Below are 57,671 nucleotides of genomic sequence, written 5' to 3' on the forward strand. Positions count from 1 at the left end.
TTCGACCCGAAGCCGCCGGTCGCGCATCTGCATTATCTATGGCCGATAACAGAATCTTCCGGTCTTTGCGAGGGTCGTTTTAGATCGAGGCCACCTCCTCATAGCAGTTACGGCCATTTGCGTCGATGCATGTGTGCTCTCAGCATCAAACTCACGGGTGAGCCATACGAAATTTTCGCCAACCGGTTAGCCCTCTCACTTGAAATGAGGCTCGCGCCTACCGCATCGTCGAAAAAGATGGAAACAGTTAGAACATGTGCGGCGTACGGTGCAAACCGCGAGAGCGATGGCGTAACCTCCGTTTTTCAACGTTGCCGAATGCGCCTATGCGCGTCGGCTGGAAGTAGAAAAGCTCTTTCGTGATTTCGGTAACGTTCTTCTGCGCGGCATGATCGACTGCATCTTTCAAAGAGGCTTGCTCGATGGCACGACAGACATCAACAACGGGACGTATCGTTGGAGACGCTATTTGCTCATTGCTAACGCTGGCATATGCACAAGTGAATAAAGGCTTTCGTTCGGACGTCTATCCATAGCCCTGTTTCGTGGCCTCCGGCCGACCGAGCCGCGTTCGATTCGCCAATCACGAACGGCCGGTAAGAGCAAAGCTGCAGCCCCTCCGCTTGGCGCGGCGACTGCCCCTTCATGGCCGCTTGCCGCCTGATGCGTTGGGCCCAGATCGAGCCACATGGGACGTTTGACTTTCTACAGAGCGGTCGTTCGTGACTGTCCGACACTGGATGCAGGCAGGATAGTCAACATCGATCGCGGTCCGCGGCTTCCCCGTTCAGACTGCTTGAAGATCGTCATGCAGGTAAAACCGGCTGTATTCCGCGCGATCCGTGGTCGTAGAGCGACGCAAATGTGTCACCGTTTCGGCAGTAATTGTGTCAATCGGCCTAAATTACAGCGTTGACAGCAATCTGATCGTATCTTTGGTGCGCGCCAGCAAGCGAACTGGCGGCGCCGCCGCCTGCGGCGAGCGCATTGACAGCCGAAATTTCCTCGGGCGTCACCATGGTCCTAGACACAAAGCGACGCGTCAAAGCTCGCTTCGGCCGCACTACAGTAACCCCCGCTCGATGTAGACCCGCGTGATTGCCCGACGATTCTCTCCCGACATCGGTTCTAGCCTGTCAGGCGACCATTTCCTACTGCCGTACCTTGCCCCGCAGTCTGCACAGCGATAAGGTGTCTCGAGAAGGCGCACGTTTAGCAGATACGGCGCTTCGTACCCGCACTTCCGGCAAGCTGCCTCAAGGGGCAACGAATGCGCGGGGCAAACCATAACCCTGTCTATCTGGTAGAGAGCACTGTGGTACCCGCAAGCGATGCATCGGCGGCAATAGCGGAATGACTCACTGCGAGGCCGGTGCTGAAGTGCCGGCAGGAGCGCGGCACGGAGGGTTTTCGCCGGCAGATCAAGTGTGCTGCGTAAGCGCTCAAGCTCGATCGCTTCCAGTTGCGGCACCACCCCTTCGTACGGATCGACACGCGGCCCCGTCAGTCGTGCGAGAGCGTAGCCAGGAAGCGCATTGGCCGTTTTGAACTTCCACAGGATCGAAACTATGGACTCGCACGGCTCCAGCCATTTCTTGTTGAATACGCACCCGAGCGCGGGGGTCAGCGAGCGTTCCTCAAGCGTGAGAATCGGAAAGCGCAGCCGCGGTAGCAGCGCCTCGCTACGCGGCGGCGATGAGGACGCGACCGGTTGCATGGCATGACTGAACATAACCGCAGTGCTGCACTGCGTAGGCCCACAATGCGGGTTCCGGGTAGTATCCAAGGCCGTCCCTAAGTTCGCTTTCCTTCAGGACGATCTCAACGACGCGTGCGAACGACTCCATTGGAATCTCCAGACGCCCCGGCAGACTCGCCTTGTGGTGCGCCGCTTCGAACGCCCGCCAGTGTGTGTCTGCATCACTGACAAGACGATACCCGGCGTCGAACGCCTGTGGAATATAGAACCGTGTAAAGCTCCACTCGCTTGCTTCGGGGTACGCTGTCTGGTCGTATCCGCACAGGCACGTCGCGACATCCCCGGCGTTGCGTATGCCGTGGAATGACAGCTCCTCGACCATCAGGCGCGGACGATCTGCGTTTTTGCTGCGATCTGCAGCCCGGTCTTCTGCGCGAGGAGCTCCTGCTGGCCGACGAGGAACGTGAACAGTTTGATCTGATGCCGATCGAGCGCGTCGTGAACATCTCGCAACCACTCGTACTCGTTTTCGTTGCAGCGCTGGGCCTCGTCGCAGAACAGGAGCACTGTTCCGCTACCCGCGCGCGCCGCTGCCTCCCTTATCCTCAGCGACAAGCGCATGCGTTTTGATGGATTTGTACCTGCGTTGGGATCCGGGTCGCCGACGGCCTCAAGCAGGTTTGCAAAGAACGGCCCTTCTGCGTGCCGCGGTTTATGCTCGCACTGCGCGTGGTAGCTCGTCATCTTTGGATGGTTCTAAGCTAACAGCAGGCGAACATATTCGATCGCGCGCGTTTTGCCGATCCGGGAGGGTCCGTAAATCAGCGCGCCCATGATCCGGTAGCGCAGGCAGCGGATGACCAACTCATAGAAGGCCTCAATCGCTGGCGTGGCGATACGGTACGCAACCGTTTGGGGGCGTGTCTGGGTCGACTCGAAGATGTAGAGCGCTTCATCAAGCGTCTGTGCCTCCGTCATCATTGCCAGAACGACGCCCTATCCCTGCGGCAGCGCATGCACGCCCACTGCCCCATGCTAGTGCAGCGCAATCACGCTCAAACCCCGGAAGGACGGCCCAATCCAACCCCTTTTACTTTATTTTTTTGCACTTGCACAACCGCTCCATCGAGCCGGATACTAGTTCGGCCCGCGTCGTCTCTTCTGTCGACCCAGAGTCGGCGCTTTAGCGCCTTACTCTGGTCTCATGCAACGTAGTTGCAAAAGGGTGCATCAGTCTTCGCCCGCTCCGTGCGGGCTTATTTTGAACGATGGATGCGAACGTCAGGAGGCGCCATGGAAGTCTGCGATGGATGCTCCGACATCGACGGCCTGCCAGTCGATGTGCAACGGCAGGAAAACCTCACGCTCATCGGTGTCGCGGAGTGCAACGGCACGCTCGTGCTCGAGCACTATCGCTGCGATAAATGCCGGGCCGTGATCGCCAGACAATTCACGGGCGACTCCGATGAACGAATCTGGAGCGTGATCGAAACCGCTCATTGAGCCTTCGACACCGCCATTCGCCACCTCAGTGCAACTCACCGTGAACGCCTACAATCAGCAAGGCATGCCGCGGCACACACACGCCGCCGCGCTTCCCTGTTGATTCCGGAGGAACCATGAGTCGAACTGAGACTGCATTGATTGTCGGCGCGGGCAAGGGCTTGAGCGCCTCCCTCGCACGCCTGTTTTCGGCGGAGGGCATGCAGGTCGCCCTCGCTGCCCGCGACACCAGCAAGCTGACGGACCTGGTCGATGAGACGGGCGCCCTGCCCGTGAGTTGCGACGCCAGTCAAGCGGACCAGGTCACGGCACTCTTTGAGCGCGTGGAAAAGGCATTCGGCGTCCCCGATCTCGTTGTCTACAACGCGAGCGGCCGCTATCGCGCGCCAGTTGAAACCATCGAACCACAGAAGCTCGAAGACGCCTTTAAAGTGACCGCCCTCGGCGGCTTTCTCGTCGCCCAGGCCGCAGCAGTGAGGATGTTGGCGCGCGGCCACGGCACGGTACTGCTGACCGGTGCCACTGCCAGCGTGAAAGGACTGCCCGGCTCGACGCCCTTCGCCATGGGTAAATTCGCGCTACGAGGCATGGCCCAAAGCATGGCGCGCGAGCTCGCGCCGAAGAATATTCACGTTGCGCATTTCGTGATCGACGGCGGCATCGCCAGTAGCGCGAGAGGTCCGGAAGACGGCGACGCGGACGACAAATGGCTGGACCCCGATGCCATTGCAAGGGAATACCTTCACATTCATCGTCAGCATCGCAGCGCGTGGACGTGGGAAGTCGAACTGCGACCGTGGGTCGAGCGGTTCTAGGCGTCGTTGCTCGTCTGATCTAGCGAACCAGGAATCCGTAGGTGAGCGGGTCGCGCTCGTCGACTATCCAGGTCGCGAAGCCGCAGACAAACGCGTTGCCTTCGACTTCCGGAATGACGGCCTTGAAATCACCCACTGTCGTTTCGCTCAGGACGCGCCCTTTGAACACGGTGCCGATTATGGACTCGTTCACCAGGGTGTCGTCCTTGCCCAGTTTCCCTCGCAAATAGAGCTGCGCGACCCGGCCTCCGGTTCCGGAGCCGGTCGGTGAACGGTCCACCTCGCGATCGGCGAACACACAGCAATTGGCTTGCGTGGAACCCTCATGCCGCGGCGCGTTCGCAATGATGGTGCCGTAGATGTGGTTGATCTCGGGGATATAGGGATGCTCGACAGGAAACGCCTTGTTGGCCGCCTGCTTCACTTCAGCACCGAAGCGGATGAGCTCTTCCACCGACGACTCCCGCACCGCGAGACCATGCGGTTCGCCGTCGGTGTAAAAGTAGAACGCGCCGCCGAACGCGATATCGCCCGTCACCGAACCGAACGACGGCGTCTCGACGGTCACGTCCTGCTTCCAGATAAACGACGGCACGTTGACAAAGCGAACGTTGCCGGCGTGCTCGCCATCCCACTTCACGAATGCTTCGATGAACCCGCACGGCGCGTCGATGCCGACGCGCGTTTCGGGTATCTCACGCTGAACCCAACCCAGTTCGACCGCCGCCGTGGACAGCGCGATGACACCGTGGCCGCAATGATCGCTGTACCCTTCGTTGTGAAGGAAGATGATGCCGAAGTCGGCATTGGGGCTGACCGGTTCCGTCAGATACCCGCCGTACATATCGGCATGCCCACGCGGTTCGAACATCAAAGCCCGGCGGATATCGTCGGCGTGTTGCTTCAGCCATGCGCGCCGCTTGACGATCGTGTCGCCTGGCAGACGCGGCAAACCGCTGGTGACAATGCGGAATGCCTCGCCGCCAGTGTGAACTTCAACAGTCTGGATAGTGCGTGAAATTTTCATGTTTGCTTCATGAAGTCAGTGGGTCGCTTGCCGTTACTGTCCGTAAGGGGCCGGCAAGCCGTTCTTGATGATGTACACGGTAGTCGGCGCGCCCTTCAGGTCGCCGTACTCGTCGAACGAATAGGTGCCCGCGACGCCCTTATAGTTTTCCTTCGCGAGTTGCGCGGTCAGCTTGGCCTTGTCCGTTGTCGTTCCCGCCTTTACCATCGCGTCGGCTAGCAACTTGACGCCGTCGTAATAGCTCACGGCGTAGACCTGTGTGTCGATGTTGTAGGCTGCCTTGTACTTTTGCAGGAACTCGCGGCCGGCCGCTGTCTTCTCCAGCGCAATGCCGCCCTGCGCGCAATAGACGATCGATGCCGCGTCGCCCGCGACCTTGCCCATGTCAGCCGAGCAGATGCCATCGCCGCCGAGCAGCTTCGCCCTGAGTCCGCGTTGGCGCATCTGTTTGGCCATCGGCGCACCCTGCGCCGCGTATCCGCCGAAGAAAATCACATCGGGATTCTTGGCCTTGATGGTCGTCAGAATGCCGAGGAAGTCGGTCGCCGACGAGCTGGTGAACTCCTGTTCGATAATCTGAATGCCGTTCGCCTTGGCGACCTTCACGAACTGCTCGGCGACACCTTGACCATACGCCGTGCGATCGTCGATGACGGCGGCCGTCCTGGCCTTCAACGTCTTCGCGGCGAACTGCCCCATCGTGCCGCCCAGTTGCTCGTCGCTCGCGCCGATCCGGAAGATGTTCTTGAAGCCCTGCTTCGTCAGCGCCGGGTTCGATGCGACCGGCAGCATCGGCACATTGCCGGTGTTGTAGACGCGCGAGGCGGGGATCGCCACGCCCGAGTTATACGGTCCGACCACGGCGACCACGCCGCTGTCCACCAGTTTCTGCGCAACCTGCACACCGATTTTCGGGTCCGCCTGGTCGTCTTCCGAGTCCAGTTTAAAGGTGACCTTCTGACCCGAGACGGTGACGCCCGTCTTGTTCAGCTCGTCGATGGCGAGCCGCGCCCCGTTCTCGTTGTCCTTGCCGTTCGGCGCCTGCGGACCGGTGAGCGGCGCCGAATGACCGATGGTGACGACAACCTGGGCACTCGCGGACAAGGTGAAACCAGCGGCCATCATTGCGGCCGCAGTCATTGCAAGACATCGCATACCGGACTCCGATTGGACTAGGAGCAATCACCATATGCTCAATTGGGTTCCAGTTCAATCGAGCGGTACGCCAGGCTATGGCATCGGCAAATGGTCCGCCGCGTCACATGCGGGCTCGACAATCATCAAAGCCGCAGCAGTTCGTTTTTCATCCACTCATGGACCGCGTGACTCAATTCCTGCTGGGTCATGTCCTGCGGAGACAACGGCGGCCCGACTACCACGCGAATGTGCCCGCGACCGTCGGGCCAGCCTTTTGTCGGCCAGACCTTGCCCGCGTTCAAGACCACGGGCACAGCCGGCACGCCGGTCGCACACGCCAATCGAACGCCGCCGGACGTCATCCGCAACGGTGCATCGTGTGCCACCCGGGTGCCCTCCGGGAAAATCACGACGACGTCGCCCTTGGCCAGCCTCTCCGCGCTTTCCTTCGTCACAGCCTGGTGAGCCTGTCGTGCGGAGCCGCGGTTCAGGCTGACCATATCGAGGCCACGCAACACCCAGCCGAAGAACGGGATGCGCAGAAGATCTTCCTTGAACACAAAACTGATGCGGCGCGGAAAAAGCGCGAGAAACGCGAGCGTTTCCCAAGTGGATTCGTGACGGCAAAGGATGATCGCCGGACCGTCCGGAAGGTTGTCGAGCCCGTCCACCGAACATGAAACGCCGGGTAGCCAACGCATGACGAAAACCAGCGCACGACACCACTGCTTGGCGAGCCAGTATCGTCCGGCGCGTCCGACGAAGGGAAAGAGAAGCAGGATGAGGATTGAATACAGCGTGCCACTACCGAGAAGGTAGACGATAAAAAGCCATTTGGTGAAAGTTGAGCGCATCGGGACCTGAATCGGATGGTAAGCGGCGGATGGATTTCATGGTAACGCGTTGAGACTACGCCGTGAGTGATACGTTCAGTCGCGCGCGGGGAACGCGCGCCGGATGCTCCCGTTGCTCACTGATGGATTGAATTCGACTTGCCTTCGCAGCGCATTATCCCGCATCCGTTTCTGGAAGACACCCGGCGCGCTCAGAACGGCCCACGACTCGCGAGCCTGGCATATTCGTCATTGAGCGTCCCAATGCGTCGCCGGTATGCATCGAGCAGACACGACTGCTTACCGCCGCATGCTTTTCTGGACTTCAGCCACGCCTGCTGCTCGTCCTGCATATCGCCCCGCGTGCCCATGGCAACCAGGCCCGTCAGCATCTGGTAGCGCACGGACATTTCGACGTCCATCTCGCTCAGCTGCCGTGATGCGCAGACGGCCTTTTCGTCCGGCGATCGCGCCCGGCCGCAGTCGAAGCTGGCAGCCAATGCAGAAGCGGAACTGAGCGTGACCATTGCCAACAGCACCCATCGCAAGTGTCGTTTGATGCCTTGATCGCGTTGCCGATTCATCACTCTTTCGCGTTCGAGTTGAATTACCGTGAGCATGGTCCGAACGGCTAGACCAGGACCCGACCATTATTCCGTACACGCCGGGCAAGCCACCGCTTCAGCGGCGACCTTCTGCTCGCTGCGGCCAAAGCTCGCCAGCGCGGCGAGCCCCAGCAACGCGAGGCCGCTACCGAGCAGAAAGTCGGCGGAAATACCCACATGGTCGACTACCACGCCGCCCACCAGCGACCCCAGCGCAATCGCCACCTGAATGATGCTCACGAACAGTGCCGAACCCGCTTCGGGCGAATCCGGCGTGGCGCGCTGAATCCAGATGCTGAAGCACAGCGGCAACGCGCCGAAGGAAATGCCCCACGCAAGCACCAGCGCCACGACGCCGATCGTCGAATGCTGCAGCACCGGCAGCAACACCAGTGCGAACATCAATAGCGAAACCATCGCGCCGACCGACACTTTCAGGTTGCGCGTCACCGTCGATGAAACCGCGAAGTTCGAGAAGAACCCGATAATGCCGAAGCCAAGCAGCAGCCACGTGATGGTCGACATGTCCAGATTCGCGTTGTGCAGCAGGAAAGGCGTGATGTACGTGTACGAGGAAAAATGCGCGCCGAAAGCGAGCGCCACCATCAGCATGCTTCGGCGCGGATGCGGCCGGCGCAGCAGCGCCACCAGATCGCGCAGACGCAGCGCGGCGGTCGACGGCAAGGACGGCACGAAGAAGAATTGCGCGACCAGCGCCACCGCCACCAGCACGCCGGTCGCCATGAACGACACGCGCCACGATGCGAAGCTCGCGATGAACGTGCCGAGCGGCACGCCGATCACCGTTGCGCACGTCACGCCGGTGAGGATCGTCGCCATGGCGCGCGCCGAATCCTTCGGCTTCACGAGACGTCCCGAGGCCGCCGTGGCCAGGGTCCAGAAACCGCCCAGCGCAGCGCCGAGCAGCGCGCGCCCGAGCAGCATGCAGAGAAAATTCGGCGCAAACGCGGAAATCAGATTCGACGCCAGCAGCAAAGCCGTCAGTAAAAGAAAGACCCGCCGGCGATCCATGCGCCCCGCCACCAGCATCAGACCCGGCGCTGAAATGGCCGCGATGACGCCGGGGACGGTGACCATCAGGCCGGCCGTGCCGGGCGACACGCCCAGGTCCGCGGCGACGCGCGGCAACAGTCCGACCGGCAAAAACTCCGTCGTCACGAAAGCGAAAGCGCCGATGGCGACAGCCATGACAGCCAACCAGGAACGCAGGGACGACGACGCGCCATCGTCCAGCGAGGCCGTGCTCGCGGGCAGATTGTCTTCGATCAACATAATATTGTTTGCGAGTCTCTTAACAACGGGTGGGATTGGAGCGGCCGCACCGCGCTAATCCATTCGCAGACCGCCCGGCACGATTAAAAAAGCAGGCCATATTGGCCTGCTTGCCGGAAAGTGACGCGATTGCAGTCTGGACAATCAGCGGGTGAAAACCCGAATGGACCACACCATAACATCGTATTAAATCGCTCGCTGACGACTCCGGAAAATTGCAGTCGAGCGTGGGGTTATTGGTGCGGCTTTTGCGCCGGGCTCGCTGCGCGGGAAATGACGCGGCAGGCGCAGCGAAGCGCAAGCGTCACCTGGGCACAGCGTTTGCTGAAGCGCACGTCAGCGTTTTTAACATCCGCTCATCCGCTCACAAGAAAAGAGGACATCGCCCATGGTTACTACCCGCCCTTGCACCGCCACTTGCGTGATCGACGGCATGCCGCTCACCGTCACCTTCTATCCGGACAACGGCGTGTTGCGCATCGCGGATTCGTTGGGGACGTGCATCAAGGAAACGCGCTGGCATGCGTCGTGGCGCGCACTGCTGGACGAATTGCGCGGCTTCACCGAGCGCGCCGCCGTCGAAGGACAGTGTTTCGACACGATGATGGGTCATTTCGGCGAGCGCGCCGATCATCCGCTACACACTATGGCGCTCGCATAATAGCGGCTGACGGGAATGCGGTGCTCGCAATCGCGCACCGCATTCCCGAAGATAGACCGGTCATTGACCAAAATAGATTCTGCATTGCGGCCCGGAAGTCGTGCAGGGCTGGCTTTGCCGGCCTCCTGTTTCCGATTGTCCCGTAGCCACGCCTCCGTAGGACACGTTCCGCACCGGCTGGGCGCCAGGCATACCCTGTCCCGATTCGCTGAACGACATGTCGGTCGTCGCTTGCGCCGATTCGTTCGCATTCTGTTGCATCAGCGCGCGGCCCGACATGCCGGCGCCCTGCTGGCTGTCGATGTCCAGTGCAGCCGCTGTTTTCGGCGCCAGCAGGAGCACGGCGCTGGCCAGCGCCATCCATAATCGTAGTTTCATGTCCAGACTCCTTGAATCCGGCGCAGCAGTTCTCGTCCTCCAAAGAATTGATCCGCGAAAAAAAGCCAGGTTGCCCAATGGGCAGACGGACGAGTCGATGCCGATGCCAACTGCTGCGGCGAGTCATCGAACTAAACGAGTAATGAGTTGCCAGACCTGCAACCGATGTCGGACGCGTTCTCGCGGCTGGCCGGAATCAGTCGCCGCAGGCTGGAAGCACGGATTTTGGCTCCGCTGTTTTCTTTATAGCTCGGCCACTCAGGAATTCAATCGCGGAACACCCGGCCCGGTCTGCCGCAGCCGGAGTAGTTCGATAGAAGAGATTTGTACAAAATCATCCAAACCGGTACGTGCGTTGGCCGCCCAGTGCGTTATGATGCTGACATAACGTCAATAATCGGCCCCGCGCGAAGTACCGGCGAGAGACGGAGCGTGGAGATGAAACCGGCCTGCCGCAATCAGTGCATCGTCAATACCGTTTTTTCCCTTGTGAGCATGAGGCTTAGCGTGAGTCATACGCAGCCTTCCTTGCCGCGCGGCGAAGCGCTTGAATATTCACTGATCGACACCCCTGAATTTGATAGGCGGCCGGGTCGGCTAATTGCTGCGCCGCGATAAATGGGGCGATGTTTTTTAAATGCTGCCTTTGGAATTTCCTTCAATCGATAACCACACCGCGGGCCGTCCCCATTTATATGGGTCGATGCCTTCGCGGATTCCCCTTGCAATCTGTAATTGACAGAACGCCGGACGTTTTAGAAGGACGAATATCTTATGGACGAAAGGAAGCGAGATAGCATGATTGCGTATCTCCGCCATCGCATGGAAGAGTTTGGCATCAAACCAGAAGACCTTGCTGCAGTGCTGGCATCCGAGCCGGCCGCGCAAAAGGCTGAACGCTACCGTAGCGCAACTGGAGATAGCTGGGACGGCCAGGGCGAAATGCCCCAGTGGCTGAAACAGGCAATCAGCGCAGGTCAGTCCATTGACCACTTTGAATTGTCGGCCGCGCCGGCGCCTGCTCCGCAGCCGAAAAAACGCGTGGACTGGCAGAACGACCCATTCGCGGGAAGTCCGCTCGCGCGCTCGAACAACCGATAGACCGCCGCAACATTCTCCCGCTAGCGTAAGGAAATCACCCCGCACTTCCTCCTTGGGAAATCGCCGGTTCGGCAGATTCGCAAGCACGCATGTACCCGTGCCACGCACGCATGTGATGCGCTGTCGCGTGCGCTTGCCCCGCTTTGTCACTTGCATCCAGACGCCTGTGCCCGCCGTATATCCGGACAGAGCAGCGCAATTGCGCGTTGCATCTCGAGGACCGCTCACGGCAATCACGAGCGGCATACGTCCAGCTCACAGCGATCCTGATGCCGATGAGCTCGCAAGGAGAAAGGTCATGCGCAAATCAATGCTGAAAATCATGCTGGGGTGTGTCGCCGCGCTTTCCGTGGCAAGCGGTGCGGCGCTCGCTCAGGGCGGTGGCAACGGCCAGGGCGGCAGCGGCGGCGGCAACGCGCACAGCGCGGCGACCGCGGGCATGACCCATTGGGGCGATCCCGTCTCGAATCCGCTCGACCCGATGCCGGGAACCACCATGAAAAACATGGATTCGGCCAATGGCAACCCGCAGCCAATGTCGACCAGCGACCCAATGAATGCCGGGAAAACCGCGCAGTGACTTTTGCTGGCGTTTCGCATCAGGGCCTGACTAAAACTGAGCCGGCGCCTGCGCAAAGTGTTCAAGCGTCACACGTCGTGACGCGTTGCGGCGAGGCGCTCACAGCGGGCATCGCCGCCGCAGTCGCCGCGGTGTTGGCCGGCGTCGCATATTGCGGCAGTTCGATAAAAGCGCTCATTTGCCGCACGATTTGCCAGAACACTTTCTCGAATAGACGCGCGCGCTCCGACTCGGCGATGTCGTCGGCGAGCGGATCGGCGAAGCTCCAGGTGCACGACGCAGGCTCACCAGGAAACGCGGGCGCGTGGTGTGCGTCGACGGATTCGTCCAGCGCGACGACGAGGTCCATGCGCGGCGCCCATTCGCCGGTGAATTCCAGCCAGCTTTTCGGGCTGAGAATGCCGAGGTCCGAGATGCCGGGCCGCAATTGCGCGACCGCGAATGGATGAACCCGCGGGGCCGGTTCCGGCCCCGCGCTGAATGCGTCGAACCGGTGTCCCGCCAGTTCCCGCAACAGAGCTTCGGCAATGATGCTGCGTGCTGAATTCTCGCGACAGAGAAACAGCACCTTATATTTTCTGGTCACGCTTACCCCGTACCCGTGTTTTTTTGTTTGATTCTGTGTGCAATTCTGCCGGCTCAGTCTTGCGCCCTCGTGACACTACGATGTTCAAATTTGTTGCGCCACGAGAATTTGTACCAGGGTCACTCGCTCACGGGCAACGAGCAACGGGCATCGCGTGTCGCGTGTCGCGTGTGCGCTGAAGTGTACCAGCGCAAGCGTGGAGCTTTCATTAAGCCTTCAGCAGAGAGCAAACCGGGATCGAGTGCTTCAGACAGAAGCGTCGCTCTCGCGTCGGTCGGAGACGATCCGGTTGGCCGCGTCGCTTCCGTCGGACGCCGCTGCGGGTGAAGCATCGAACATCATGGCCGCGGGCGGCGTGCTGATCGCCTTGACGCCATTGGCAATGCCGGGTGCCGCGACGTAGGGAACAAACGCCGCCACCGCAACTACAACGATGAAAGTGAACATGGCCGTCGTGCCTCTCGGGATTGACTGCGTGAAAGTCAAACGAAGCAGAACCGCGTGGCAATGAGCCGGCGTCGCTCTTCACGGCGGCGTTCGAGCGGCCACTGTCGCGGACGCGTCATTGATTCTAGAAGTGCAAATTCGAACGCTAAAGGCCGCTCTCTATATCAATTCGGTCTACCTCTATCGTCTACCGGCCAGGCGGCATTCCTCACACGGCTGCGGATTCGGTGGTCTCGCATTGCGGCTCGCCGCGTCGCTCGTCGCGCGATCCCGTGCGGCTCAAAAACGCGAACGACGCGAATGCGGACAGCAGCGTGATCGCGATCAGCACGTGCAACAGACGAGTGAACGCGTGGGTGTAGATCAGCGCCAGTTCGTGCCTGCCGACGTGCGGCAAGCTCGCGACGGCTTGCGCCAGGTCGCCGGTCGTTAGACGTTGCGCTGCTTCGGCGAGATGCGCGACCGTCGCCGGGTCGGCGTGCGGAACGAGTCGCGCGAGGCTCGACTGCGCCAGTCCGGCGAGCAAAGCCGTGACGATGGCGAGCGCGATGCCCTCGCCTGCCACGCGCGTCGTGCTGAAAATGCCCGACGCCATGCCCGCCCGCTCCTTCGGCACCACGCTTACCGACAGGCCGTCCATCAAACCCCACGGCATGCCCGCGCCGATGCCGGTCACGAGCATCGGCAGGATTACTGATTCCCGCGAGGCGCCCATGTCGACGCCGCTCAACCAGTAAAGCCCCGCCGCGGCGATCAGAAAACCGATACCCGACAACACGCCCGCGGAGACCCAGCGCGTGAGTGAAGCGGCCAGCATCGGCACGACGAGCATCGGTGCCGACAGCGCGATCATCAGAAGACCCGCGTCCATCTCGCTGAGACCTTCGACGCCGATAAAGCGCAGCGGCAGCATCACGATGAGCACGATGTAGCAATAGCAGGTGCCGACCGGCAGAACCTGCACGCCCACGAAGCGCGGATAGCGGAACAGGCTCAGCTCGAGCATCGGCCGCGCGACCCGCATTTCCACCAGCACGAACGCCGCCAGCAACAGCGCCGAAGCCGCCAGCATGCCGGCCACCAGCGGGCTCGACCAGCCGCTTTGCGGCGCCTGGATCACGGCGAGCGTGAAGAGCGCCAGCGTACCGGTGAAGGTGATCGTGCCCGGCCAGTCGAGGCCGCTTGCGGCCGGATCGCGCGTCTCGCGCATGCGCGGCACGCCGAAGATGAACGCCAGCGCGCCGATCGTGGCAATCGCCAGGAAGATCGCGCGCCAGCCGAAGTGCGTGATCAACGCGCCGGCCATCAACGGACCGAACGCGAGTCCGATGCCGAAGCTCGTGCCCAGCATGCTGAACGCCCGGGTGCGAGCGTGGCCGTCGAATTCCTGCGCGAGCGCTGCCGATCCGCTCGCCAGCGATGCCGCCGCGCAGACGCCTTGCATCGCTCGCAATACGTCGAGCCAGGCGACGGACGGCGCGAAACTCATCGCCAGCGAGATCACGATGAAGCCGCCCAAGCCGCTCACGAAAAGCCGCTTGCGGCCGAACTGGTCGGCGAGCGCGCCGGCGGCCATCAGCAGGCTACCGAAACTAAGCATGAAGGCATTGGTGATCCAGGTCAGCGCGCTCGCACTGCCGCCCAGGTCGCGCCCGATTGCGGGCGTGGCGACTGCGCCGCCGGAAAAAGCCAGCGGCAGCACCAGCGCGGCGAGACAGACGGCGGCGAGAATCAGCGGTTTGCCGCTGTCCGTTTTGTATGAGGTGGCACTGTTCATCGATTGGCCCTTCGCCAAGAATCCGGAAGTGGCGCAGACGGTCGGGCACCGGCCAGACGCGGGCCGAGCACGCTTCATCAAGCGCTCAAGGGCGCTATTCTGTTGGTGGATTGGCGACGGATAAAGAGCGTGCGTGTCGTCACTGAGTCGCCTGAAACGCGACAATCGCCGCCGCCTAGCCTGGCTCGCTACCAAGGCATTCGGCGTTGTGCGCCCGCCGATTGTGCTGCTGAGAGCGACGCACTATTTCCCCCAGACGGATTTATCGCGGCCAATCCCGCCTTCATACTGAGCTTGAGAGTTTTTGCACGTCCGTCATGCCGGGCGGACAAGCGACGCGCCACGCCACACCACGACGGAAATCACGGGATGCTGAACAGAAACGCCATTAGCTCGGGCGCTTACCTCGAAAGTTTTGAATCGCTGCCCAGGGAAATGCTGTGGACGCAGGCGCAAATCGACGCGTCGCTCGCGCACACCATGCAGCAGCGTCCGGACACCGGTGATGTCTGGGTCTTCGCCTACGGCTCGCTGATGTGGAATCCGATCTCGGACTTCGACAGCCGCCGCATCGCGACCTTGCACGACTGGCATCGCAGCTTCTGCATCCGCATGATTGCCGGACGCGGCACGCCGCAGCAGCCGGGCCGCATGCTTTCGCTCGAACAAGGCGGCAGCACGCAAGGCGTCGCGTTGCGCCTGTGCGGCGAGACGCTCGAAGAAGAGCTGCGCATTCTCTGGATTCGCGAGATGGTGACCGGCGCCTATCGTCCGACGTGGGCGCCGCTCACGCTCGAGGACGGCACCGAACTGTCCGCGATCGCCTTCGTGGCGGATCACGGGAACTCGCAATACGAAGGCGACGCCCGAGCGCCAGTGATCGCACCGTTGATGGCCGTGGCGACCGGTCTGTTCGGTACGAACGCGGAGTACGTGTTCAAGCTGCAGAGCGCGCTCGCGGACTGCGGCCTGAACGACTCTTATATCGACGAACTCGCCTCAGAACTGACGCGAATCGCCGGGCAGCCGGCGTGATGTGTCAAAACCGCAAGCCGTTGAGAAACTGAAACCACAAACCTTCCAGTACGCCGGCCGGGTGGGTCTCGGCGGCGGGTTCTTCCCGCTTGCCCGAATGGGCGCGGCTGGCCGGCGCACCCTGCCTGGCGGGGTCCTGTTTCACTGAAGTTGCCTCGGACTGGGCTGAAACATCGGACGCCTCTGCGGCCTCGGCCTCAGCCTTCGCCGCTTCACGGCGCGAGGCCTGCAACGCCGACACGCTGTCCGCGATCTGCGCGGCTCGCCGTGCCTCGCATTGACGCCCAAGCAGCACGCCGAACAGCACATCGCGATTGTGGCCGTCGTCGGCGAAACGCATGGCGAGCGAGACCATTTCCGCATACGCGGCTTCGTCAACAGCACGCGCCGCCGCTTCGCGCTCGGCTTGCGCCTTCTGCTGGCGTGCGTGCTGCGCTTCCCAGCTGCGCATCTGCTCGGCATAAACCGCGTCGTACACCTTGCGCTGCGCGGCGTCGGAGAGGATCGCGTACGCGTCCTTGATTTCCTGGAAGGTGGCGCGTGCAACGTCCTCGGCGCCGCTATTGCGGTCGGGATGCCACTTCATCGCGGCCTTGCGGTAGGCGCGCTTGATTTCTTCGTCCGTGGCGTGCGTGGGCACGCCAAGGGTGTCATAAAGGGTTGCCATTGCTTGTTCGACCTCGCCGTGATTGGCTTCGCGGACGATCGTAACATGCAAAAACCGGCTTTATCGTGAAGCGGCCCGGTCGCGGGCCTCTCCGTCAGCACGTAAAAAAAGGCCCCGCCACTGGCGTGGCGAGGCCGAGTCCCATGTCAAGGAGGTGTCATGGAGGTGTCATGGAGGAGACGATTCGATCATAGCCGCATGTCATCGCGCCCCCAAACAATGCTTCGCCATATGCTTATCCGGCGCGGCTTCAAGTGCATTGCAGCGCACGCGGCATGGGCTCCGCGACGCCTCCGGCGGGCGCACCGCCGTGCCGGCAACACGCCGCGCGGTTATATCGTTAGAACAAAAAGTCGCTTCGTGCGGCGCCCGGCGCTGATTAAGATGACACTTCAAAGTCCGGTTCGCCCCGGTCCGCCACGCGCAGCCCCGCGCCGGCGCATCGTGAGCCGCTACCGAAGGAGCATTTCGTTGACCAGTTTCGATCATCATCGCCGGCCGCTCGTCATCGGCATTGGCGGCACGACACGCGCCGCCTCGTCGACTGAACGCGCGCTCGGCTTCGCGTTGCGCGGCGCGCAGGCAGCCGGCGCGAACACCCGCCTGTTCGGCGGCACCTTCCTGCACAGCCTGCCCCACTACGCCCCGGAACAGGCTCACCGCACGGATGAACAACTCGAACTGATCGAGGCCGTGCGCCATGCGGACGCATTGATCATCGCCACGCCCGGCTATCACGGCGGCGTGTCCGGTCTCGTCAAGAACGCGCTCGACACGCTCGAGGAATTGCGCGCCGACGAGCGTCCGTATCTGGATGGCCGCGCGGTCGGCTGTATCGTCACGGCTTATGGCTGGCAGGCCGCGGGCTCCGTGCTGACGTCGTTGCGCTCGATCGTCCACGCGTTGCGCGGCTGGCCGACGCCGTTCGGCGCCGGCATCAACACGCTGGAAACGCGCTTCGACACCGTCGACACCTGCTCCGACGCCAAGGTCGTCGATCAGCTCGCCACGGTCGGCCAGCAGGCCGCGCAATTCGCGCTGGCGTTCAACGCGCACCGCACGCCGGACGCCGCGCCGCTCGGCAACGCGCTCAAGGAAGCACAACCCGCGCGCCTCCTGCACGCGGTTTAAATCCCCTTTCCGCCACAAGACTCACGACGCCGTGGACCCGCCTGGGCGGCCCACGGCGCGGTCGTTCGCGCGAACCGTGCGGCACATAACAGACCCGTGATCCGCAACGCCGGATAGTGTGTTTGAACACAGCGAATATGATCCGATCGGGGCTCCTGTATACCTCCCTCCTGATTTGCTTACGACGAAAGATTGGTTCACCCGCTGCGCAGCGCGGCCTAGGCTTGATCCTGCCCGCTGATTTACCGGCCGCGTGACGCTACGGGTTGCGTCCGACGTGCCGGCCTTTTCGCAACGCATGCGGGGCATAACGACTGCCAAAAATCATGAATGCACATATTCGCTACAAGGGTTACGAAGTTGCACCGGCCGCACAACAACTCCCCAACGGCCTGTTCGCCGCCAACCTGACCATCGAGAAAACTTCCGCGAATCACGACCAGCATTATTCGTTCGACGCGCTCGATTACTTCTTCGACGAAGAGCACGCGCTGGCCTACGCATTCCGCTGGGGACGCATGTGGATCGATAACCACCAGTAAAGTCACCGATCGCGTCATTTGCATCATTTGCGTTGGGAGCGGCGCCGGCCAGCTTGCGCCGCTCGGCATCGGAATTTGAACGGTTGTGCCAGAATAGGCGACACATCGAGTTCGCCCTCTGTACGCCTGCCATGTCCGATACACTGACAGATGCTGCCGAAGACCGCACCCTACGCCACTGGACATTCCGCGGCCCCGCCCGCGTGAAGATCGGTTCCGAGGCGCACAAGCAGATGTTTTGCCGGATGCTGCTTGAAACCCACAACCCTTATAAACCCGCCGTGATCGAATGGCCGGCGCTGCCGCCGGATGCACTCGAACGGCTGTGTTCGCTGCCGATCTGGGACATCGCCGTGCAGACCGAAGGCCGCGCGTCGATCGCCGTCCATACCTATGCCGCGCAGTTGAGCGATCCGCTGCTGCGCGAAGCCATCACCATGGACGGCGACGAAGAAGCGCGTCACAAGCACGTGCTCTCCAGGCTGGTCGCCGCGTACGGCATCGAGATCGCGCCCGAGCCGGACTATCTGCCGCCGCGCGACGCCGAATGGGAATGGATGCGCACGGGCTATAGCGAGTGCATCGACAGTTTCTTTGCGTTCGGGCTATTCCGCTCGGCGCAGCAATCGGGCTTTTTTCCCGAGGCGCTGGTCGAGACTTTCGAGCCCGTGATTCAGGAAGAAGCGCGCCACATTCTGTTTTTCATCAACTGGGTCGCGTGGTATCGGCGCACCATGCCGCTCTGGCGCAGACCGTGGCATTCGCTGCGCGTGGCCGCGATCTGGGTGGTGCTGGTGTGGCAGCGCCTCGCGATCGCAAGAGGCATCGACGCTAAAGGTATGGCGCACGATTCGAATTTTCTGCCCGCGAGCAGCGGCGTCATTGGCGAAGTCGTGAATACGCGCGACCTGTTCGCGCTCTGCCTCGCGGAAAACGACCGGCGCATGAGCGGTTACGATACGAGACTGCTGCGGCCCAGGCTGGTACCCACGCTGGCCCGCATCGCACTGCGCTTCATCAACCCCTCGCGCCGGGAAACCCCATCAGGACAAGGAGACGCCGGCCATGACATGGACCGTCGATGAACAACTCGCGTTGAGCGCTACAGAAGCCGTCGCCGCGATCCAGTCCGGCCGCCTGAACGCCGCCGACTACGTGGCCACCTTGCTCGCGCGCGCGGCGGCGCTCTCGAGCCTCAATGCGCTCACCACGCTCGACCTCGACGGTGCGCTCGCCGCCGCGCGGCGCATCGACGCCTTGCCCGCGGCCGACAAGACCCGCTTGCCGCTCGCCGGTTTGCCTATCGTCGTGAAGGACAACATCAACACGGCGGGCATGCAGACTTCAGCGGGCACACCGGCGCTCGAAGGCTTTGTGCCGAAGACCAATGCGCCCTCCGTGCAGCGCCTTATCGACGCGGGCGCGATCGTGCTCGGCAAAGCGAATATGCACGAACTCGCATTCGGCATCACCAGCACGAACCTCGCCACGCACGCCGGGCCGGTGCGCAATCCCTACGATCCCTCGCTGATTCCGGGCGGCTCGTCGGGCGGCACCGCGGTGGCGATTGCCGCGCGCATCGTGCCCGCGGGTCTGGGCACCGACACCGGCGGCTCGACCCGCATCCCGGCCGCATTGACGGGCACGGCGGGGTTTCGTCCGTCGGTCGGCAACGGCGGGACCGAACGGCGCTATCACGATCCGGACGCCGTGGTGCCGATCAGCCATACGCGCGACACCGTCGGGCCGATGGCGCGCACCGTCGCCGATATCGCGCTGCTCGACGGCGTGATCACCCGCGCCGGCGCATTGCCGGCCGTCGCGCTGAGCGGTTTGCGCATCGGCTTGCCTGCGCCGCTCTGGGAAGGACTCGAGCGCCAGGTGGAGGACGTCGCTCGGGCCGCGTTGAAGCAACTCGAAGCGGCTGGCGTAGTGTTCGTGCCGATGGCGATGAGCGAGCTGGACCAGCTGAACGGCATGGTGGGCGGCCCAATCGCGATCCATGAGCCGCGCGAGGACGTGCTGGCCTGGCTCGTCGCCAACGACGCGCCCGTCAAAACCGTCGTGGAAATGGCGGCCCGCATTGCCAGCCCGGACGTGCGCGCGATCTACGACGGCGTGCTCGACGATGTGCTCGGCGACCGCTACGAGGCCGCGCTGAATCATTGGCGGCCGCGCTTGCAGCAGTACATGGCCGCGACGTTCGCCGACGAGCGCCTCGACGCGCTGCTGTTTCCGACCACGCGCCTCGCCGCCGTGCCGATCGACGATATCAACGGCTCGTCCGTAGTCTCGATCGACGGTTCCGCGGCAATCGACACCATGGACGCCTTTCTACGCAACACCGATCCGGCCAGCACCGCGGGCATACCGGGGCTTTCGCTGCCGGCGGGCATGACCGCGAGCGGCTTGCCAGTGGGACTCGAACTGGACGGCCCGCTCGGCGAAGACCGACGTCTTCTTGCGATTGGCGTTGCTTTCGAACAGCTGCTTGGCGCGTTGCCGGCACCGGTGCTTTGATACCGGAAAAAAACGTCGCCAGCGCCTCTTGCAAATTCAACCGAACCGCCAATGAAAACATCAATGCCCGCTCTCACGCAGCGGGCCCTCTTGCGCCACGGCGCGCGAATCGCCGCGGCGTTAGCCATCGCATTGGCCGCCAGCGCATGCGCGCGGCTCGCCACCGTCGACTCGAATGCGCTGTGGAAAATCGTCGATCTGCGCTGCGTGCCGTCGCAGCAGGCAACCGGCACGCCGGGCCAATGCACGTTTGTCGACCTGAACAAACGCTACGCTATCCTGAAGGATATTGTCGGACGCTCGCAGCATCTGTTGATTCCGACCGACCGCATCAGCGGGATCGAAAGCCCGCTCGTGCTCGCGCCGCATGCGCAGGATTACTGGGTCGACGCCTGGGACGCGCGGACCTACGTCGAGAAGTCGGTCAAGCGCTCGCTGTCTGACAATCAACTCGGCCTCGAAATCAACTCGCAATATCGACGCACGCAGAATCAGTTGCATATCCATATCGATTGCATGCGCGGCGATATCAGCGAAGCGCTCGCGCGTCACGCGAAGGACTCGCCTGATGAATGGCGCTGGGAGACGCTCGACGGCAACCGCTACCGCATCATGCGCGTCACCTCGCTTGAGGGGGCCGACAACCCGTTTCGCATCGTCGCGCGCGACAACCAGGGCGTCGGCGCGATGGCCGGGCAAACCATTCTCGTGACGGGCGCAGGGCCGTCCGCTGAGAAGGACGGCTGGCTGGTCGTGAACAGCGGGCTCGACGTGGACAACGGCAGCGGCTCGGCAGAAGCCCTCCAGGATCACGCCTGCCGGGTGGCGGACGCGCCGTGAACGCCTGACCCGCAAGCCCGCAGGGCGCGCCGGCGCTTACGGCCGCCCGCCTATGCACGTTTGAGCAGATGCATTGCTGAACAAATTGGTTCTGGCAACGCGCGTGGGTCCGTAGGATCGGTCTGAACCTGCATTCCGACCGATCCTGTCCATGGCGATTTATCTCGACGATACACAACGCAACACACTCGCCCGCCTCGCGACAAGCTGGACCTGGCGCACGCAATGGCCGACGTGGGCGCTGATCGTGACGATCTATGGGGGATGGTTCGGCGTGGCGACGCATGCGCGTGAACTCGGTTTGCCGCTCACAGCACTCCTGCTGGCCGTGCTCGGCACGTGGTACATGTCCTTGCAACATGAACTGCTGCACGGCCATCCCACGCGTTCGCCGTTCGTCAACGCCCTGCTCGGTTTTGCGCCGCTCGCCGTGTGGTTTCCCTACGGCATCTATCGCGACTCACACCTTCAGCATCACGACGATCCGCATCTGACGCATCCCGAGCGCGACCCGGAAAGCTACTTCGTCAGCGCGCTCGTGTGGCGACGCGCGGGTTGGGCGATTCGCGCACTGCTGACCTTCCGTAATACGTTTATCGGCCGCCTGCTGGTCGGGCCGGCGTTCGCCGTTGCCGCAACGAATGGGGACGCGCTGCGTCGAATCAGAAGTGGCGATTGGCGTGATGTCCCGGTGTGGCTCGCGCACTTCGCCGCACTCGCCGCGCTTACGGCATGGCTGCAACGTGCGTGCGGGATTCCGGCGTGGGTCTTTATCGTCGGCGCGGGTTATGGAGCGCTGTCGCTGGGTTCGATCCGCTCGTTTCAGGAACACCGCGCGGCGCAGGCACACGAGCATCGCACCGTCATCAACGAAGCCGCGTGGTTCTGGCGTCTGCTGTTCCTGAACAATAACTATCATTTAGTTCACCATGACTTGCCGCATGTCCCGTGGTTTGCGCTCCGGAACGTCTATGAAACGTCCCGCCAGCAATACATAGAGCGCTCGGGAGGATTTCTGGTAAAGGGTTACAGCGAATGGCTGAAACTTTATGCGTTCGCTCGAGTCGCCCATCCGGCTTATGGGGATCTATCCGACTTGATCCAGAGTAAGCCAGCTGCTTCTGACAGTTTTGCGGGTAAATTGCGGGCAAATTCATGGTAATCCGTCTGGGTTTTGAGTAAACGTTAGTCTACCGAACTATTTCGAGCCCAATGCTTTGATGTGACAGCGCCCCCTCACCCGTCCTTGCCCATTCCCTTCCGGTACAGGCTGGGCGAATTTCCAGTCCACTTCCTGAAAGACCGGCGAAAGCTCGCCGCATCCGAAAATCCAATGCGCTCGGCGACCTGATCAATGGGAAGCCTCGTATTTTCCAGAAATTCGATAGCGAGCGAGCGGCGAACATCGTTCAACAAGGTTTGATACGAGTAGTTGTCGTCGGCCAGCCGTCGATGCAAGGTTCGCAGTGACATGCCGAGTTGCGCGGCCATCTTCTCGGCGGATGGGAACACGCCCGGCGCGTTCAGGCAGGCCATGCGGATTTGCCGCGGAAGTTCGGGAATGCCATCCCGTTCTTCGAGAATGCGATCACAAAGTTGCTGGCAGATTTGCGCAGTGATCGGATTCGCATTCGGGCATGGACGGTCCAGTACATGCACGTCGAAATGCCACTCCATCGTATCGGCGCCGAACTCCACGGGACAGTCGAACATCCTTTCGTAATTTCGCCAATGTGGCGGCGCCGGATACGCCATGACCATCCGCTTCGACGGAAATGGCGCTTCCAGCACCCGGCTGAATAACACCGTCATCGAGCTTCGCCAGAATTCGGCAACGAACGGCAACATGTCGCCGAGCGAAGCGAGTCCGTGGCTGCTCAGAATGCCGGTATCCCCCTCGGTGGAATAGCTGATCTGCAAAACCGCGCCGGCCATCCTGACATTTTCGACGCTGAATTTCAGGGCGTCTCCAAAGGTCGTACTGCTGACCATGGCGTAGCCATATATGCCGAAGTCACTGATCCTCTGACGCGCACCCGCGAGCAATCCAACATCGGCTCTTGTTGCAAGCCGCTGGGCGTTTCGATAAATGGCAAGGCGCTGACGATGCGAAATTCTCGCCTGCGAATCCTCCAACTGTTTCGCATGGACGCCCGTATTCGCGAACAGTTTGTTGACGGAAACGCCCTCCGCGGCCAGTTCGGCGGCAAGCGCGGCCAAGCCCAGAAGACTCTGCGTCGGTGCGTCGAGATCCGGATGTAGCGGCGTGATTATTTTCGGTGGTCGCACGATATGTCTCACTCCAGTTGCGGACATGCTCGCACATTTTTCCGATCTTGGTCGAGTGCGGTTGGCACACTTTGACGCGGCAATTGGCATTGTTGGACGTTGCTGCCCAATGAGCGCGCTGAGATAGTAACCATCAACGGCGCAAGCCGAAAACCAGATGGAGACAAGCCATGAAGCCCTCAGTCAGCCACGTTGCGGCACTGGTGACAACCCTGATCAAGGCCTATCCGGAACCCATGGATGGCGCAATCGACCCCCTCCATGCGGCGACGCAACACGCTGCGTCGATTCGAGCCGCAGCGGCTTCGGCGTAACACATCGGCGACGGACTCGTCGGCCGACACTTCCACTCGCGTGCAGCGCCGCAAGCGCTGCTCAAAGGCCGTAGCCTTTGCTTCGCCTATCGCACATTGCAGAGAGAACCATGACCACAGTAAAGATTGAAATGGATGGCGCCGTCGGAATCGTTTCATTAGGCAAGCCACCGCACAACCTGATCGACGACGCGATGATCGCGGATTTGCTCGCCGCGTATCGCGGCGTAGTCGCCAACGGCGCCCGAGCGATCGTGCTCAAAAGCGACATGCGGCACTTTTCCGCAGGCGCGGAAATGAGCTCATTTACCGATGGCAAGACGGTGATCCAGCACAACGCCGATCAATTCCTCGAGTTCCTCGACGTGCTCGAGAACGCACCGGTCCCGACACTCGCCGCCGTGCACGGCGCCGCGCTTGGCGGTGGCCTCGAACTGGCGCTGACTTGCGACATGATCGTTGCCGCGGACACGGCCTACTTCGGCCAGGTCGAGAACATCGTTGGTCTCATTCCCCTGCTCGGCGGCACGCAAAGACTCGTGCAGCGAGCGGGCGTCGTGCGGGCCAAGGAAATCGCGTTGATTGGACGGCGGCACCCAGCGGAAGCATTTGAACGCTGGGGCATCATCAATCACGTCGTGCCCGAAGCCGAACTCCAGACTGCCGCCATGTCGTTCGCCCGGCAACTGGCAGCAGGCCCGACCAAGGTCCTCTACGGCATCAAGCAGCAGGCCAATCTTGCTGCCAACGGCGGCGTGCGCAGCGCGGACCTGGAACAGATCAACCTCAACAACATGATCTGGCAGACGGGCGATCGCGAACGAGGTTTCGCTTCGTTCTTTTCGACCGGCCCCGCAACCGCCGAATTCAAGGGAGACTGATCATGTCCGCACCGCTCGAAGGTATTCGCGTGATCGATTTCACGCGAGTGCTGGCCGGACCGCACTGCACCAAAACGCTCCTCGATCTCGGCGCCATCGTGACCAAGATCGAGCCGCCCTCCGGCGATATCGGCCGCGTGAGCATGCCGCATATCGGCGACATGTCGCTGTATTACGTGCAGCAGAACGCCGGCAAGCGCAACGTGAGCCTCGATCTCAACTTCCCGGAGGCACGCTCGATCATGGTCGACATGTGCCGGGACGCGGACATCATCGTCGAGAATTTTCGTCCCGGGACGCTGAACCGGTTTGGACTCGGCTATGAGCAGGTGCGCGACTTCAACCCGTCCGTGATCTACGCCTCCTTGAGTGGCTATGGACAATCGACGTCCTGGCGAAACCGTCCGGCGTTCGCGCCGACCGTGCAAGCCGAGTCGGGACTGACCGACATCGTCCAGAACCATTTCGGCGATGCGCTCACCGAGGTCCGTAACGACGCATGCAGCCACGCCGACATGTACACCGGGCTTCACGGCGTCATCGGCATTCTGGCCGCGCTTCAGCATCGCGCGCGAACCGGCGAGGGGCAACACATCGACGTCTCGATGGCTGCCACCATGCTATCGGTGAACGAACGCGTGGGCGCACAACTGTCGGAAATCGATACGGAGGGCGAGCCGATCATTCTCTCGGCGCCCGATTCGCACATCTTCGATTTGCCCGATGGACGCCAACTCACCATCGCGGGCAGCCCGATCTACACGCCGATGTTTTCGCGTTACTGCGCAATGATGCGCCGTAACGATTTGCTGAGTGACCCCCGCTTCGGCACGGCGCTTTTGCGGCGGCAAAACATTGCTGATTTGCTGGCCGAAGTCCGCGCGTGGATTCTCACGTTCAACGACCTGGATCTGCTTCAGACGCAGGTCAGCGAAGCGGGATTGGCAATTGGCGTGGTCCGAAGCGTCAACGAGTTCGCCGATTCCGAGTGGGTGCAGGAATGGGGTGCGCTAGTCGATGTAGACGACAGATCGGGCGGCACGACACGCATGCCCGGCGCGCCGTGGCATTTCAGCCAGTCCGAGTTGCCGCAGCCGGGCAGCCCCGCTTTCCAGGGCGAGCATAACGCCGAGGTGCTCTCCGAGCGCAAGCTCAGCGCGGCGTACATTCGCGATTTGCAGGAACGCGGAATCCTTCTCAGCAGGCACAGCCCCACGCGCCCGTTCGACTGAACGTAGATGCCATTGCGCGAGCGGCTCGCACCTTACCCGAATGAATCGAGGCGAACATGCAACCCACTCTGAATCAGACTCATGATCCCGCTGCGCGCAGTTGGGTCGAGTCCGCCAATGCACCGGCGTCTGACTTCCCAATCCAGAACCTGCCGTTTTCAGTCTTGCGCAGAAGGAATTCCGCTGAGGCGTTTCGGGGCGCGGTCGCAATCGGCGATCAGGTCATCGACATCGCCGCCTGGGCGTCTCGTGCCGGTCTGCATGGAATCGCGGGCGAGGCTGCGCGGGCGTGCGCCCAACCCGTGCTCAACACCTTCTTTTCGATGGGTCCGTCCGCATGGCGCGCATTGCGACATGCGCTATTCGCGGCGCTTCACGAGCGCGCCCCTTCGGACGATCGCGCGGCGATCGAGGCGTGTCTGGTCCCGCTAGCGGAAGTGGAATACAGTCTGCCTGCGCAGATCGGCGACTATACGGATTTCTACACCTCGATTCATCACGCGACCAACATCAGCAAGCTACTCGGCCTGAGCGGTGTGGGCGCCAACTTCAAATCGATACCCATTGCATACCACGGCCGAGTTTCGAGCATCGGGCCAAGTGGTCAGCGGTTCCGACGCCCAGCGGGTCAAATCATGCTCCCGGGCGAAGAAACGCCTATTTTCTCGCCGTCGCGCAAGCTGGACTACGAGCTCGAACTCGGCATTTACATTGGACAAGGCAATGCGGCTGGCGAGCCGATCGACCTTGATCAGGCCGACAGTCATGTATTCGGACTATGTCTGCTCAACGACTGGTCCGCTCGCGATATTCAGGCTTGGGAAATGCAGCCATTAGGGCCGTTTCTGGCAAAGAACTTTGCCACCACGATCTCGCCGTGGATCGTGACCATGGAAGCACTGGCGCCGTTCAGACTTCCCCTCTCACGCCCGGACACGGATGGAAAGCCGCTGCCTTATCTGGATTCCGACCGGAACAGCACCACGGGCGCCATCGATATTCAGCTGGAAGTCTGGATAGAGTCTGCCCGCCATAGAGCTGACCATCTCCCGGCGTCGCAACTCTCTCTCACGAGTTTCAAGCATCAGTATTGGAGCGTCGCACAGATGGTCGCGCATCACGCCGTGGGCGGCTGCAATCTGCGTCCGGGAGACCTGCTTGGCAGCGGCACCATTTCAGGTCCGGAGAAATCGGAAGCGGGCGCGCTGATGGAACTTGCACGCAACACAAGCGAGCCGGTCACGCTGAGTACGGGTGAAAAGCGCAGCTACGTGGAGGATGGCGACGCCATTATCCTGCGCGGCTACTGTGAGAAACCAGGCTTTGCACGAATCGGATTTGGAGAGAGTCGCGGCGAAGTCTTGCCAGCAAAACTCTAGTGATTAAGCCGCTTCAGATGTCTGCCATGAACACCATAACGGAGGAGACCTGACATGCAATCAATGGAATCAATCAACGCGGAGTTCGAGAGGCAAAACGTGACGAAAGTCAGATCATCCGGCCTGTTCCTCGCCGAAAAGACCCAAGCGCTGGCAAAGTTTCGCAACCGTTTCGTATGGTCGTTGCTTTATACCTCACTGGGAATCTATTTCGGCCTCTTGATCGCAGTACTGGAGTTTCCTGGCGCGATGTCCCTATCCGTCTATGGTGAGCTCAACCTTGGACTGCTCGCGGTAGTTCTTCAGTTCGCGCTCACGATCGCCACTTTCTGGGGTTACTGCGCATGGGCCGAGCGAGCCTACGACCCGAAAGCGGCCGAACTGCTTCGCAGCGCGTTTGCACAATCGAACGGTGATGGACATGAATAATCTGATCAGTCATGGCGGGCTCAGAATCATCGCCTTCGTGGGATTTATCGGGCTCAGCCTGATTCTGACCGGATGGAGTGCTCGCCGATCGCGCGGAACCTCCGGATTTTTCGTGGCCGGACGCAATCTGTCGCCGTTTCAGAACGGCCTCGCGCTGGCTGGAGACTTCATGTCCGCCGGATCGTTTCTCGGTGTGACGGGACTCGTTTCCCTGTTCGGATTCGACGGCATCGTGTATCAGGTCGGCTTCATCGCCGGATGGATCATGATCATGCTGATCGTCGCCGAGCCGGTCAGAAACTGCGGCAAATACACCCTCTCCGATGTGGTCGCACTCCGTCTGCGCAGCCGCGGCGTTCGAGCGGCCACATCGGGTTCTTCACTGATCATTTCGTTAGCCTATCTACTCGCGCAACTCGTTGGCGGTGGCGCGCTGGCCAGCCTGCTATTGCCGATCGGCACCAACGCCGCGATCGTGCTGATCGGCGTACTCATGATCGCGTATGTGCTGTTCGGCGGAATGGTGGCCGCGACTTACGTGCAGATCGTCAAGGCCGTCCTCGTCTGGACCGCCGGCGCGGTGCTCGTGCTGCTTGCTCTGGCGCATTTCTCCTTCGACGTGGGCGCGCTGTTCAATAAGGCACGGCTGTCATCGCTGCATCCAGCGCAGTACTTTGTGCCGGGCGGCTACTTCAAGGATCCGCTGGATACGCTGTCACTCACGCTCGCCCTGGCGTTGGGCACAGCGGGCCTGCCGCACGTCATGACCAGGTTTTACACGGTGCCGTCCGCCGTCGCGGCGAGAAAGTCCGCGAAAATCGGCCTGATAGTGATGACCTCGTTTGCGGTAATGATGATTGTGCTCGGATTTTCCGCGACCGCGATCGTGGGACCGGCGGCGATTCTCGCGACACATAGTTCAGGAAACAGCGCCATCACCCTGCTCGCCACGACACTCGGTGGCGGCGCTGGCTCCGCTGGCGGCGAACTCCTGCTCGCTTGCGTTTCGGCAATAGCCTTCGCGACGATTCTTGCGGTCGTCTCGGGCATCATGATTTCCTCGGCCTCGACCATCTCCCACGACATCTTCGGCCATCTCTTTTCGGCGTCTCGCGACAAGGAGCGTCGGCAGGTCGTGATCGCGAAGATCGCCACGATAGTCTTCGGTATCGTCGCCATGGGACTCGCGCTGCTCGTCAAGACGTTCAATGTCGCGTTTCTCGTTGGGCTCGCGTTCGCCATCGCGGCAAGCGCAAACTTGCCCGTGGTTCTCTTCTCGATGTACTGGCGGCGCTTTACGGATCGAGGCGCAGTGGCCGCCGTGCTCGCCGGTACCCTTTCCTCGATTGGCCTCGTGCTGCTGGGGCCGGCCGTCATCGGAGCGAAAGGACTCATCTTCAAAGATTCCACCCCGCCTTTCTGGCTCTCGAATCCCGGTCTGTTCAGCATTCCGGTGGGTTTTATCGCGGGCTGGATCGGATCGCTCACGACACGTCAGAACGCCGGCGACGCTTCCTTCGATGCTCAGCAACTTCGAATGCTAAGCGGCCTTGGAGCGGAAGCCGCGTCGGAACACTGACGTGAGAGAGCGCAATCCACCTACCTGTCCAACAAGGAGACATCCCGTGATTAACCTGCGTACTGCCGCTTCACGACTTGCATTGTCTACGGCCGCCGTTGCTACGATCGGCATGAACGTGTTCTGCGCGCCCGCGATGGCGGCGAGCGTCGAGGTATCGGAAACAAAGACGATTATCGATCACGTGACCGTCTCTTCCAGCAAACCCTACGCTTCCGTCAAACACGATCTGGAGAGCCGTCTCGGTCGACTTGACGATCATATCCGCACGCTGCTGAAGCAGGACAAGGTCGACGAATTGCGCACCGCCCTTCAGAAAGCCGCCGGCAACGACGGTCTTGTGATTCACTACATTGGGCTGCATGGAGACTGGCTCGTGCTGAAAGGACAGCGCAAGAACGGCACCGAGTATTTCACCGGCAACGTTCTCACCGCGACTGAAATGACCAGCGTCAATATGGCGGCGGGACTGTATGCGCCATTGCGTATCATGGTCTACGAGAACGCACAGGGTGGCACGACAATCGAGTACGATAAGCCGTCGACTCAACTTAGCCAGTTCCACAGCGCCCGGATCGATGTTCAAGGCCGTTCACTCGACGACCGGCTGGCGAAGCTCTGTGCTTCGGTATTGCAATAGCGACGTACGGATCTGACGGGCCAACGTTCTGTCGAATCGGCTATCTACCATGAAAATAAACGCTTCCAAACAGAAGTTCTTGCCTCTCGTGCCAACGGACAGCCAATCGCCGACAATTTCCGGCAAGGTCGGCTCCGATCTCTCGTCACCCGGTCCCTGCGCGCGGCACGATATGCTAACTTAGCGCGGCCGGGCGCCAATCGCGTCGAACCATTGCTTACTCTAAGGCTGTCGTTTTCCACCGTATGCCGTCCCCCACCAACGTGCCACGCCTTCCCCCTTTAAACGCGCTGCGGGCATTCGAAGCCGCCGCGCGTCATCTCAACTTCCGTGTCGCTGCAGAGGAAATAGGCGTAACTCAAGGTGCGGTTGCTCAACAGGTGCGCAATCTCGAAGATGTTCTTGGACTCCAGCTGTTCGATCGCCTACCGCGCGGGCTCGCGCTAACTACCGACGGTTCGATTTACTTCTCATCAGTGCAGCGCGCGCTGACGATCATCGCCAACGCAACGGAAGCGCTCGCACACCGGGCATCGAGTTTGACGGTCAGCACGACGCCTTCATTTGCGTCGAAATGGCTCATCCCACGGCTGGCAACATTTACGGACGCTTATCCATCGATTGAAGTGCGTGTGATCGCGGATCAGCAACTCTCGACTTTCAAGGGTGATGGTGTCGATATAGCGATCCGCCACGGCAAGCCGCCTTTTGGTAAAGGACTCGTTGCCGATCCACTCTTTCCGGTCGACATCTATGCTGTCTGCAGCCCTTCATTGGTCGACTCAAGACGACCACTGAGGAAGCCGTCCGATCTGAAGCGTCACGTTTTGCTGCATGATTCACATGACCTGTGGCCCGAATTTCTTGAAGCCCTGAACGAGGGGGGACATGTCGATCCGGGAAAAGGCCCTCGATTCAGCCAGTCCTCCCTTGCAATCGATGCGGCGATATCGGGCCAAGGCATCGCTCTGACTAGCGAGCAGCTCGTGGAAAGGGATCTCGCTGCAGGCCGCCTGTGTCGTCTCTTCGATTTCGCGCTGCATCTCTCGCTGGGCTATTACGTCGTCTATCCCGAGGACCGGCGCGACTCGGAAAATATTCGGGCAATGCGAGACTGGCTGATCACGCAGGCTCAATATGAACTGAAAACAGCGACAGCGAAGCGATCGCGACCAGGCAGTAGAAAAACTACTGCCAAGCTAGATCAATGATGATTCGACGGTGGCTGTCCATAATACTAAAATAGCGCTGCACGAAACCAGCCGCCTGAGATCGCTGCCTTGCCTTGTTGAATCCGTCAAAGCAACATCGCAAAGACTTGCGCGCGACTCATGTACATCGTTCCCACCGCATCGCAATTCGCACCGGAAATCCAATCCATGAACGCACCCTATTCGAATCGCCAATGGTTCTACGTAAAACGTCCTACGGGTCGCGTTGGATCGGAACACTATGAGCTTCGTGAAAGCGAAATCTCGGGACCGTTGGCGGAGAACGAAGTCATCGTTCACGCACGCTACATCAGCGTGGATCCGTATATTCGCATTCAGCAGCACGAGCGCAATACGTACGATGTGCCTCATCCCCTCGGCATCGTGCAACGCTCCGGTGTAGTGGGAGAAGTGGTCGAGTCGGCGAGCCCCCTGTTCGCCAAGGGCGATTGGGTATCGACTTATTCGGGTTGGCAGTTATATGCGCGGTGCCATCACAGCGAACTTACCAAACTCGATCCGGCAAGCGCACCGGTTTCTACGGCACTCGGTGTACTCGGCATGCCGGGACGTATCGCCTGGTTTGGCCTCACGGAAGCCGGCCGACCGCGCCCTGGCGATACGCTGGTTGTTTCCGGTGCCGCTGGGGCCGTCGGCTCGCTGGTTGCGCAGTTCGGGAAAAAGGCGGGCTGCAAGGTCGTCGGCATTGCTGGCGGTCCGGACAAATGCCGGTTCCTGCTCGACGAACTGAAGCTGGATCGCGCGGTCGATTATCGTCAACACAAGACACACGAAGACTTGTCAAGCGCGCTGCTCGAGGCTACAGGAGGGGTGGACGTTTATTTCGACAATGTCGGAGGCCCGATCACGGATGCGGTAATCCCTCTTATCAAGCGCCGCGCCCGGATCGTGATCTGCGGAGCGATCAGCCAATACGACGGTGGTTTGGACACGCCGGACGTGGGCCCACGATTTCTACAACACATGCTCTTTCAACGCGCCACCATCCAGGGTGTGCTGGCAAGAGACTACGTCAATCGTATGGACGAAATGGTGGCGCAAGTGGCGCCTTGGGTTAAGAGCGGTGACATCGTATTCAAGGAAACTTTCGTCGATGGATTCGAGCAACTGCCTGCTGCGCTGAATAGCCTGTTCGAAGGCGGCAACGTCGGCAAGTTGCTCGTGAGGGTTTAATCGCTAGAACAGGCGTCACCATTAGGGAGCGGCGGTGGCAGATTCCGTCGGCGACAGTTGCGTTTTCGCGCGCGATACATCGAGCCCCGACACAATACCGCCGCCATGCATCACAAGTCGCAACGGCCGGCTCTTGCGCGAACTCATTTCCTCCGGGCCTGCAGTCAGATCAAGGCACGCACCTGAATACGATTGACGACGCCCCCGATAGCATCCATGCACCAGGCGTCCTGTTCCGCCTGCCGGCTTTCGGCTTCGGTCGCCACCCAACCGGCTAGCGTGATCCGGTGGTTTTCCACGTTGACGGTGATCTGCCCGGCGCGCACGCGTGGATCGGTTTCGAGCACGAGGTTCAGGACGTCGGACATTTCATCGTCGCCATCCGCTTCGGCGGGCACCAACTCCAGCAGGTTCACCACGTCGCGGCAGCCGCCGACCCACCAGGCAGTCACACTCGCCAGGCGCCTGTGAGACAGGCTGATCACTTGCCCCGTCAAGGTCACCACGCCGTCCTTGACCGTAATCTCGATGACGCCGCTGCCGTCGTTGCCCGCTTCGTCCATGGTGCCGCGCAGCACTTCGAGCTGGCCCTTCACGCGTACACAGATCACACAGTTGCGGAAATCCATCGCCTGAGCGAGCCGTTCACCGATACGTGTGCGCAACTCGCCATCAGCGACCGGCGGGTTGGCGGTGACACGTAACTGGTCGACCAGAGGTTCGCCGTTGCTGTGTACCCGGGTCAACTGAATCAGGCGCTTCTTGGATGCGACATCCGGCACCTCGCCTGCCACGATCAAGGCACCGTCGTCGAAACTCATATGAATGGGATGATTGTGAAGCTTCAGGTGTGATTCGCGCTCGAAGGCTGCCAGCACCTGCTTCAGGACCGTATCGCTGCGTTGCATGATCCGCCTCGCGCAAAGGTTTGGGTGACGCAGCGCGCTTTATGCGGCGCTGCGCAAACCAGGCAGGTCACATTGGCATACCCTGCATGCGACGGGCGAAGCGGGTTCGCTCGGCACGGTCCATCAGATCCAGGAATTGATCCGTGTCCATATGAATCAGCTCCTCATGATCGCCGGCCTCGAAATAAACGTCCGGCTGCAGGGCGAGGCTCTCGTCAAGGTAGGTTTGCATGCCATAGGCCGTACAGACCGGCGGGAGCGCTCCCGCGTCGCAATCCTTGAACAACTCCCGCAAATCGGTCTCTTTGGCTAGCAGGAGATGGCGTCCGGTCTTTGCCCAAAGCTCGGACAGCCGCACGGCGTAGGTCGATGGCAGCACGGTTGCCACGTAGCCGTGCTCGTCTTCAAAGAGCACGGTCTTGGCGAGGCGATCGCCCGGAATATGCGCTGCCGCCGCGGTTTCGACGCTGGAATGGCTGTATGGATGATGCACGATTTCGTACTGCGAGCCCTTGCTGCGCAGGCAGTCCTGGAGCGTGGCTGAGATTGACATGACGCACCTCCGCTGGAAGCAGACAGGAAATTACTTCGCGAGATCCTTTAAGGATAGGTCGCTTTCGCTAGCGTGTGAAAAACATGCGGATGGCAGCGCCCTGAGTCCGCGGGGGCCGCGTTATGATGGTTGACCCGCTCCCGAACCTCCGGGTGCTGTTGCGGGTGCAGTCAGGCCATCAACGGCCGCATTGCTAGCCGGCATGCCACCTGATTCGGTTATTTCAACCCGCAGACTTCCTTGATTATTCCAATACGCCCAGCTGGCGTCGTTGGCGAAGCAATATAGATAGCCCGAGTAGGGAGCCTTGATCTCGACTTCTCTACCGATTCTGAAGTAGAAGGGATGAGGTGACACGCCTGTCGTGCCCGGTTGCCCCGCATGTGAGATTGCACCGCAGAGTTCGAACCAGTTCGCCTCCCTGACCCGCCTGGACCAGGCAAACAGGTGTTGCATCCAGTTACCTGGCGTTCCTTGCGCGCCGGATGGAGTGTCCCCATTCAGCCACCCTTGCCCTTCAGGCACCTTGAACCGGTAGCTCGTCCCTTCCTTCATGAAAATACCTGTCCAATTCCACAACGAGCTGGCGAAAACCCTCACCTGGACCGCCGCCGCAGGGTCTATGTTCGGTCGATAGGGAGCCTGGAAGATTGGCGGACTAGCCTGCCGTTCCAATGTCAGATCCGATATCGATTCAGAACATCTTCGGGAACCCTTCGCCAGATACGGAAAGGATCGAGGGCGAAAGCCGATTCTCCGGTAAAAGCCGGTGAGCGAGTTGTGGAGGACGCCATGTATCGCCGATGGCGACAACTGGTCCGCATGCGCTATCTGCTTCAACATGTCCGACTCGAACACCGCACCGCACTGCTCGGCCTCGGAAATCATCCATTTGAGCGTGGCATCGGAAAGTCCGGTCTCCTTGTAGCCGCCCCCAACGTCAGCGTGCACACCAGGGAACCACACTTGCGTCACGCTTGTCAGGTCGCAACCATCCGAGTCCGCCCACAACGTTGGAGAGAAGTTGTTCCGCTGCTCATCGATTGCAAGGGCATGTACCGCGCGCTTAACTTCCGGCGACAGCCTCGTGTCATGAAATTCGTAGCGCTTTCTGCCGAAGCCGAATACGTCCACGATTCCCGGGATGCCGAGAGCGCCCACTGTCTCCCACACCCCGAGGAAACGAATGGGCGGAGGTTTGCCATGCTCGATGCGGAACCGTTCCTGCCGGCTGACGCTTTCTGGTATTTTTGGGTCGAGCCGGTACAGGTTCCATGCCTGCCTCACCAGCGCCCAGGTTGCCTCGCGAGGAAGGCCACAATGGTGAAGCATGCCGACCAGGCTTCGAGCCGTGAACGCGCCACGAGAGAAGCCGATGACAAAGATTTCAGATCCTTCTTCGTAGTGGTCGGACAGCCACTTGTACGCGGTTCGAATGTCACGGGAGAGGCCCAGTCCTAGCGCACCATCTACGAGCCGACGCACCCGGCCTTCGTTAGCGCCAATGCCGACGTGATAGTACCGCAGCTGCTCGACGCCATCGTCGCCGTGGTCTCTCAATGCGTTGAAAAAGCGCACGACATTGGTTGGAACGGGCACGCCCTGAAACTGGTCGCTCTCCGAGTTCCATGTGCCGTCACAGCAAACGAAAAGTCTCTTCATGTTTGCGGCCCTGCTCGTCCGGCGCGATTCCGATACGAAAGCATGACACGGTTTGTCGGGAAACGAACGACGCGCCCCGTTTGTCTTTACGGTGATTCATGCGCAGTCCGGCCTTTCCGCCAAGCCCTGGTTGTTGACACCAACATGATATCGAACCACGTACCCGCCCGTTACGCGCCGGCCAGCTTGCGCGCGAGCGTGTCCGCCACCGTTGCGAGATTCGGCTCGACAACGAGATCAGTATGCGCGCCGTCGATGTTCTTCACCAGCAGACCACCCCCCGCGACCCGCTGCCAGGCGGGGAGCGGATCGCCCTGCCCGCCCTCCCTGACGGACGCGCGCACGTAGACGATCGGGCTGCCGAGATAGCGGCGCGGACGATACGTCGCCATCGCGACGCGCATCGACTCGCGTACCTGCCGCAGTACCGGCGGCAGTCCCTGCGTATCGGCTGCTGGCCTGGATGCCATTCTGCCGAGCCGCATGCGAATCCGGTCGGCGCCTCCGGACACCCTGTCCTTCAGATAGGCAAGGCGACCACGTGCGGAAAGCGCACGGAACGCTCGTACGCGCTTCGCCATGACCTCGCACTGGAAGCCGAACCACGCATGCCACGGCAAATAGCGTTCATCCACGTAGGTATCGAGCAAACACAGCAACTCGATCTTCTCGCCCGCCGCGACAAGCTGCTGCGCCATCTCGAACGCGACCAGCCCGCCGAACGAATAGCCGACCAGCGCATACGGACCGCTCGGCTGCACCGCGCGCATCTGCTCGACATAGACGCTCGCCATCTCCTCGACACGTCGCTGCGGCTCCTGGTCGCCATCGAGCCCGCGCGCCTGCAGGCCGTACACAGGCCGCTCGTTTTCCAGCGTACCGGCCAGCGTCAGGCACTCCATCACCGAGCCCGTGATGCTATGAAGCATGAAGACAGGCCGCCCGCGCCCCGCACGCATCGGCACGACGTTGGGATGCACGCCCTGCACGCCCTCTCCCGCGATGACGGCCGCGAGCCGCGCAATGGTCGGCGCGATGATGAGCGTCGCAAGCGGCAGGGTTCGGCCGGTTGCCAGCCTTATTTCGGCGAGCATCTGTGCGCCGAGCAGCGAATGGCCGCCGAGTTCGAAGAAGTTGTCGTCGAGACCGACCGGCGAGAAGCTGAAAAGCTGCTCCCAGAGCGCGCATAGATAGACTTCCACCTGCTCGGCCGATTCGCCAGGTTCCGGCAACTCGCGACGGGTGCGGGCCAGCGCGGGATGTGCGCTGATCTTCTCGACGCACCCGGGGTTCGCCAGCGACGACAGGTTGCGCACCGGCAGGCCGTTCACGGCATCGCGCGCGGCCGCCTCCGATGCCTTGCCATTATGCGTGACGGGCAGCGCTTCGACTTCGGCGATCACGTCCGGCACGAGTGCCGCCGAACCCTGCAGCATCAGTTCACGCCGCACGCGTGAAGCGAGTGCGGCGGTCATCTTCGCGCCCCGGCGCAATACGAGCAGCAGCACGACGCGCTGGCCTGATCCGCTAGCGTCATAGGCGGTCTGCGCGACGACCATCGATTGATGGATCTCGCTAATGCCGCTGACAATGCGATAGATCTCGCCGGGACTCACGTTGATGCCGCGCACGTTCAGCACGCCGTCGCTGCGCCCATGCAGGCGCGCCGAGCCCTGCGCCGAAAACTCGATGATGTCGCCGTGCGTCCATACGCCCGGGTTCGCCTTGAAATAGGCGGAGTGAAAGCGGGAGCCGTCCGCGTCGCCGAAGAAGCCAAGTGGGCGCGACGGAAACGCATTGACGCAAACCAGCTCGCCGGTCATGGAGGTGAGTGCGCCCTCGTTCCACGCCTGCACATCGAGGCCGAGACTCTTGCACTGTGCTTCGCCTGCATACACCGGCAGATTCGGGTTGCCGAGCACGAAGCAGCCGATGATATCGGTGCCTCCGGAAATCGATTGGAGCTGCAGCGGCTTGACGTATGAGCGCACCCATTCGAACTGCGAGTCGTAGAGCACGGCGCCCGTCGACATCATCGCGCGCAGCGCATCCAGCCCGAACTGCTCGCCGGGTTTCAGGCCCGCGTCCTCGCACATCTTCAGATAGGCGGGACTCGTGCCGAACACGGTTACGCGCTCATCGGCAACCAGCCGCCAAAGTGTGTCGACTTCCGTAACCGGTCCGTCGTACGTGACGATCTCGGCGCCTGAAGCCAACACCGACAACTGCCAGTTCCACATCATCCACGAGCAACTCGTATGAAAGTACAGCTTGTCACCCGGACCCAGGTCGCTGTGCAATTGATGCTCTTTCAGATGTTCGAGCAATGTCCCGCCAGCGCCGTGCACGATGCACTTGGGCTTTCCCGTCGTGCCCGACGAGAACATGATGAAAAGCGGATGATTGAACGGAAAACGCCGCCATTCGAACCGTGCGGCGTCACCATGAACGATGAGATCGCGCAACGAGTGCTGAGGTTGGCTGACGGTGCTCGGCAGCGGCGTTTCATCCAGGCAGATGACGTCGGTGAGCGTCGGCAACGCCGCGGCCACCGCAGCGACGTGCGCAGCGATCGAGCCGGCCGTATCGAATGAGCGCTGCGTCGTGTGCGCAAACAGCATGCGCGGCTCGAGTGGTTCGAAGCGGTCGAGGATCGCCTGCACGCCGGTTTCAGGCGCCGCAGTGGATAGCGTCGCGCCAACCGCCGTCACCGCGAGTGCCGTGATGATTGCCTCTGCGTCATTTCGCATCATCGCGACCACGCGGTCACCCGGCCGCAGACCGAGCTCGCTGAGCGAATAGGCAAGGCGCGCGACCCGGTCGCGCAGATCGCCGCGCGTCATCGTTTCGCGGCGGCCGTCGGCATAACGAGCGGTGAGTGCCGGCGACTCGTCCGGCGCAATCTTTCGCCCAAGAACGCTTTGCGCGTAATTCAGCTCGACGTCCGGAAAAAAACGCGCGGTCTCGCATTCGTCGCCGACGCAGGCCGGTTCCATGCTACCGCCCCATTCCATTCCTCCGGTCCACTGCAGAAAGCACTGCCAGAACCGGCGGGATTCGCGCGTCGAGTAGGCATGCAGTTCTGGATAGTCCGCGAAACGCTCGCCGGTGAAGCTCTCCAGCGCCGCGGTGAAGCGTGACATGCGCGATTGAGCGACGCGCTCCGGCAAGTTCTGAAATAGGGGTTCGCGCGCATACATGCGCATGCTCGCCCCGACGACCCTCTCGTGATTCATCCGCGCACCCGTATTGGAACAAAGCTTTTATAAGTATTTATCTGCCTGCCGGCAGCCGCCGGCGACCAGTCGCATTCCGACAATGCCTTGTGCTTGACCATGAGCACCGTTCTCTCGGGAACAGATTACTGCGCGACGCAACGATGCTATGTGCGACCTCACACAAAATTACATGCGCCGCAATGCAACGTCTCGCGGTGCGATCCTTTAAATGCCGGTTCGTTGCGAGCAGGTGAGTTTAGTTCGCTCGCCGCTTCGCACTGTGTTATCTAGCGTACCGAACGCCTGTGCAAAGAACGATCCAATCGACCGGAAACGATCGAACCAGAAAGAGGATGAGGCTCATGCGCTGCACGATAACAACATTGGGCGGTGCGGTTGCAAAAGAGATTGCAACATCCGTTCTTCGCCAGATGGCCGGCTTCGTGTCCCCTGCTCGGCGTTCCACGAGGGGAAGAATGTGAAACAATGGATTCCGGCGTTTCTGAAAACGGTCCTGGTCATCTCCATCGTGCTGCCTGATACAACCAGCTATCGTGCGCAAGGCATCGGGACGCCCGCACCCTGGATAGGCACCTGGTCCGTTTCGCCATCCATCACGGACGATGACGGCTTCAATAATCAGACGTTGCGGCAGATTGTGCGCACCAGCATCGGCGGAACATCGGCGCGAATCCATCTGTCGAATCTTTTCGGCTCCGAGCCCCTGGTAATCGGCGAAGCTCAAATCGCGCGGCGCGCGCGAGGTCAAAACACGGTGGCCGGCAGCGATCGCGCCGTCACGTTCGGCGGTCAGCGGAACGTCACGATTCCCGTGGGCGCTTCGGTCGTGAGTGACCCGATCGCGTTCGAGGTCCCGCCGCTTGCCGATGTCGCCATCAGCCTCTATCTACCCGTGCGGACTCCGCCGCGTTCGACAGGCCACGTCGACGGCCTGCAAGACCTCTATATCGCCGCTGGCGACGTTGGCGCCGACCCGGCCTTTCCCGGCGGGACCACGATCTCCCCAGGCGGCCAGTCCTACTATTTCTTGACGAATCTCGACGTGCAGAACGAGGCGGCAACGGGCACTGTCGTCGCGTTTGGCGCCTCTATAACCGACGGCCTCGCGTCGAGCGTCAATGGCAACCGGCGCTGGCCCAATCGCCTCGCAATACGGCTGCAACAGGCCGGCATGACCGTGGGCGTGCTCAACCAGGGCATCAGCGGAAACAACTTCTTCACCAATAGCGCCGGACAGGCTGGTCTCAGACGATTCAATCGCGACGTGCTCCAACAACCGGGCGCGAAATGGGTGGTCATCTCGGACGATGCAATCAACAATCTGAACACCGACAGACCCTCCACGTCTGCCCAGTTGATCGGCGCATTGCGACAGCTCATCGAGCGCGCGCATCGCGCCGACATCAAGGCGATCTGCTCTACGCTGACGCCGTTTGGCGCGACGGGCAGCGTCGAAGCTGCGCGTCAGGACGTGAACGCATTCATCCTGAGTTCGACTAGCGGCTGCGATGCGGTACTCGATCAGGCGAAGGCAGTCAGCGACCCTGCCAATCCCGCTGTTTTACTGCCGGCCTATAACAGCGGCGATAACCTCCATCCGAACGAAGCGGGCTTGCAAGCAATCGCCAACGCGTTGGATCTGGATGCGCTCACGGCTGGGCCGCCCATTCGGGCGCCGTAAGCGTGCGGTCAGAGGATCGCTTCGTGCGAGAACCACTTCACCGCAACATGCGGGCCGGGGGCGATCTGACGGTTGAGCAGGCGAAGCGACTCATTTACGCAACCATCTTCGACGCCCGCTCGATTTTCGCGCTCCAGCACCGTTCTTCAGGATCTTCTTTTTATCGGACGTGGAAAACAGGACGTCCATCACCGCCAGCAACGAGAGCACGACAACCGCGACGAAAACAACCGTCCCGATGATGCCCAAAAGAGTCATATGACCTCCGTGAGTCAAGGGCAAGCGCGGATCGATGCAGGCTTTATCAGTCCCACGGTTTGCGAGCTAATCACGCCATTCTGCATGCGGACGTTTTTGGCACTTCCGGGTGCCACAACCGACTAGCTGGCTCAACCCTGCTTCTCCTATAACGCTCCATTAAGTTGTTAGCAAGACACGCCATACCCGCGATGTACCCCTGAGCGGCTTGCAGGCAAAAGCGTCCGGAGCGGTCCAGCGGCGACGATGTGCTCCGCACTGTACATCACATGCCGGCGTCCGTTACGCCGCAGCCAGCAGCCCATTCCTGAGAATATGCCCGTCGCGGCGCTCACCACTCCGGGATCATTGCCCATTAGCCGCGTTGCGTATTGTCCGCGCATTCCAGCGCAGTTTGATTTGAGTGTGCGCAGCGCCGCAGAAGGGCTGCGCCTTTAGCGCCAACATCGGAATCAAATACATTAAAAAGAGGGGAGACCAAAGTGGCGATCGGTAATTATAAGGCACCAGGTTGAATCGCCTGGATTGAACGCTCCACAGTCGTTCGCGCCCATCAATCGATTCCAATAAGCAGGCTCGCCATGATCACATTAACAACAATTATTCTTATAGTTTCGGTATGGCTCCTCGTCGTACTCTTCCTTTGTGCGCTGGTTCACAACGGCGCAATACGAGAGCGAGAGGAATACGAAAAGCCGGTCGCAAGCAGGAAGAGGAAGGCTCATGCCGCGCCTGAATGGCGCCATGGGTCGACTCATGCACGGCGGTCGGTTACTAGCGACGATGCCGATAGCGCCCACGCAGACTCGCCCGAGATTCATGGGCCGTCCGGACGGAAGAGAACGCCGTGATATAGATGGATGTGAATGCTGACAGCCCCGGCGTCACGCGGGGCTGTGCGCCTCAATAGTCCCGCATGCAGGATCCGCTATGGGCAGTCACGACCCTGCTTGATGACTCGCTGCCGCGAAGGCGTTGTACGGTCCGCCGGGATGCAGTATCGCCAGGAGATCTAACGCGAAATCCCGGCTAAGGCAATGAGCGACTATTTACCGCGAGTTTTCATCCCGTCGATGAGGGTCAATCTCCCCGCCCGATTGAACGTGTGCACGCGATCTATGCTCGCGTCCCAGTTTGCTTCTATCCGGCTGGCCGGCGTCTCCTTGTAGGTCGTCTCGTCGATTACGTCGATACGCTGAAACGACAATGCGCGCCCGTATTTACCGCTGCAATCCTGCGCGGGTCGATACCACTGCCCCTCGTGTTCGAAGATGTTCCCTGCGGGGCGGGCAGTTCTGATATCCGACACGATCGGGTTGCACGGATGAGGATGCCAGTCCTGCGTCAACAGCGAATCGGACCAGAACAGAAACAACTCATCGGACAGCGGTGCGTGCTCGTTTTCCCGCATGCAGGCAAACAGCCAATATTTGCCGTCGTGACGCCAGATCGTCGTGTCGACCGCCATGACGTCATCCATCAGGTTCATGACATGTTCCCATTGATCCGGGAACCGCGTGCACCGATAAAGCTCGATGGCCTTGCTCTCGTTCGTCTCCGGAATCATGTAGAGTTCACCGCCGTCCTCCAGCATGAAAGGATAAGACAGGTGATAAGGCCGCTCCAGTATCTTCACGGGAGGCAAGACCGGTTGATCGTTTGCATCGAAACGGATAACCGACAGATGCCCCCTGTTTTTCGAATATTCGAGTTCTTCGATGAAGACCGCATACTCGCCATGTCTTTCGACGACAAACGGGTCTGCCCAGAAGCGGTCCTTGGGAGGCACCAGTTGCTTGAACTCGAAAAGACGGTCAGGAAGATGACCGTTCTCGCCGAAGTGATACAGCAGCATCCACTGTTCGAACTTGCGCAGCCCGCTGGCCTTCTTTGCGACGGTTCGCGCCAACAACTGGCCGATGAACTTGCCATAGGCCCCGCTGGTCGGCTCGGCGACTTTGCCCCCGGAATAGAACGCCGGCGGCGTATCAGCCTTCGTATACTTCAGCCTGAAGTTTTCCTCGCCGATCTGCCTGAGCTCGCGCAACCTTCTCGGCGCGAACGAAAGCGTCTTCCAGTAGCAATGGCTGCGATTCCTGTGAATCGACACAGGGTATGTCATCGACCATGATCTTTGCAGCGTGTGCGGGCGTTCGCCGGCGCGGGTCTGAAACTGCAAGGCGGACGCCGTCGTTGCCCGGTCGAGAAGAATGTCCCACACGCCAACGGGTCCATCACGTTCGATAACTTCATCACCATGCCGATAAGACCAGATGCCGCAGGAAGCCGTATCGAAGATCTCGCCGCACGGCCGCAGCGAGCCCAGCTGCAGGAATACGGTGATGCCATATGCCGCGATATTTGCCAGATCGCGAGCTTCCAGATGATCACCGCATTCCCGGCTCTCCACCTCGACATTCAAGGTCGGGATACCCGGCAGCCTCGAGGCCAGCGGCTCGGTCCTGAACGCGTCATGTCTAACCTTGACGAGCCGCTTGTCGAGCGCCATCCACAGCGACAACAGCCACGGACTGGCCTGCAAAGCGACTTTCCTTTCCGGCCGCCGTTTATAGGCATATTTGACGACAAGGGCGAGCTCCATGCCCTCCTCAGCGGCAATCTGCCCGAGCATGTGATTCACCCAGGCCGGCAACGCAATGTCGTCGACGAGAACCCCGACCTTTATCTTGTTCATCGCTGATTGTCTTCGTAAATCAATATGCAATGTGCGCCGCTCGTCATTCCACCGTCACCGATTTCGCGAGGTTGCGCGGCTTGTCGACGTCGGTCCCTCGCGTGCATGCCGTGTGATAGGCGAGCAATTGCAACGGCAGCACGTGCAGGATCGGCGACAACGCCCCGTAATACTCAGGCATCTGAATGACGCGCAGCCCTTCCTCGTTTGACAGATTCGCATCGGCATCGGCGAAGACGTACACCTGACCCCTGCGGGCGCGAACCTCCTGAATGTTCGACTTCAGTTTTTCCAGCAAGCCGTCGTTCGGTGCGGTCACGACAATCGGCATCGAGTCGGTCACGAGCGCAAGCGGTCCGTGTTTCAGTTCGCCGGCGGGATACCCTTCGGCGTGAATGTACGAAATCTCCTTGAGCTTCAACGCGCCTTCCAGAGCGATTGGGAAGTGCGATCCGCGGCCGAGGAAAATCGCGCTGTCCGTGCGCGCGATCTCGTGCGCCCACGCGATGATCTGCGGCTCGCGCGCAAGCACGCCCTGCAGCGCCGTGGAGAGGCCCGAGAGCTGCGAGCGATAGCTCGCTTCCTGCTGGTCATCGACGTACCCGCGTGAGCGGCCGAGCGTCACCGCGAGAACAAACAGCGCCACGAGTTGTGTGGTAAACGCCTTGGTCGATGCAACACCGATCTCGGGGCCGGCTTGCGTGATGAACGACCAGCGCGACTGTCGCACGATCGCGCTCGTCGCCACGTTGCAGATCGCGAGCGTATGTTCCTGACCCAGCGATTGCGCATGGATCAGCGCGCCCAGTGTGTCGGCGGTCTCGCCCGATTGTGAAACAGGCACCACGAGCGTGTTCTTGCCCGCGATCGTCTCGCCGTATCGGTATTCACTGGATATCTCGACCTGGGTCGGAATCTTCGCGATCGATTCGAACCACGCCTTGGCGGTCATCGCGGAATAGTGACTCGTGCCGCAGCCGAGCAGCAGGATGCGGTCGATCTGTGCGAACGCATTCGGGTCGGTTGCGCCGAAGAGCGTGGCGTCGAACGCGCTGTTGCGGGGAAACGTTTTGGACACGGCGAGCGGCTGCTCGAAAATTTCCTTTTGCATGAAGTGACGGTACGGCCCGAGCGCTGCCTCGGTGGGCGGGTGGCGCAAAGTGCGCGCCTCGCGCACGACCGGCTCGCCGTCGCGGTTCATGATGCGAGTGCCGCTGCGGGAAAGATCGGCGATGTCGCCGTCCTGCAGGAAGACGAACCGGTCGGTTACGTCGGACAGCGCAAGCGGGTCCGATGCAAGAAACGACTCCTTGCCGTTTATCCCGATCACGAGCGGCGAGCCATACCGCGCACCCACCACTCGGTCCGGTTCGGCTTTGCAGAAAACTGCGATTGCATAGGCGCCGCGCAGTTCGCTTACGGCGCGACGCACCGCATCCGCCAGATCGCCCTGGTAGCAACTGTGAATCAGATGAGCGATCACCTCTGTATCCGTCTGGCTCGCGAATTCATAGCCCGCGCTGCTCAGTTTGATCTTCAGCGCCTCGAAGTTCTCGATGATGCCGTTGTGAACGATCGCGACCTCGTTCTTCGAGAAGATGGGATGGGCGTTCTGGGTAGCCGGCGCGCCGTGCGTGGCCCATCGCGTGTGCGCAATGCCCGTCCAGCCTTCGAGGCCCATCTCGCGGACCTCGGCATCCAGAGAGCGAACGCGCGTCAGACTGCGCACGCGGTGTGGCGCGCCGTCCCGAAGCACTGCCACTCCGCAGGAGTCATAGCCACGGTATTCCAGCCGCCGCAAGCCTTCGAGCAATACCGGAACGACATTGCGTTCCGCGATCCCCGCCACGATTCCACACATATTCCCCTCCGATGGTTTAGCCCGTTTCGCGACTCAACAGTGTTGGAATATCGCGTGGACTTCATAAAGCATGCTGTGATGCACTAAAGCGTTCCGTTGCTTCGCGCATACTTCTTCTCTATAGGCATCCGAATCAAATCGTCCGCCTCCGGGCAACAGCGGCGCCCGGCACTCAGTTCAAACTGTTTCCCCAACCAATTGGTCCGCGCTATGGCTGATGAGTTGCATCATCGCCGCCTTCGCCCCCCCTCCATCGCCAGCTTCGATCGCGCGCACGACTTTCCCGTAGTCGGCGACCCGCGTATCGAACGCGAGCGTTTCCATGCGGGAGATCGTCTGCATGGCCCTCAGCCCCATCCGGACGATACTGCCCATCTGGCTGAGCAACGCGTCGCCGCTTGCATCGATGATGGCCGCCTGCAATGCGTCTTCGGCGGCTTTCCCCGCGACGCAATCCCCACTCGTACGCTGGAGATTCTGATACATGGCAGTGATAGCAATGCGCTGATGCCGGTTCGCGCGCGTGGCCGCGAACGCGGCCGCACGAGGGTCGACGAGCTTGCGGAACTCGATCAGCCCATGCAGATACTCCGGATCCGGCGTGGCGCGAAGCCGCCACTCGGCGACTTCATGATCGATGATCAGCCAGTCTTTCGTAGGCGTGATGCGAGTACCCGTCTTGGTCCTGACATCGAGCATCCGGCGCGAAACGAGGATGCTGATTGCTTCGCGCATGATGGCCCGGCTCACTCCATGCTTCTTCGAGAGGATCACTTGCGGAGGAAGCACGTCGCCGTCGTAATCCCCGTTGATAATGCTGGTCACCAGTTGATTGACCACTCGCTTGACGAGCGAGGTTTCGAATCCGTGGTTCATTTTATTTTCTCGTCACACTATGAAGTGTTATGTGCAAGATCCGCCTTTTCTCGAATCTTCGCCGTGGTTTACAAGGCTTTCCCCCGTGCCTTTGTATCCACATGGTGCATCGGGTTTCGCTCCCGCAACGTACGTCCTCACACACTGACCGTCTAAAGAGATTCAAATATGGGCGACCCCGCCCCCACGCCCGAACGTCAGTGGCGCGGCCGCTCCGCCCCACGTGGCGCGACCACCGGGGCGTGCCGCGTGATCACCAGCCAGCGCGGCGTCCTGACGCGCACGATCGCCACATAGAGGTGAACGTAGACCAGGATGAATGCGATGGTTGCGGCGGCAAGCGCGATCGGGCTGTCCCAGAAGAACGTAGCCGGGACAATGCCGATGAGGCTCAGCACCCACAGATAAACCGAGGTAAATGAATTGCGCAGCGCGCGCTGGCGCAGATTGCCCGTGTCGACACCCTTTCGCACGACGCGCCGATACACGAGCGTATGCAGATGAAGTCCGTCAGGGGCACCTGCCGGTCTTCCGCGCACGATCCTGCGGCGATAGATGGAAAAGAGCGTCTCGAAGGTCGGATAGACGGCGACGGCCATTGCGTACCACGCAGATACGCCCGGGTTGCGAACGATCAGGAGTATGAGCAGCTCCGCCATGATGAAACCGACGAAATAGGCTCCGCCATCTCCGAGAAAGACGGAAGGCACCGGAAAGTTCCAGAGCACAAAGCCGCCGATCGCTCCGATCATCGTCAGTGCCATGCTCATAATGAGCCAGTCGTTGACGCTGTGAGCAACGTAGCCGATCGAGGCGAAGATCAGCATGGTCACAACCGACGCGAGTCCGTTGAAGCCATCGATGATGTTGACCGCGTTCGTCAGCCCGGCGACGCCGAGCATCGTGAAGCCGATCCCGATCGGCACGATGCGCAGCCACTGATCGACGAGTGGCAAGTCCACCCGCGTGAGCGTCGCGTGCATCAGGAGGCAGGCCGCGAGCGCCGAAGCAAGCGCGCACAGGAGCCGCACTCGCGGGCTCACGCGCTTGGTCATGTCCTCGATCACGCCTCCTGCGAACGCCGGCACGGCGCACAAAAGGAGCAGCAGCTGACTCGTCCCCGGGTTGGTCGCCCACAGCGGCTGTATGACCGGAATGACAGTGGCGGCGCATGCAATCCCAATTCCGCCGATTCTCGGCACCGCGTAGGCGTGGTTCTTCTGGATGCCGCGCAAGTCGTGGTCCATCGTTAGCGACCCGTGCAGACCCGAACTTCGTACGATAAAAAAGATAACCAGGAATGAGACAACAAAGCCAAGCGCAAGATTTAACATCTCGGTCTCCAATATTAACGGAGGAATTTTTATTTTCTTGTCGCTTGTACGTCTTTTTAGGACAAGGATAGTAATGCACACCGTCTCTTATTTTGAATCTTTCCTCTGTGGCATTCCCAACACAACCCCGCCACGATCATTTTATGAACCGACAAATCAGTGTAAATCCGGCGTGCTGAAATATGCCGATTCAGGTTATCGACGGGTCGCGGCGTGTATATGAAATGACCATTGCTCATTCTTGCGTCCGGTTCGCAAAGGAGGCGCGCTTCGCACTGGCGAGCGCTCCTTCGCGGCGATCGGACAGCTGCTCAGAGAAAATACCTATACGTGTCCAGCAGATAGTTCTTGATAACGTCGTAGCTCAAAATACCTAAGACAAAAGCGACGGTCCACAGCACCAGCGAATTCTTCAGGCGGATCTCCGGCAGCAGGAAGGCCAGCAGCAGCGGCCCATAGTAGACAATGCGCTGGGTCCCAAACGGATAGACGAAGAAGGAAATGATCAGGAACATCAGCAGGCCAATATGCATGATCGCGATCTTATGGACGACCATTTCACGCACCGTGTCCTCGATATTTTTTCGACGGAGCACGAGCACGAGCGCCGGTACGATCAGATACAGGACGAGCGATATCAGGAAGTTCACCGTGAACTCTTCCTGCTGGCTGTATTCTTCAAGCCGGCGGCCACCGAAGGTGTTGAAAAGCCACGCTGACGCCAGCGACATCGCGAGCGCCGCGCCTATCACGCCCACGATGGCCAGCGCCTTGCTTCGCTTCATGAGCACGTGCGCGAGAATCAGGAACAAGGCCGGATACGCGAACGTGGTGTGAACAATGCTGGCGAGAAGCGCGCCTCGAATGGGCCGCTGCCGGCACATCGCGAAATACATGGCAATCGACAGAGCAAATCCCTGGCGGATCTGGAATAGCCCGACCGTCGCGAGGCCGGTGGGGATCAGCGCCCATAAAAGCAGGCCGAGAAACGGCCGGCGCGTCCGGCTGAGGGCAAGCGCCATGAGCACGTTCAGCACGACAACCGTCAGTCGCACCGCGGTATCCGGTGAGAAGCCCAGTGAATCGATGCCTAGCACCCAGAGCCGCCAGCCGAGCTCGTCCGTGATCGTCTTCACGATGAAGAGCACCGTCGAATGGCTATTGGCCCAAAGATGCATGATCCAGAGTGGATCGGCATCCTTGAAGTACGCGACGTAATTGTCCTGATCGAGCAACTGGCTCCGATCACCGAAAGCGATCTTGCACAGGATGAACGCCGCCAATGCCAGGAATGCCAGCATGGAAGGGCGCAACCATCGGTGGCCGATTGAATGGAACTGGAACTTCGAGTCGAGTTGTTCTGCCACTTTCGTCTCCCTCTTGCCCGTCAGCTTGCCAGCCCTGCGCAAACCGGAGGAGGTGTGTTGATTGTTATGCCGCTCAAGTGTGCTATCGATCATCGCCGTCTAGCAGACCGGGCCCGGTGACCGGTGACCGGTGGTGCTATCGGGCCGTTGGAACGCCTTGAAACTAACATCGCATTACGCCCCTGCACGCTATCAGGCTTTTGTTCGACATTACGAGCGGAATGGCACACAAGTTTTGAATCGACTCCGTAACGTCACTCCGTCAATTCGTATCAACAATAAATCGCATCCGGATTTGCCGCGGACAATTGTCCCGGTCTGTGTTCGATGCCGAACGGTAAGGCGGCTGCACGATCACTTAGCCTTTCACCAGTCTTACCGTGACTACGGATATCAACTCCGTTAAAACGACGCGACAGCAAAAGCCGGCCGTCCGCAAGACATGAATGGCTTTGGTGGAATTAAGTTCCGCCTGCAAATGAAGCCTGTTTGCCTGATCGAAAAAAGATACGGGTTTACATCAACGAATGCCGCACCGTGCGAACGAAATGAAAATCGTCCATATAATCTCGGGCCTCGGTTTGGGTGGCGCCGAAACGCTGCTGCTGAACCTCGTTTCGGAGTCGCGCAGCGCCGGCGGCACGCACGTCATCATTTCCCTGTCGTCGCTGGATATCATGGCGGAGCGACTGCGGGCCGCGGGCGCGGAGGTCAGGCTGCTGGGAATGCGGCCCGGCATTCCGAATCCGCTGCTCCTGATCCGGCTGGCCAGGTGGATCGTCAATGCCAACCCCGATGTCGTCCAGACATGGATGTATCACGCGGATATTTTCGGCGGCGTGGCGGCGCTGCTGGCGCGGCTAATGTTTCGGCTCAGGGGGCATCGCCACCCGTTCGTGCTCGTCTGGGGCATCCATCGAACCGAAGTGCCCACGGCCAAAGTCGGGCGCGTTCTGAATACGCTTGCGCGAATCGGCGCAATGACTTCCAATCAGTTACCGGACTCGGTTGTCTGCTGCGCCAACGCGTCGTACAAGACGCACGCCGAGTACGGTTACGATCGCGCCAGGATGCGCGTGATTCATAACGGCTTCGATGTTCGCAAGTTCGTGCCGGATGCCACCGCAAGGGCTACGCTCCTGAACTCGCTCGGCTTGCCGCCACGCTCGATACTGGTTGGCATCGTGGGACGCTCCAATCCCGCCAAGGATTACGATAACTTCCTGCGTGCGGCCGCGCTACTTCATCAGCGCGTGCCCGAATGCCATTTCGTCATGGTCGGCAAGGATGTCGATGCCAACAATAAGGCGCTCGGACGCACGATGAGCGAGCTTGGCTTGACCAGCGTATGTCACTTGCTGGGCGCCCGCAATGACTTGCATCGAATCATGCCGGCGTTCGACATGCTGTGCCTCTCATCCCGAACAGAAGGCTTGCCGACGGTCGTCGGCGAAGCGATGGCCTGCAGCGTGCCGTGCGTGGTCACGGACGTCGGCGATACCGGCCAGCTCGTCGGCGACACCGGTCTGGTCGTGCCGCCGCGAGATCCCGTCAGTTTGTCCGACGCGCTTGAAGAGATGGCGACGTTAAGTCTGGAGCAGCGCGAGAAACTCGGCAAGCTGGCGCGCGAGCGGATTGTCGAATGCTTTTCTATTACGGTTTGCTGGCAGAAGTATCGCGACATGTACGCGACATTGCTGCGTGCGAAAGGCGTAACGCGCTGAGCGTCACGCTCTTGAACGCCGCTACCGGACGATCGTGGGATTCGTGATATCGATCTTCGGCCCCGCACGGTCATAGTCGGTGCTGACAAAGGCGTCTCTCCTCGGACGAATCCACGTCGGTGAACTGCTCGTGATATAGCCGGTGACAATGCGGCCTTTCGTCTCCAATCCGGATACGCTGTAGGCCGCTTCCCTGCTGTCTTCATCCTTGTGTCCACTGATCACGACGCTGACGTACTTTTCCTGACTTCCCGGCAATGCCTCCAGATAGACGAGAATGCCGAACTGGCAGTGCCTTGTCGTCGGATTGACGATCCGGATGTTTTCGATAACGTCCGTGTTCCCGTTCGGCTCGATGTCGAGTCCGGCCGAAGGAAGCGTACCGGCGATGTTTTCCCACACCGGATGATCGAACAGGATGTTCTTGCCGCTGATGATCGACACCCCTTGCCGACGGCAGCCGGAGGCATAGTGGTTCATCACGCGGACGTCGCTCGAGTAAGCCAGGCCTTTGCCGAAGCTGTTCGCGATATAGATGCCGTCTCCCCAGCAGTTGGTCGTGCTGGGGGAAAGTACCGTTACATCGGTGCTTCCTGCTATGGAGATGCCCATGCCCCACTCTCCGCCTGTCACGGTGTTCAGCTCTTTACTGCCGTCGACGCGAGGATTTTCCAGGAGCACGTGCCGCACGTCCCAGACACGGATGACCTCATAGTTTTGAGTGTCATGAGGAAGCAGTTTGAGCGACGCGCCAGGCGCAAAGCGCACGCGGCTGTTGCTGCGCATGTGCAGCCCTTGCGCATCGATCCTGCATGGGCCTGTGATGACCAGCGTCTTGCCGACTGACATGTCGACTGCCTTTTGAAGCGCGGCACGGTCATTCGTCTTGCCGTCCGCGCGGACACCGAACCATCGATCGACGACCTCGTCGCCCGAGGCGTGCTGATTGGTCACGCCGTCGGCCAATGCCGCGAGGGGGCGCGTGATCGCACCCACCATGCTGCTGAGGAGAAAGGCATTCACCGCTCTTCGGCTAGTTCGCACCGTGCACCCCCATAAGAAGTTCAGCCCCTCATGCGGCGCATGGCACGCAATGGGGTAGATGTTAAAAAGCGCATCGCCATCGCGACGCCTGGGACGGGGGCTTCGACGCTCGCAGCCGCTTCAAAGGAGATGAACCGCGAGCGGTTTTTCTTCACGAAGCCGATGATTCCATCAATCTCGGCCTCGCTTAGCGTATTCACATGCAGGCAGATGGAATACACGCCAAAGCCGAAATGCAGCGGCGTTGCGAACAACTGCGGCACCGCAGTGAGATCGCCGAATTTGTACGGATAGACGCCGCTTCCGTCCGTCAGGTACTTGAAGTCCAGATCGGCCAGTGCGCGGAGCGTCGCTTCATCGAAGGAGTGGGAAGGCGCCATGAATACCGGCTGCCAAACGCCTCGCTCCTGGAGGATCTTCTTTCCCGCCTGCAGCTTGGAAAACTGCTCCTCGTATGAAAGGCCGGCCAGTTCCGATTTGCTGCCAAGACGCAAGAGCCCGGGGTGCTGGGTGACGTACTGATGGGTATATCCGTGCTGCGCGATGCTCCAGCCGCGATCGGCCCAACCGCGGACCGTATCCCAGAACGCGTCTCTCGCCGGCTCGACGACGAGCGTCTGATCGAGGCAGTTCGGCACGACGCCGACGAGCAACGGCAGGTCCTGATCCATGGAAAGCTCATCGAAGGGATCGAATCGCGACCAGGCCATTTCCGGGGTGACGTCATCGAAGCGCAGTATGAATTTTGGAGCGCCCATAGCCACTCATTCTCCTTCAGGATATTTCTTTGAATCTGTCTCGGAGCAAGCCTCGTGATCAGGCATCGTGCGAGGCTTGCCCTGGCGTCCGGCGGATGTCCACAGGGAGACGCCGGTCGGGTTCAAATCTGCCGCTCGCGCTGACTCGCCACCACCACTTCTTGAGGCACGGGGTCCAGCAATTCGCTATAGACACGCAGCGTCTTGCTGATCACGATCGATTCGTCGAATTCGCTCAGGGCTTTTTCCCGCGCCGCGAGACCGAGTTTGCGGCAGAGCTTCCGGTCGTCGTCCAGGCGGCGGATCGCGTCGGCGAGCGCCGCGCTGTCGCGCACGGGAATGAGCAAGCCGTCTTCTCCCGTGCTGCTTACGACTTCGCGGCAGCCCGGCGCATCGGTCGTGATCAGCGGCAATGCGCACGCGGCCGCCTCGATCAGCGTCTTGGGCAAGCCTTCGCGGTAGCTCGGAAGCACGACGACGTCCACTTCGGACAGCAGCTTCGGCATATCGCTGACATGCCCCAGCCACGTGAGAAGACCTTCGTTGACCCATCCTTCGACGAGTTCCCGGGAGACAGAGGCGGGATTGCCATCGTCGGGAGAGCCGGCAAGAAGAAACTTCACCGAGCGGTTTTCATTTCTCAGCGCCCGAGCCGCCTCGACGTACTCGGCAATCCCTTTGTCCCACAACAGGCGGGCAGCCAGCACGACCCGTAATGGAGCCCGGGTTTCCTCGTCGGTCTCCTGCCGGGCGGAGAACCGCGAACAGTTCACTCCGGATCCCTTGATGAGCCGTATCGACCGGTCATCGACAATTCTCGCCCCCTTGAAAACCGCGACGTCGTCGGGATTTTGCAGTATCAGCGCATTTCGCCGGCCATTCAACGCGGAGCGCATCAACTGGCGCACGATGGGCCGCAGCACGCGGGCTTTCAAATCCCGGCTCGTGAAGACGTAACCCATGCCGGCGACGGCATTGATTCGCGCGGGCACGCCGGCAAGCTTGCTCGCCAGCGATCCGTACACCGCGCTCTTGATCGTGAAACCGTGCACGAGGTCGGGCCTTTCACGCTGAAGAAACCGCACGAGCCACGCGAGCACGACGAGTTCGCGCAACGGATTGAGGCTTCGACGATTCATCGGCATGGCATGCCAGCTAAACCCCAGTGCCTGAAGCCTGGGCCCGAATTCGCCCGGCGGCGATAGCAACACCACTTCATAGCCGTCTTGCCGCAGCTTCTGCGCCAGCGAGAGGCGGAAGTTGTAGAGATACCAATCGGTGTTGGCAAAGAGAACAACTTTACGTCCGTTCATGTCCGCTCCTGAATCTCTGAGCTTTTTGTAGATGCGGCAGGTCAGGACCGCAACGGTGCCATCGGTTCAATTCAATGCGTTGATTCAACAGGCCTCGCACGCGCGCCGACCCGCTCGAACAACTCGTCCCAGATCTTCAATACCGCTTTCAGCGAATAGCGCTCCCGTACCGACATGGCGGCCTTCCTGCCCAGTTCGGCGCGCAGCGGGTCGTCCGAAATCAGTAGGCGTAACGCGGCAGCCATGGAATGCGCGTCGCCTGGCGGGATGAGCAGTCCGTCCTCGCCGTTGCGCGTCAACTGCCTCGGTCCGCTAGGACAGTCGAACGACACGACAGGCAGTCCAATCGCCATGCCTTCCATCAGCGCCATGGGCAAGCCTTCATGACTCGACGACATCGCAAAGACCTGGCCTCTCGCCAGCTCGCTCCACGGGGTCAGCGTCCGTCCAGGCAGGAAAATCCGTTCCCCCATGTGCAGTTGCTCGATCTGGGCCTCCAGTGCGGCGCGCTCCGGTCCTTCTCCCCAGATCCACAAGTCCCAATCAGGGCACTCGTCTGCCAGCAGTGAAAAGGCGCGGATCAGCAAATCGAACTGCTTTGTCCTGTTCAGCCGCCCCAGCGAAATGACGCGCTTGCGCGCCGTGGCTTGTTGCCGTTGCTGCACGAACAGCTCATCGGGCAGTGGATTGGGCATCACCGCGATGTCCTTCATTCCCGGCACGACCTTTCTGAACGGCGCGACCACGTCGTCGGTCAGCAGGGTCAGGAGATCTGCCTTCGGATAGATAAACCGGCATAGCAGTCTCCATAACAACGAACGGCGATCGGCAAGGGGATTGGTGTGTTCGCTCACGATGATGGGAATGCCGAGCCCTCGCGATGCGAGAATCGTCGCGACATTCACATTCGTCAGAAACGACACGATCACATCTGCCCTGCTCTCGCGCATGAGGGCGCGCAACGCACGCATGCGCTCGATAAAGGCGAAGGGCCCCCGGCCTCGCCGCGTCACCAGGTCAGCCAGGTAGACGAACTTCACGCGCGCTGAAACGGGGTAGTTGCAGGTGCTCCGCCCGGAATACGTGGCGACAAGCGTGACCGAGTCGCCCCGCTCGACCCAGGCATTGACAAGAGTCGCAGCGACACTCTCGGCACCGCCATCCTGCATCGCGCTAATGAACAAGACGATATTCATGAAATGTCAGGTCTCCGCCCGCTTGATGATTGGAAGCAGCGTGGGGTTCACTCCGTCACCCGCACTGAAGGACGATCGATGATCCCTGCAGGTCGCACGCCGGTTTGCGTGAACACGTCACGCCACATCGAGAAGACTCTTGCCACCGAAAACCGGTCGACGACAGCACGCGCTCGCGATGCCATGAGTGCCCGGGTCTCGTCATCGCTCATCAAGGTCGATAAGGCATTAGCGAGCTCTTGCGGGTCACCGACTTGACGAACCAGCAGACCGTCATGGCCGTGCGTGATGATGTCTCCGGGACCCGCGTCGCAGTCGAAACTCACCACCGCACAGCCGCTGGCCATCGCCTCGACGATCGTCATCGAGAAGCCTTCGAACCGCGAACTCAGCACGTAGAGGTCCGCACGCTCGTACCAGTCAGGCATATTGCCGACCTGGCCCGGCAACAGCACGCGCTCATTCAATCCCGCCGCCGCTACCTGTTCGACGAGCGGGCGCCGGTCATCGCCATCTCCGAGAATCACGAGATCCCACGCGGGAAAATCGCTCGCGATCCGGCCGAAGGAATCGATCAGAATATCGAAGCCCTTCTGCCCGGCCATGCGCCCCGCCGCGAGCAATACGCGCCGCCCGGCGCCGACCACCTGCTGCGGCGGCACGATCGGCTCGACGACAGGAATCGGCAGCGAGATCGAATTGGGAATGACGGTGACGGCCTTGCAATGACAGTTGTCCTGCAACCACACTTTGCTTTTTTGCGTCAGCGCGATGACCTTGTCCGCGAAGGGATACGTCCAGCGGCGCAGGCACTCCCACAGCTTGCCTTCGAAGAGCATCGGGGGATGAATGTGCTCTGTCGCTATCACCTTGCAGGGCAGGCCGAGGCCGGCCAGGATGGCGAGGATCGACGGCCGCGTCTCGATGCCGAGCACGACATCCGGCTTCACCTGTCTGAGCACGCGGCGCAGAGCCAGCATCCGGCGCGCATTCGCGAATATCGCGCCCGCCAAACCGTCACTGCCCCCCGCGAGGTCGAGGGTAATGCGTTCGACCGAGTCGTGTAGCGCATAGAAGTCGCTTGCCCTGGATGTCAGCGTCACGACACTGACATTCAGGCCTTGCGCGACCCATTCGCTCGACAGGTTCATTGCCACGCGCTCCGCACCGCCGTAATGCAAGGAATGGATGAACAGCAGAATCTTCATAGCGGACCCGTCTTGTTCTTTAATGACCCGTTTGACAACGTGAGAGACAGATAGCATACGAACGAACTGGCGCCCATGACGCCGGTTGCAAGAACGACCCCCGTGATGCCGAACCATCGAATCAGGAAGAAATTCGCGACGGCCTTTACCGCAAAGTTCACGACCGCGATGACTGCCATTGTTTTGAAGCGACCCTGGCTCGCAAAGAGCTGAACCAGCACCAGTACCGAGAAATAGAACGGTATCTGAATCAATCCCCAGCGAAACAGGCTGGACACCGCCACCGTATCCGCAGCGCTAAAGGCGCCGCGCTGAAACAGCAGCTTCACCACCATCGGCGCGAGAAGCCACGCCATCACCACCACCACGCCGCTGATCGCCAGCATGAACAGCGACCACTTTAGCGCGATGCTTCGCGCCCGAACGTTGTCTCCTGCACTCAACAGCTCCGATAAAACCGGCAAGGTCGCCCTGCTGATCGCCACGGCGCCCATGCTGACGAGCAGGCCGAGCACGCGGCTTGCATAACCGAGTGTCGCGATGTTGCCGTCGCCGAGACCCGCCACGAAATACTGGTCCAGCGGCGTAGCCAGACTCATGATGAACTGGCCGAACATGAATACACCTACCGCGCGATACATGTAGGGCCACTGCGGCGAGCTGAGAGAGAAGCTGAGTCGCGCGCGTATCTTGTCGGCACGCCCGGAGAGCACACCCAATATGACCGCCTGGAGCAGGAAGCCGAGCGTGCTGCCCCAGATCAACGGCGCGGGCGAGCTCGCATCGTGCCAGACCAGCACGAAGCCCAGCAGCACCACCGCAGGCACGCACTCAAGCAGCGTGTTGACATGCTTTTCGCGTGCCTGGAGCCGTGCCGCATAGACGCAGATCGTCAGCATGACGACGCCGATCGGCGCCATGCCGAGCATCATCCGGCGCGACATCGCGCGGGTCTCTTCCGACAGGTTGCGCGCCATCAGATCGAGCGCATACGGCCAGGAGAAATAGAGCAGGACCGCGAACACCAGCCCGACGCAAATCGCCATCACGTCGAGTTCGCCGAGAAACTTCGCCTGCTCCTGCCTGGGCTTTGAGCGCAGCTCGACGAGAGCCGGCACGAGCACGACGCTCAGGACAGCGACGAAGGTAGCCGGCAGCCAGGTGATCAGTGTGAGCGTGAGCTGATAGGCATCGACGACATTGCTGATGCCGTAGCGATACGCGATCGCCATTTCCTTGAACGCGCCCGCCGACTTGCCGATGAGCGCGAACATCGAGACCCAGACCGCACTGCGTGCGATCCGTGAATGATCAGGATGAATCTGCAGCAGACGGCTTCGCCAACCTGCGATCTGAGACATTGACGTTACTGCCTTAAGAAGATCAACGCGTTGCGCATCCGTCATGCCGAGGCGCGCCCATGCGACACGGGCGCCTGAAGGCATCACCTCTGCGAGATGAACTCGATGTACCAGGGCATCGCCGTGGACAAGCCCTCTACCAGCGGAATCGTGTTCTCATAGCCCAGCAGCCGTTCGGCCTTTCCGACATTGGCCTGGGAATGCCGGACATCGCCGACGCGAAAAGGCCCGAACACCGGGCGCTTGTCGCAGGAAACACCGTTGTCGGCGAGTACGGACCGCAAGCCGTCGTAGAGCTGGATCAACGT

51 protein-coding genes and 1 pseudogene (1 of these 52 running past the window's edge) are annotated in these 57,671 nt (G+C 60.8%); 23 read left to right on the top strand and 29 right to left on the bottom strand.

Annotation, left to right across the window (positions count from 1 at the left end; genetic code table 11):
• Window positions 1–1,682 precede the first annotated feature (1,682 nt).
• A pseudogene (locus PQR32_RS33220) lies at window positions 1,683–2,533 on the bottom strand (AAA family ATPase).
• Between the two features lie 459 nt (window positions 2,534–2,992).
• On the opposite strand from PQR32_RS33220, the gene PQR32_RS33225 reads away from it, so the two are divergent.
• Window positions 2,993–3,202 (top strand): hypothetical protein, encoded by a 210-nt coding sequence (locus tag PQR32_RS33225; protein ID WP_408237290.1) that lies wholly within the window; start codon window positions 2,993–2,995, stop codon window positions 3,200–3,202.
• Between the two features lie 116 nt (window positions 3,203–3,318).
• Complete coding sequence (locus tag PQR32_RS33230) at window positions 3,319–4,017, top strand: SDR family NAD(P)-dependent oxidoreductase (RefSeq protein ID WP_408237293.1); 699 nt, start codon at window positions 3,319–3,321, stop codon at window positions 4,015–4,017.
• A 19-nt stretch (window positions 4,018–4,036) separates the two neighbouring features.
• Here PQR32_RS33230 and lhpH read toward each other — a convergent pair whose 3' ends face one another.
• From lhpH to PQR32_RS33255, 5 genes are all read right to left on the bottom strand, one after another.
• Window positions 4,037–5,044, bottom strand: coding sequence for a trans-3-hydroxy-L-proline dehydratase (gene lhpH, locus PQR32_RS33235; RefSeq protein WP_408237296.1), 1,008 nt, complete (start codon window positions 5,042–5,044; stop codon window positions 4,037–4,039).
• Between the two features lie 33 nt (window positions 5,045–5,077).
• Entirely contained in the window at window positions 5,078–6,199 is a 1,122-nt protein-coding gene (locus PQR32_RS33240) for a branched-chain amino acid ABC transporter substrate-binding protein (RefSeq protein ID WP_408237299.1), read from the bottom strand.
• Window positions 6,200–6,324: 125 nt separating this feature from the next.
• Window positions 6,325–7,035 (bottom strand): lysophospholipid acyltransferase family protein, encoded by a 711-nt coding sequence (locus tag PQR32_RS33245; RefSeq protein ID WP_408209503.1) that lies wholly within the window; start codon window positions 7,033–7,035, stop codon window positions 6,325–6,327.
• A 191-nt stretch (window positions 7,036–7,226) separates the two neighbouring features.
• Entirely contained in the window at window positions 7,227–7,598 is a 372-nt protein-coding gene (locus PQR32_RS33250; protein ID WP_408237301.1) for a lysozyme inhibitor LprI family protein, read from the bottom strand.
• Window positions 7,599–7,664: 66 nt separating this feature from the next.
• Window positions 7,665–8,912, bottom strand: a complete 1,248-nt coding sequence (locus tag PQR32_RS33255; RefSeq protein WP_408237304.1) for an MFS transporter — start codon at window positions 8,910–8,912, stop codon at window positions 7,665–7,667.
• 388 nt (window positions 8,913–9,300) lie between these two features.
• On the opposite strand from PQR32_RS33255, the gene PQR32_RS33260 reads away from it, so the two are divergent.
• Window positions 9,301–9,573 (top strand): hypothetical protein, encoded by a 273-nt coding sequence (locus PQR32_RS33260; protein ID WP_408237307.1) that lies wholly within the window; start codon window positions 9,301–9,303, stop codon window positions 9,571–9,573.
• Between the two features lie 60 nt (window positions 9,574–9,633).
• Here the strand turns inward: PQR32_RS33260 and PQR32_RS33265 are convergent, their stop codons facing one another.
• Entirely contained in the window at window positions 9,634–9,951 is a 318-nt protein-coding gene (locus PQR32_RS33265; protein WP_408237310.1) for a hypothetical protein, read from the bottom strand.
• A 774-nt stretch (window positions 9,952–10,725) separates the two neighbouring features.
• Between PQR32_RS33265 and PQR32_RS33270 the strand changes: the two genes are divergently transcribed.
• Together PQR32_RS33270 and PQR32_RS33275 are read left to right on the top strand one after the other, a co-directional pair.
• A complete protein-coding gene (locus PQR32_RS33270; protein WP_132377496.1) occupies window positions 10,726–11,052 on the top strand; it encodes an H-NS histone family protein in 327 nt (108 codons plus the stop codon).
• A gap of 298 nt (window positions 11,053–11,350) precedes the next feature.
• Complete coding sequence (locus PQR32_RS33275; RefSeq protein WP_408237313.1) at window positions 11,351–11,632, top strand: hypothetical protein; 282 nt, start codon at window positions 11,351–11,353, stop codon at window positions 11,630–11,632.
• Window positions 11,633–11,693: 61 nt separating this feature from the next.
• Here PQR32_RS33275 and PQR32_RS33280 read toward each other — a convergent pair whose 3' ends face one another.
• The 3 genes from PQR32_RS33280 to PQR32_RS33290 all read right to left on the bottom strand — a co-directional run bounded on the left by PQR32_RS33280 (window position 11,694) and on the right by PQR32_RS33290 (window position 14,442).
• A complete protein-coding gene (locus PQR32_RS33280; RefSeq protein WP_408237316.1) occupies window positions 11,694–12,218 on the bottom strand; it encodes an arsenate reductase/protein-tyrosine-phosphatase family protein in 525 nt (174 codons plus the stop codon).
• A 246-nt stretch (window positions 12,219–12,464) separates the two neighbouring features.
• Window positions 12,465–12,665, bottom strand: coding sequence for a hypothetical protein (locus PQR32_RS33285; RefSeq protein ID WP_408237319.1), 201 nt, complete (start codon window positions 12,663–12,665; stop codon window positions 12,465–12,467).
• Between the two features lie 208 nt (window positions 12,666–12,873).
• Complete coding sequence (locus PQR32_RS33290) at window positions 12,874–14,442, bottom strand: MFS transporter (RefSeq protein ID WP_408237322.1); 1,569 nt, start codon at window positions 14,440–14,442, stop codon at window positions 12,874–12,876.
• Between the two features lie 369 nt (window positions 14,443–14,811).
• Here PQR32_RS33290 and PQR32_RS33295 point away from each other — a divergent pair, with 369 nt between their 5' ends.
• Window positions 14,812–15,477, top strand: a complete 666-nt coding sequence (locus PQR32_RS33295; RefSeq protein ID WP_408237325.1) for a gamma-glutamylcyclotransferase — start codon at window positions 14,812–14,814, stop codon at window positions 15,475–15,477.
• 4 nt (window positions 15,478–15,481) lie between these two features.
• Here the strand turns inward: PQR32_RS33295 and PQR32_RS33300 are convergent, their stop codons facing one another.
• Window positions 15,482–16,144, bottom strand: coding sequence for a J domain-containing protein (locus PQR32_RS33300; protein ID WP_408237328.1), 663 nt, complete (start codon window positions 16,142–16,144; stop codon window positions 15,482–15,484).
• 471 nt (window positions 16,145–16,615) lie between these two features.
• On the opposite strand from PQR32_RS33300, the gene PQR32_RS33305 reads away from it, so the two are divergent.
• The 6 genes from PQR32_RS33305 (at window position 16,616) to PQR32_RS33330 (ending at window position 22,339) form a co-directional block, all read left to right on the top strand.
• Window positions 16,616–17,275 (top strand): NADPH-dependent FMN reductase, encoded by a 660-nt coding sequence (locus PQR32_RS33305; protein ID WP_408237330.1) that lies wholly within the window; start codon window positions 16,616–16,618, stop codon window positions 17,273–17,275.
• 326 nt (window positions 17,276–17,601) lie between these two features.
• Window positions 17,602–17,817: a DUF6566 family protein gene (locus tag PQR32_RS33310; protein WP_012427561.1), complete on the top strand. Its 216-nt coding sequence runs from the start codon at window positions 17,602–17,604 to the stop codon at window positions 17,815–17,817.
• A 131-nt stretch (window positions 17,818–17,948) separates the two neighbouring features.
• A complete protein-coding gene (locus PQR32_RS33315) occupies window positions 17,949–18,902 on the top strand; it encodes a ferritin-like domain-containing protein (RefSeq protein WP_408237334.1) in 954 nt (317 codons plus the stop codon).
• Window positions 18,883–20,337, top strand: a complete 1,455-nt coding sequence (gene iaaH / locus PQR32_RS33320) for an indoleacetamide hydrolase (protein ID WP_408237337.1) — start codon at window positions 18,883–18,885, stop codon at window positions 20,335–20,337. Before PQR32_RS33315 ends, iaaH begins: the two co-directional genes overlap by 20 nt.
• Window positions 20,338–20,400: 63 nt before the next feature.
• Complete coding sequence (locus PQR32_RS33325) at window positions 20,401–21,177, top strand: CDP-diacylglycerol diphosphatase (protein WP_408237340.1); 777 nt, start codon at window positions 20,401–20,403, stop codon at window positions 21,175–21,177.
• 151 nt (window positions 21,178–21,328) lie between these two features.
• Window positions 21,329–22,339 carry a fatty acid desaturase gene (locus PQR32_RS33330; protein ID WP_408237343.1) on the top strand — a complete coding sequence of 337 codons (1,011 nt, stop codon included), beginning with the start codon at window positions 21,329–21,331 and terminating at the stop codon, window positions 22,337–22,339.
• Between the two features lie 74 nt (window positions 22,340–22,413).
• Here PQR32_RS33330 and PQR32_RS33335 read toward each other — a convergent pair whose 3' ends face one another.
• On the bottom strand, window positions 22,414–23,466 hold the full coding sequence (locus PQR32_RS33335) for an AraC family transcriptional regulator (RefSeq protein WP_408237346.1): 1,053 nt from the start codon (window positions 23,464–23,466) through the stop codon (window positions 22,414–22,416).
• Window positions 23,467–23,636: 170 nt separating this feature from the next.
• On the opposite strand from PQR32_RS33335, the gene PQR32_RS33340 reads away from it, so the two are divergent.
• From PQR32_RS33340 to PQR32_RS33380, 9 genes are all read left to right on the top strand, one after another.
• Window positions 23,637–23,780, top strand: a complete 144-nt coding sequence (locus PQR32_RS33340; RefSeq protein WP_408237349.1) for a hypothetical protein — start codon at window positions 23,637–23,639, stop codon at window positions 23,778–23,780.
• Between the two features lie 110 nt (window positions 23,781–23,890).
• Window positions 23,891–24,661 carry an enoyl-CoA hydratase/isomerase family protein gene (locus tag PQR32_RS33345; protein WP_408237352.1) on the top strand — a complete coding sequence of 257 codons (771 nt, stop codon included), beginning with the start codon at window positions 23,891–23,893 and terminating at the stop codon, window positions 24,659–24,661.
• Window positions 24,662–24,663: 2 nt separating this feature from the next.
• Window positions 24,664–25,893 carry a CaiB/BaiF CoA transferase family protein gene (locus PQR32_RS33350; RefSeq protein WP_408237355.1) on the top strand — a complete coding sequence of 410 codons (1,230 nt, stop codon included), beginning with the start codon at window positions 24,664–24,666 and terminating at the stop codon, window positions 25,891–25,893.
• A gap of 56 nt (window positions 25,894–25,949) precedes the next feature.
• Window positions 25,950–27,272: a fumarylacetoacetase gene (gene fahA / locus PQR32_RS33355; protein ID WP_408237358.1), complete on the top strand. Its 1,323-nt coding sequence runs from the start codon at window positions 25,950–25,952 to the stop codon at window positions 27,270–27,272.
• Between the two features lie 54 nt (window positions 27,273–27,326).
• Complete coding sequence (locus PQR32_RS33360) at window positions 27,327–27,701, top strand: DUF485 domain-containing protein (protein WP_408237361.1); 375 nt, start codon at window positions 27,327–27,329, stop codon at window positions 27,699–27,701.
• The gene (locus tag PQR32_RS33365; protein ID WP_408237364.1) at window positions 27,694–29,280 is read left to right on the top strand and encodes a solute symporter family protein; all 1,587 of its coding nucleotides are present in this window, start codon (window positions 27,694–27,696) and stop codon (window positions 29,278–29,280) included. The genes PQR32_RS33360 and PQR32_RS33365 overlap by 8 nt, the downstream gene beginning before the upstream one ends.
• A 1-nt stretch (window position 29,281) precedes the next feature.
• Window positions 29,282–29,920, top strand: coding sequence for a DUF302 domain-containing protein (locus PQR32_RS33370; protein ID WP_408237367.1), 639 nt, complete (start codon window positions 29,282–29,284; stop codon window positions 29,918–29,920).
• A 245-nt stretch (window positions 29,921–30,165) separates the two neighbouring features.
• Window positions 30,166–31,131: a transcriptional regulator GcvA gene (gene gcvA / locus PQR32_RS33375; protein WP_408237370.1), complete on the top strand. Its 966-nt coding sequence runs from the start codon at window positions 30,166–30,168 to the stop codon at window positions 31,129–31,131.
• Between the two features lie 168 nt (window positions 31,132–31,299).
• Window positions 31,300–32,325: an NADP-dependent oxidoreductase gene (locus tag PQR32_RS33380; protein WP_408237373.1), complete on the top strand. Its 1,026-nt coding sequence runs from the start codon at window positions 31,300–31,302 to the stop codon at window positions 32,323–32,325.
• Window positions 32,326–32,489: 164 nt separating this feature from the next.
• Here the strand turns inward: PQR32_RS33380 and PQR32_RS33385 are convergent, their stop codons facing one another.
• The 4 genes from PQR32_RS33385 to PQR32_RS33400 all read right to left on the bottom strand — a co-directional run bounded on the left by PQR32_RS33385 (window position 32,490) and on the right by PQR32_RS33400 (window position 38,591).
• Window positions 32,490–33,233, bottom strand: coding sequence for a BON domain-containing protein (locus tag PQR32_RS33385; protein ID WP_408237376.1), 744 nt, complete (start codon window positions 33,231–33,233; stop codon window positions 32,490–32,492).
• Window positions 33,234–33,300: 67 nt separating this feature from the next.
• Entirely contained in the window at window positions 33,301–33,786 is a 486-nt protein-coding gene (locus PQR32_RS33390) for an aminoacyl-tRNA deacylase (RefSeq protein ID WP_408237379.1), read from the bottom strand.
• 120 nt (window positions 33,787–33,906) lie between these two features.
• Window positions 33,907–35,448 (bottom strand): T6SS phospholipase effector Tle1-like catalytic domain-containing protein, encoded by a 1,542-nt coding sequence (locus PQR32_RS33395; protein WP_408237382.1) that lies wholly within the window; start codon window positions 35,446–35,448, stop codon window positions 33,907–33,909.
• Between the two features lie 170 nt (window positions 35,449–35,618).
• Window positions 35,619–38,591, bottom strand: coding sequence for an acetoacetate--CoA ligase (locus PQR32_RS33400; RefSeq protein ID WP_408237385.1), 2,973 nt, complete (start codon window positions 38,589–38,591; stop codon window positions 35,619–35,621).
• A gap of 304 nt (window positions 38,592–38,895) precedes the next feature.
• Here PQR32_RS33400 and PQR32_RS33405 point away from each other — a divergent pair, with 304 nt between their 5' ends.
• Window positions 38,896–40,368, top strand: coding sequence for a GDSL-type esterase/lipase family protein (locus PQR32_RS33405; protein WP_408237388.1), 1,473 nt, complete (start codon window positions 38,896–38,898; stop codon window positions 40,366–40,368).
• Window positions 40,369–40,458: 90 nt separating this feature from the next.
• Here PQR32_RS33405 and PQR32_RS33410 read toward each other — a convergent pair whose 3' ends face one another.
• The 6 genes from PQR32_RS33410 to PQR32_RS33435 all read right to left on the bottom strand — a co-directional run bounded on the left by PQR32_RS33410 (window position 40,459) and on the right by PQR32_RS33435 (window position 48,759).
• Complete coding sequence (locus tag PQR32_RS33410) at window positions 40,459–40,626, bottom strand: hypothetical protein (RefSeq protein ID WP_408237391.1); 168 nt, start codon at window positions 40,624–40,626, stop codon at window positions 40,459–40,461.
• 1,045 nt (window positions 40,627–41,671) lie between these two features.
• Complete coding sequence (locus PQR32_RS33415; RefSeq protein WP_408237394.1) at window positions 41,672–43,321, bottom strand: glucosamine inositolphosphorylceramide transferase family protein; 1,650 nt, start codon at window positions 43,319–43,321, stop codon at window positions 41,672–41,674.
• 43 nt (window positions 43,322–43,364) lie between these two features.
• A complete protein-coding gene (glmS, locus tag PQR32_RS33420; RefSeq protein ID WP_408237396.1) occupies window positions 43,365–45,182 on the bottom strand; it encodes a glutamine--fructose-6-phosphate transaminase (isomerizing) in 1,818 nt (605 codons plus the stop codon).
• Between the two features lie 177 nt (window positions 45,183–45,359).
• Entirely contained in the window at window positions 45,360–46,058 is a 699-nt protein-coding gene (locus tag PQR32_RS33425; protein WP_408237399.1) for a FadR/GntR family transcriptional regulator, read from the bottom strand.
• 197 nt (window positions 46,059–46,255) lie between these two features.
• A complete protein-coding gene (locus PQR32_RS33430; protein WP_408237493.1) occupies window positions 46,256–47,392 on the bottom strand; it encodes an MraY family glycosyltransferase in 1,137 nt (378 codons plus the stop codon).
• Window positions 47,393–47,703: 311 nt separating this feature from the next.
• Window positions 47,704–48,759: an EpsG family protein gene (locus PQR32_RS33435; protein ID WP_408237402.1), complete on the bottom strand. Its 1,056-nt coding sequence runs from the start codon at window positions 48,757–48,759 to the stop codon at window positions 47,704–47,706.
• Between the two features lie 548 nt (window positions 48,760–49,307).
• On the opposite strand from PQR32_RS33435, the gene PQR32_RS33440 reads away from it, so the two are divergent.
• Entirely contained in the window at window positions 49,308–50,483 is a 1,176-nt protein-coding gene (locus tag PQR32_RS33440) for a glycosyltransferase (RefSeq protein WP_408237405.1), read from the top strand.
• 21 nt (window positions 50,484–50,504) lie between these two features.
• On the opposite strand, the gene PQR32_RS33445 is transcribed toward PQR32_RS33440, so the two are convergent.
• The 7 genes from PQR32_RS33445 to PQR32_RS33475 all read right to left on the bottom strand — a co-directional run.
• Window positions 50,505–51,506, bottom strand: a complete 1,002-nt coding sequence (locus tag PQR32_RS33445; RefSeq protein ID WP_408237408.1) for a hypothetical protein — start codon at window positions 51,504–51,506, stop codon at window positions 50,505–50,507.
• 41 nt (window positions 51,507–51,547) lie between these two features.
• On the bottom strand, window positions 51,548–52,285 hold the full coding sequence (locus tag PQR32_RS33450; RefSeq protein ID WP_408237411.1) for a DUF2334 domain-containing protein: 738 nt from the start codon (window positions 52,283–52,285) through the stop codon (window positions 51,548–51,550).
• 122 nt (window positions 52,286–52,407) lie between these two features.
• Window positions 52,408–53,598 (bottom strand): glycosyltransferase family 4 protein, encoded by a 1,191-nt coding sequence (locus PQR32_RS33455; RefSeq protein WP_408237414.1) that lies wholly within the window; start codon window positions 53,596–53,598, stop codon window positions 52,408–52,410.
• A 71-nt stretch (window positions 53,599–53,669) separates the two neighbouring features.
• Window positions 53,670–54,794, bottom strand: coding sequence for a glycosyltransferase family 4 protein (locus PQR32_RS33460; protein WP_408237417.1), 1,125 nt, complete (start codon window positions 54,792–54,794; stop codon window positions 53,670–53,672).
• A 47-nt stretch (window positions 54,795–54,841) separates the two neighbouring features.
• Window positions 54,842–56,002, bottom strand: coding sequence for a glycosyltransferase family 4 protein (locus tag PQR32_RS33465; protein ID WP_408237420.1), 1,161 nt, complete (start codon window positions 56,000–56,002; stop codon window positions 54,842–54,844).
• Window positions 55,999–57,363, bottom strand: coding sequence for a murein biosynthesis integral membrane protein MurJ (gene murJ / locus PQR32_RS33470; protein ID WP_408237423.1), 1,365 nt, complete (start codon window positions 57,361–57,363; stop codon window positions 55,999–56,001). Before murJ ends, PQR32_RS33465 begins: the two co-directional genes overlap by 4 nt.
• An 83-nt stretch (window positions 57,364–57,446) precedes the next feature.
• Window positions 57,447–57,671: the 3' end of an SDR family oxidoreductase gene (locus tag PQR32_RS33475; protein WP_408237426.1), read on the bottom strand. It continues 807 nt past the right edge of the window; the window shows 225 of its 1,032 coding nt (coding positions 808–1,032); its start codon lies off the right edge, out of view — the gene reads right to left on this strand; it ends in the stop codon at window positions 57,447–57,449.

Origin of the sequence: Paraburkholderia dipogonis (genome assembly GCF_046027395.1) — a bacterium.
GTDB classification, from domain to species: Bacteria; Pseudomonadota; Gammaproteobacteria; order Burkholderiales; family Burkholderiaceae; genus Paraburkholderia; species Paraburkholderia dipogonis_A.

Coding starts and splice junctions, on each gene's coding strand:
- PQR32_RS33225 (WP_408237290.1), top strand. CDS start 2,993: ATGGAAGTCTGCGATGGATGCTCCGACATCGACGGCCTGCCAGTCGAT.
- PQR32_RS33230 (WP_408237293.1), top strand. CDS start 3,319: ATGAGTCGAACTGAGACTGCATTGATTGTCGGCGCGGGCAAGGGCTTG.
- lhpH (WP_408237296.1), bottom strand. CDS start 5,044: ATGAAAATTTCACGCACTATCCAGACTGTTGAAGTTCACACTGGCGGC.
- PQR32_RS33240 (WP_408237299.1), bottom strand. CDS start 6,199: ATGCGATGTCTTGCAATGACTGCGGCCGCAATGATGGCCGCTGGTTTC.
- PQR32_RS33245 (WP_408209503.1), bottom strand. CDS start 7,035: ATGCGCTCAACTTTCACCAAATGGCTTTTTATCGTCTACCTTCTCGGT.
- PQR32_RS33250 (WP_408237301.1), bottom strand. CDS start 7,598: ATGAATCGGCAACGCGATCAAGGCATCAAACGACACTTGCGATGGGTG.
- PQR32_RS33255 (WP_408237304.1), bottom strand. CDS start 8,912: ATGTTGATCGAAGACAATCTGCCCGCGAGCACGGCCTCGCTGGACGAT.
- PQR32_RS33260 (WP_408237307.1), top strand. CDS start 9,301: ATGGTTACTACCCGCCCTTGCACCGCCACTTGCGTGATCGACGGCATG.
- PQR32_RS33265 (WP_408237310.1), bottom strand. CDS start 9,951: ATGAAACTACGATTATGGATGGCGCTGGCCAGCGCCGTGCTCCTGCTG.
- PQR32_RS33270 (WP_132377496.1), top strand. CDS start 10,726: ATGGACGAAAGGAAGCGAGATAGCATGATTGCGTATCTCCGCCATCGC.
- PQR32_RS33275 (WP_408237313.1), top strand. CDS start 11,351: ATGCGCAAATCAATGCTGAAAATCATGCTGGGGTGTGTCGCCGCGCTT.
- PQR32_RS33285 (WP_408237319.1), bottom strand. CDS start 12,665: ATGTTCACTTTCATCGTTGTAGTTGCGGTGGCGGCGTTTGTTCCCTAC.
- PQR32_RS33290 (WP_408237322.1), bottom strand. CDS start 14,442: ATGAACAGTGCCACCTCATACAAAACGGACAGCGGCAAACCGCTGATT.
- PQR32_RS33295 (WP_408237325.1), top strand. CDS start 14,812: ATGCTGAACAGAAACGCCATTAGCTCGGGCGCTTACCTCGAAAGTTTT.
- PQR32_RS33300 (WP_408237328.1), bottom strand. CDS start 16,144: ATGGCAACCCTTTATGACACCCTTGGCGTGCCCACGCACGCCACGGAC.
- PQR32_RS33310 (WP_012427561.1), top strand. CDS start 17,602: ATGAATGCACATATTCGCTACAAGGGTTACGAAGTTGCACCGGCCGCA.
- PQR32_RS33315 (WP_408237334.1), top strand. CDS start 17,949: ATGTCCGATACACTGACAGATGCTGCCGAAGACCGCACCCTACGCCAC.
- iaaH (WP_408237337.1), top strand. CDS start 18,883: ATGACATGGACCGTCGATGAACAACTCGCGTTGAGCGCTACAGAAGCC.
- PQR32_RS33325 (WP_408237340.1), top strand. CDS start 20,401: ATGCCCGCTCTCACGCAGCGGGCCCTCTTGCGCCACGGCGCGCGAATC.
- PQR32_RS33330 (WP_408237343.1), top strand. CDS start 21,329: ATGGCGATTTATCTCGACGATACACAACGCAACACACTCGCCCGCCTC.
- PQR32_RS33340 (WP_408237349.1), top strand. CDS start 23,637: ATGAAGCCCTCAGTCAGCCACGTTGCGGCACTGGTGACAACCCTGATC.
- PQR32_RS33345 (WP_408237352.1), top strand. CDS start 23,891: ATGACCACAGTAAAGATTGAAATGGATGGCGCCGTCGGAATCGTTTCA.
- PQR32_RS33350 (WP_408237355.1), top strand. CDS start 24,664: ATGTCCGCACCGCTCGAAGGTATTCGCGTGATCGATTTCACGCGAGTG.
- fahA (WP_408237358.1), top strand. CDS start 25,950: ATGCAACCCACTCTGAATCAGACTCATGATCCCGCTGCGCGCAGTTGG.
- PQR32_RS33360 (WP_408237361.1), top strand. CDS start 27,327: ATGCAATCAATGGAATCAATCAACGCGGAGTTCGAGAGGCAAAACGTG.
- PQR32_RS33365 (WP_408237364.1), top strand. CDS start 27,694: ATGAATAATCTGATCAGTCATGGCGGGCTCAGAATCATCGCCTTCGTG.
- gcvA (WP_408237370.1), top strand. CDS start 30,166: ATGCCGTCCCCCACCAACGTGCCACGCCTTCCCCCTTTAAACGCGCTG.
- PQR32_RS33380 (WP_408237373.1), top strand. CDS start 31,300: ATGAACGCACCCTATTCGAATCGCCAATGGTTCTACGTAAAACGTCCT.
- PQR32_RS33385 (WP_408237376.1), bottom strand. CDS start 33,233: ATGCAACGCAGCGATACGGTCCTGAAGCAGGTGCTGGCAGCCTTCGAG.
- PQR32_RS33390 (WP_408237379.1), bottom strand. CDS start 33,786: ATGTCAATCTCAGCCACGCTCCAGGACTGCCTGCGCAGCAAGGGCTCG.
- PQR32_RS33395 (WP_408237382.1), bottom strand. CDS start 35,448: ATGAAGAGACTTTTCGTTTGCTGTGACGGCACATGGAACTCGGAGAGC.
- PQR32_RS33400 (WP_408237385.1), bottom strand. CDS start 38,591: ATGTCACGCTTCACCGCGGCGCTGGAGAGCTTCACCGGCGAGCGTTTC.
- PQR32_RS33405 (WP_408237388.1), top strand. CDS start 38,896: ATGCCGGTTCGTTGCGAGCAGGTGAGTTTAGTTCGCTCGCCGCTTCGC.
- PQR32_RS33410 (WP_408237391.1), bottom strand. CDS start 40,626: ATGACTCTTTTGGGCATCATCGGGACGGTTGTTTTCGTCGCGGTTGTC.
- PQR32_RS33415 (WP_408237394.1), bottom strand. CDS start 43,321: ATGAACAAGATAAAGGTCGGGGTTCTCGTCGACGACATTGCGTTGCCG.
- glmS (WP_408237396.1), bottom strand. CDS start 45,182: ATGTGTGGAATCGTGGCGGGGATCGCGGAACGCAATGTCGTTCCGGTA.
- PQR32_RS33425 (WP_408237399.1), bottom strand. CDS start 46,058: ATGAACCACGGATTCGAAACCTCGCTCGTCAAGCGAGTGGTCAATCAA.
- PQR32_RS33430 (WP_408237493.1), bottom strand. CDS start 47,392: ATGTTAAATCTTGCGCTTGGCTTTGTTGTCTCATTCCTGGTTATCTTT.
- PQR32_RS33440 (WP_408237405.1), top strand. CDS start 49,308: ATGAAAATCGTCCATATAATCTCGGGCCTCGGTTTGGGTGGCGCCGAA.
- PQR32_RS33450 (WP_408237411.1), bottom strand. CDS start 52,285: ATGGGCGCTCCAAAATTCATACTGCGCTTCGATGACGTCACCCCGGAA.
- PQR32_RS33455 (WP_408237414.1), bottom strand. CDS start 53,598: ATGAACGGACGTAAAGTTGTTCTCTTTGCCAACACCGATTGGTATCTC.
- PQR32_RS33460 (WP_408237417.1), bottom strand. CDS start 54,794: ATGAATATCGTCTTGTTCATTAGCGCGATGCAGGATGGCGGTGCCGAG.
- PQR32_RS33465 (WP_408237420.1), bottom strand. CDS start 56,002: ATGAAGATTCTGCTGTTCATCCATTCCTTGCATTACGGCGGTGCGGAG.
- murJ (WP_408237423.1), bottom strand. CDS start 57,363: ATGTCTCAGATCGCAGGTTGGCGAAGCCGTCTGCTGCAGATTCATCCT.